Annotated in this window: 43 protein-coding genes (2 of these 43 only partly in view); 16 read left to right on the top strand and 27 right to left on the bottom strand. The window is 67.4% G+C overall.

Features of this window, described 5'->3' with window-relative positions:
- On the top strand, nucleotides 1–921 hold the 3' portion of the coding sequence (locus AC5P8J_RS15950) for a TonB-dependent receptor (RefSeq protein ID WP_021204704.1). Its footprint begins 1,836 nt before the window's first position; the window shows 921 of its 2,757 coding nt (coding positions 1,837–2,757); the start codon falls outside the window, past its left edge; the stop codon is at nucleotides 919–921.
- Between the two features lie 138 nt (nucleotides 922–1,059).
- On the opposite strand, the gene AC5P8J_RS15945 is transcribed toward AC5P8J_RS15950, so the two are convergent.
- Nucleotides 1,060–1,662 (bottom strand): TetR/AcrR family transcriptional regulator, encoded by a 603-nt coding sequence (locus tag AC5P8J_RS15945; RefSeq protein WP_005418411.1) that lies wholly within the window; start codon nucleotides 1,660–1,662, stop codon nucleotides 1,060–1,062.
- Between the two features lie 143 nt (nucleotides 1,663–1,805).
- Between AC5P8J_RS15945 and AC5P8J_RS15940 the strand changes: the two genes are divergently transcribed.
- The 3 genes from AC5P8J_RS15940 to AC5P8J_RS15930 all read left to right on the top strand — a co-directional run bounded on the left by AC5P8J_RS15940 (nucleotide 1,806) and on the right by AC5P8J_RS15930 (nucleotide 5,741).
- Nucleotides 1,806–2,723: an alpha/beta fold hydrolase gene (locus AC5P8J_RS15940; protein WP_021204705.1), complete on the top strand. Its 918-nt coding sequence runs from the start codon at nucleotides 1,806–1,808 to the stop codon at nucleotides 2,721–2,723.
- On the top strand, nucleotides 2,720–5,197 hold the full coding sequence (locus AC5P8J_RS15935; RefSeq protein WP_021204706.1) for an acyl-CoA dehydrogenase: 2,478 nt from the start codon (nucleotides 2,720–2,722) through the stop codon (nucleotides 5,195–5,197). Before AC5P8J_RS15940 ends, AC5P8J_RS15935 begins: the two co-directional genes overlap by 4 nt.
- 76 nt (nucleotides 5,198–5,273) lie before the next feature.
- On the top strand, nucleotides 5,274–5,741 hold the full coding sequence (locus tag AC5P8J_RS15930) for a hotdog fold domain-containing protein (protein WP_227854420.1): 468 nt from the start codon (nucleotides 5,274–5,276) through the stop codon (nucleotides 5,739–5,741).
- Between the two features lie 496 nt (nucleotides 5,742–6,237).
- On the opposite strand, the gene AC5P8J_RS15925 is transcribed toward AC5P8J_RS15930, so the two are convergent.
- Both AC5P8J_RS15925 and AC5P8J_RS15920 read right to left on the bottom strand, forming a co-directional pair.
- Nucleotides 6,238–6,588, bottom strand: a complete 351-nt coding sequence (locus tag AC5P8J_RS15925) for a DUF1304 domain-containing protein (RefSeq protein ID WP_111098948.1) — start codon at nucleotides 6,586–6,588, stop codon at nucleotides 6,238–6,240.
- A 30-nt stretch (nucleotides 6,589–6,618) separates the two neighbouring features.
- Nucleotides 6,619–7,947: an NTP/NDP exchange transporter gene (locus AC5P8J_RS15920; RefSeq protein ID WP_227854419.1), complete on the bottom strand. Its 1,329-nt coding sequence runs from the start codon at nucleotides 7,945–7,947 to the stop codon at nucleotides 6,619–6,621.
- Between the two features lie 284 nt (nucleotides 7,948–8,231).
- On the opposite strand from AC5P8J_RS15920, the gene AC5P8J_RS15915 reads away from it, so the two are divergent.
- Nucleotides 8,232–9,635 (top strand): serine hydrolase domain-containing protein, encoded by a 1,404-nt coding sequence (locus tag AC5P8J_RS15915; RefSeq protein WP_019660081.1) that lies wholly within the window; start codon nucleotides 8,232–8,234, stop codon nucleotides 9,633–9,635.
- A 239-nt stretch (nucleotides 9,636–9,874) separates the two neighbouring features.
- Here the strand turns inward: AC5P8J_RS15915 and AC5P8J_RS15910 are convergent, their stop codons facing one another.
- From AC5P8J_RS15910 to nudE, 10 genes are all read right to left on the bottom strand, one after another.
- Entirely contained in the window at nucleotides 9,875–10,369 is a 495-nt protein-coding gene (locus tag AC5P8J_RS15910) for a hypothetical protein (RefSeq protein WP_019660082.1), read from the bottom strand.
- Between the two features lie 774 nt (nucleotides 10,370–11,143).
- A complete protein-coding gene (gene gcvH / locus AC5P8J_RS15905) occupies nucleotides 11,144–11,539 on the bottom strand; it encodes a glycine cleavage system protein GcvH (protein WP_019660083.1) in 396 nt (131 codons plus the stop codon).
- A 94-nt stretch (nucleotides 11,540–11,633) separates the two neighbouring features.
- Nucleotides 11,634–12,746 carry a glycine cleavage system aminomethyltransferase GcvT gene (gcvT, locus tag AC5P8J_RS15900; protein WP_227852384.1) on the bottom strand — a complete coding sequence of 371 codons (1,113 nt, stop codon included), beginning with the start codon at nucleotides 12,744–12,746 and terminating at the stop codon, nucleotides 11,634–11,636.
- Between the two features lie 122 nt (nucleotides 12,747–12,868).
- On the bottom strand, nucleotides 12,869–13,312 hold the full coding sequence (locus tag AC5P8J_RS15895) for an NfeD family protein (protein WP_019660085.1): 444 nt from the start codon (nucleotides 13,310–13,312) through the stop codon (nucleotides 12,869–12,871).
- A gap of 1 nt (nucleotide 13,313) precedes the next feature.
- On the bottom strand, nucleotides 13,314–14,273 hold the full coding sequence (locus AC5P8J_RS15890; RefSeq protein WP_019660086.1) for an SPFH domain-containing protein: 960 nt from the start codon (nucleotides 14,271–14,273) through the stop codon (nucleotides 13,314–13,316).
- Nucleotides 14,274–14,339: 66 nt separating this feature from the next.
- Complete coding sequence (locus AC5P8J_RS15885) at nucleotides 14,340–14,642, bottom strand: Mpo1-like protein (protein ID WP_019660087.1); 303 nt, start codon at nucleotides 14,640–14,642, stop codon at nucleotides 14,340–14,342.
- Nucleotides 14,643–14,767: 125 nt separating this feature from the next.
- On the bottom strand, nucleotides 14,768–15,097 hold the full coding sequence (locus AC5P8J_RS15880; RefSeq protein WP_010482716.1) for a YnfA family protein: 330 nt from the start codon (nucleotides 15,095–15,097) through the stop codon (nucleotides 14,768–14,770).
- A complete protein-coding gene (gene mazG, locus AC5P8J_RS15875; protein WP_111102081.1) occupies nucleotides 15,094–15,933 on the bottom strand; it encodes a nucleoside triphosphate pyrophosphohydrolase in 840 nt (279 codons plus the stop codon). Before mazG ends, AC5P8J_RS15880 begins: the two co-directional genes overlap by 4 nt.
- A gap of 13 nt (nucleotides 15,934–15,946) precedes the next feature.
- Nucleotides 15,947–16,750: a 3'(2'),5'-bisphosphate nucleotidase CysQ gene (cysQ, locus tag AC5P8J_RS15870; RefSeq protein WP_021203306.1), complete on the bottom strand. Its 804-nt coding sequence runs from the start codon at nucleotides 16,748–16,750 to the stop codon at nucleotides 15,947–15,949.
- On the bottom strand, nucleotides 16,747–17,310 hold the full coding sequence (nudE, locus tag AC5P8J_RS15865) for an ADP compounds hydrolase NudE (protein WP_019660090.1): 564 nt from the start codon (nucleotides 17,308–17,310) through the stop codon (nucleotides 16,747–16,749). The genes cysQ and nudE overlap by 4 nt, the downstream gene beginning before the upstream one ends.
- A gap of 77 nt (nucleotides 17,311–17,387) precedes the next feature.
- On the opposite strand from nudE, the gene bioA reads away from it, so the two are divergent.
- Entirely contained in the window at nucleotides 17,388–18,779 is a 1,392-nt protein-coding gene (gene bioA, locus AC5P8J_RS15860) for an adenosylmethionine--8-amino-7-oxononanoate transaminase (protein ID WP_019660091.1), read from the top strand.
- On the top strand, nucleotides 18,770–19,507 hold the full coding sequence (locus AC5P8J_RS15855) for a 16S rRNA (uracil(1498)-N(3))-methyltransferase (RefSeq protein WP_134732452.1): 738 nt from the start codon (nucleotides 18,770–18,772) through the stop codon (nucleotides 19,505–19,507). The genes bioA and AC5P8J_RS15855 overlap by 10 nt, the downstream gene beginning before the upstream one ends.
- A 154-nt stretch (nucleotides 19,508–19,661) precedes the next feature.
- Here the strand turns inward: AC5P8J_RS15855 and AC5P8J_RS15850 are convergent, their stop codons facing one another.
- From AC5P8J_RS15850 to pilG, 7 genes are all read right to left on the bottom strand, one after another.
- On the bottom strand, nucleotides 19,662–20,126 hold the full coding sequence (locus AC5P8J_RS15850; protein ID WP_005410712.1) for a chemotaxis protein CheW: 465 nt from the start codon (nucleotides 20,124–20,126) through the stop codon (nucleotides 19,662–19,664).
- Nucleotides 20,123–21,463, bottom strand: a complete 1,341-nt coding sequence (locus AC5P8J_RS15845) for a chemotaxis protein CheB (protein ID WP_260808416.1) — start codon at nucleotides 21,461–21,463, stop codon at nucleotides 20,123–20,125. Before AC5P8J_RS15845 ends, AC5P8J_RS15850 begins: the two co-directional genes overlap by 4 nt.
- Nucleotides 21,450–28,154 carry an Hpt domain-containing protein gene (locus AC5P8J_RS15840; protein ID WP_227854463.1) on the bottom strand — a complete coding sequence of 2,235 codons (6,705 nt, stop codon included), beginning with the start codon at nucleotides 28,152–28,154 and terminating at the stop codon, nucleotides 21,450–21,452. Before AC5P8J_RS15840 ends, AC5P8J_RS15845 begins: the two co-directional genes overlap by 14 nt.
- Nucleotides 28,155–28,254: 100 nt before the next feature.
- The gene (locus AC5P8J_RS15835; protein ID WP_019660096.1) at nucleotides 28,255–30,291 is read right to left on the bottom strand and encodes a methyl-accepting chemotaxis protein; all 2,037 of its coding nucleotides are present in this window, start codon (nucleotides 30,289–30,291) and stop codon (nucleotides 28,255–28,257) included.
- Between the two features lie 41 nt (nucleotides 30,292–30,332).
- A complete protein-coding gene (locus AC5P8J_RS15830; protein WP_111102087.1) occupies nucleotides 30,333–30,863 on the bottom strand; it encodes a chemotaxis protein CheW in 531 nt (176 codons plus the stop codon).
- A complete protein-coding gene (locus AC5P8J_RS15825; RefSeq protein ID WP_005410717.1) occupies nucleotides 30,863–31,225 on the bottom strand; it encodes a response regulator in 363 nt (120 codons plus the stop codon). Before AC5P8J_RS15825 ends, AC5P8J_RS15830 begins: the two co-directional genes overlap by 1 nt.
- Nucleotides 31,226–31,243: 18 nt before the next feature.
- Nucleotides 31,244–31,645: a twitching motility response regulator PilG gene (gene pilG, locus AC5P8J_RS15820; protein WP_005418455.1), complete on the bottom strand. Its 402-nt coding sequence runs from the start codon at nucleotides 31,643–31,645 to the stop codon at nucleotides 31,244–31,246.
- A 240-nt stretch (nucleotides 31,646–31,885) separates the two neighbouring features.
- Here pilG and gshB point away from each other — a divergent pair, with 240 nt between their 5' ends.
- A complete protein-coding gene (gene gshB, locus AC5P8J_RS15815) occupies nucleotides 31,886–32,833 on the top strand; it encodes a glutathione synthase (RefSeq protein WP_019660098.1) in 948 nt (315 codons plus the stop codon).
- Nucleotides 32,833–33,717: an energy transducer TonB family protein gene (locus AC5P8J_RS15810; RefSeq protein ID WP_478418831.1), complete on the top strand. Its 885-nt coding sequence runs from the start codon at nucleotides 32,833–32,835 to the stop codon at nucleotides 33,715–33,717. Before gshB ends, AC5P8J_RS15810 begins: the two co-directional genes overlap by 1 nt.
- Before the next feature lie 493 nt (nucleotides 33,718–34,210).
- Here the strand turns inward: AC5P8J_RS15810 and tsaB are convergent, their stop codons facing one another.
- The 4 genes from tsaB to mrcB all read right to left on the bottom strand — a co-directional run bounded on the left by tsaB (nucleotide 34,211) and on the right by mrcB (nucleotide 40,550).
- Nucleotides 34,211–34,924 carry a tRNA (adenosine(37)-N6)-threonylcarbamoyltransferase complex dimerization subunit type 1 TsaB gene (gene tsaB / locus AC5P8J_RS15805; RefSeq protein ID WP_478435953.1) on the bottom strand — a complete coding sequence of 238 codons (714 nt, stop codon included), beginning with the start codon at nucleotides 34,922–34,924 and terminating at the stop codon, nucleotides 34,211–34,213.
- A gap of 9 nt (nucleotides 34,925–34,933) precedes the next feature.
- Entirely contained in the window at nucleotides 34,934–36,982 is a 2,049-nt protein-coding gene (yoaA, locus tag AC5P8J_RS15800) for a DNA repair helicase YoaA (protein WP_495216954.1), read from the bottom strand.
- A 593-nt stretch (nucleotides 36,983–37,575) separates the two neighbouring features.
- Nucleotides 37,576–38,112, bottom strand: coding sequence for a hypothetical protein (locus AC5P8J_RS15795; RefSeq protein WP_019660102.1), 537 nt, complete (start codon nucleotides 38,110–38,112; stop codon nucleotides 37,576–37,578).
- Nucleotides 38,109–40,550 carry a penicillin-binding protein 1B gene (gene mrcB, locus AC5P8J_RS15790; RefSeq protein WP_021203724.1) on the bottom strand — a complete coding sequence of 814 codons (2,442 nt, stop codon included), beginning with the start codon at nucleotides 40,548–40,550 and terminating at the stop codon, nucleotides 38,109–38,111. Before mrcB ends, AC5P8J_RS15795 begins: the two co-directional genes overlap by 4 nt.
- A 96-nt stretch (nucleotides 40,551–40,646) precedes the next feature.
- Between mrcB and AC5P8J_RS15785 the strand changes: the two genes are divergently transcribed.
- Nucleotides 40,647–42,746 (top strand): glycosyltransferase, encoded by a 2,100-nt coding sequence (locus tag AC5P8J_RS15785; RefSeq protein ID WP_021203723.1) that lies wholly within the window; start codon nucleotides 40,647–40,649, stop codon nucleotides 42,744–42,746.
- Here the strand turns inward: AC5P8J_RS15785 and AC5P8J_RS15780 are convergent.
- Together AC5P8J_RS15780 and AC5P8J_RS15775 are read right to left on the bottom strand one after the other, a co-directional pair.
- Nucleotides 42,743–44,308, bottom strand: coding sequence for a hypothetical protein (locus tag AC5P8J_RS15780; protein WP_134731868.1), 1,566 nt, complete (start codon nucleotides 44,306–44,308; stop codon nucleotides 42,743–42,745). The genes AC5P8J_RS15785 and AC5P8J_RS15780 overlap by 4 nt on opposite strands.
- 30 nt (nucleotides 44,309–44,338) lie before the next feature.
- Nucleotides 44,339–46,495, bottom strand: a complete 2,157-nt coding sequence (locus AC5P8J_RS15775) for a RelA/SpoT family protein (protein WP_058982213.1) — start codon at nucleotides 46,493–46,495, stop codon at nucleotides 44,339–44,341.
- A 130-nt stretch (nucleotides 46,496–46,625) separates the two neighbouring features.
- On the opposite strand from AC5P8J_RS15775, the gene AC5P8J_RS15770 reads away from it, so the two are divergent.
- Entirely contained in the window at nucleotides 46,626–47,162 is a 537-nt protein-coding gene (locus AC5P8J_RS15770; RefSeq protein ID WP_019660107.1) for a hypothetical protein, read from the top strand.
- A 117-nt stretch (nucleotides 47,163–47,279) separates the two neighbouring features.
- Here AC5P8J_RS15770 and hrpA read toward each other — a convergent pair whose 3' ends face one another.
- Nucleotides 47,280–51,362 (bottom strand): ATP-dependent RNA helicase HrpA, encoded by a 4,083-nt coding sequence (gene hrpA, locus AC5P8J_RS15765; RefSeq protein ID WP_495216953.1) that lies wholly within the window; start codon nucleotides 51,360–51,362, stop codon nucleotides 47,280–47,282.
- An 86-nt stretch (nucleotides 51,363–51,448) separates the two neighbouring features.
- Between hrpA and AC5P8J_RS15760 the strand changes: the two genes are divergently transcribed.
- From AC5P8J_RS15760 to AC5P8J_RS15740, 5 genes are all read left to right on the top strand, one after another.
- Nucleotides 51,449–51,997 carry a Dps family protein gene (locus AC5P8J_RS15760; protein ID WP_005418469.1) on the top strand — a complete coding sequence of 183 codons (549 nt, stop codon included), beginning with the start codon at nucleotides 51,449–51,451 and terminating at the stop codon, nucleotides 51,995–51,997.
- A gap of 508 nt (nucleotides 51,998–52,505) precedes the next feature.
- The gene (recQ, locus tag AC5P8J_RS15755) at nucleotides 52,506–54,311 is read left to right on the top strand and encodes a DNA helicase RecQ (RefSeq protein WP_332329184.1); all 1,806 of its coding nucleotides are present in this window, start codon (nucleotides 52,506–52,508) and stop codon (nucleotides 54,309–54,311) included.
- Nucleotides 54,312–54,506: 195 nt separating this feature from the next.
- Nucleotides 54,507–54,887: a CopL family metal-binding regulatory protein gene (locus AC5P8J_RS15750; RefSeq protein ID WP_134731874.1), complete on the top strand. Its 381-nt coding sequence runs from the start codon at nucleotides 54,507–54,509 to the stop codon at nucleotides 54,885–54,887.
- Between the two features lie 75 nt (nucleotides 54,888–54,962).
- Entirely contained in the window at nucleotides 54,963–56,774 is a 1,812-nt protein-coding gene (locus AC5P8J_RS15745; RefSeq protein WP_180877687.1) for a copper resistance system multicopper oxidase, read from the top strand.
- On the top strand, nucleotides 56,771–57,671 hold the 5' portion of the coding sequence (locus AC5P8J_RS15740; RefSeq protein WP_495216951.1) for a copper resistance protein B. 149 nt of this gene lie beyond the right edge of the window; only the first 901 of its 1,050 coding nucleotides appear in the window; the start codon lies at nucleotides 56,771–56,773; its stop codon lies beyond the right edge, outside the window. Before AC5P8J_RS15745 ends, AC5P8J_RS15740 begins: the two co-directional genes overlap by 4 nt.

Here is a 57,671-nt window from a genome sequence, read left to right as displayed (position 1 = left end):
GCGGTTGCCGCCCAATGCGCCGCCGAAGGCGTCCCGGCGAACTTCCAGCAGCCCGGTGCCGGCAGCGGTGCGAACAAGCAGACGCCGGAAGCATTCACCTGGAAGTCGAATCCGGATCTGAAGCCGGAAACCTCGACCAGCAAGACGCTGGGCCTGGTGTGGAGCCCGAGCTTCGTGCAGGGCCTGAACGTGACCCTGGACTGGTGGCAGATCAAGATCGAGGACGCCATCACCCGCCCGGCCATCCAGGACATCATGGATCGCTGCTACGGTGGTTCCCCGCAGGAACAGGCAGCCTACTGTGGCCTGATCACCCGTGATCCGAACTACGGCACTGCCACCCAGCGCTACACCATCACAAACGTCGACATGCCGCTGCAGAACCTGTCGTCGTACAAGGTGGAAGGCTGGGATCTGGGCATCCTGTACAAGCTGCCGGAAACCTCGATCGGTCAGTTCACCATCAGCCTGGACGGCACCTACCTGTCCAAGTGGGATACGAAGTCGACCGAAGATGCACCGCTGGATGGCCGCGCCGGCCGTTACCTCGACCAGGATCCGTACTGGCGTATCCGCTCCAACCTGTACGTCGACTGGTCGTACGGCGATTTCGGCGTCAACTACGGCTTGCGCTACAAGTCGGGCATGACCGAAGACTGCCCGTTCGATCCGGTGGGTGACGCCGACCTGGTGGGCTACTGCTCCGATGGCCAGAACGGCAAGAACCACATGGGCGCGACCACCTACCACGACATCCAGTTCCGTTACAACACGCCGTGGAAGGGCACCATCATGGTCGGCCTGAACAACGTGTGGGACAAGGATCCGCCGGTCTCGTACTCGACCTCGTACAACATGTTCGACCCGCAGTACGACCTGCCGGGCCGCTACATGTACATGCAGTACAAGCAGAAGTTCTGATCGATCCACTGATCGGCTGATGCAGCAACGGTCCCGCAAGGGGCCGTTGTTTTTTGTGCATTCCAGGCTGCGGCAGCACCCAACGAAAAAGGCCGCGGCAATTGCCGCGGCCTTCTGCACTCAACAAAGCAACAACGCTCAACCGTTCGGAATCAGCGTCTCGATCAGGTGCTCCACATAGGCTTCGAAATCCTCGCGCGCCTGCTTCGGCTGCTGCAGCTGCAACGACAACTGCAGGAAGCCGACATAGGCGGCGTAGGCCAGGCGTGCGCGATGGCGTGCATCGGTCGAGCTGAGCCCTGCCTGGCGGAACGAGGCAACCAGATAGTCGAGGCGACGCTGCGAAACCCGGTCGATCACCGGCCGCACCATCGGATGGTCCAGCGCCTTCAGCAGCTCGCTGTAGATGATGTGCGGCTGCACTTCATGCGCCACCATCTGGAACAGCTGGCGCAGGCGCACACGCGGATCCGGTACGTCTTCCAGGCTGCCGAACACCTGTTCCTGTTCGAACAGTTCCCAGCGCTCCAGCGCCGCCTGCAGCAATGCATCGCGCGAAGGGAAATGCCAGTAGAAACTGCCCTTGGTCACGCCGAGTCGCCGCGCCAGCGGTTCCACCGCAACGGCGCCTACGCCTTGTTCAGCAATCAGGTCGAGGGCCGCCTGGGCCCAGTCTTCGGCACTCAGGCGGCTGTTGCGGCCGGCGCGCGGTTCGCCGGCGGAAGCGTCAGGTTGATTCATGGACTGATTTAACCATACGCCGGGGTTCGTTGCAGTACGCCGTTGCAGGCGAAACCGTCAAAGCCCCCCCCCTGGACCCTAACCTGCAACGCACCATACGATGCAGTATTGACTTCCCCCGCAAGCGATCCATACTAGCAAGTATGGTTATGTCCCCTACTCCCGCTGCGTTCCATGACCTGCGCCTGGAGGCCGCCCATGGCGCCCGCCTCGCGGCCACGGCCAGCGAGCACGGTCGTCGTGGTCGCGTGCTGTTCGCGCACGGCTTCGGCCAGACCCGCCACGCCTGGAACGCCACCGCACGCGCCCTGTCTGCGGCCGGCCTGCAGACACTCGCTTACGACGCGCGCGGCCATGGCGATTCAGACTGGAATGCCACCGACCTGCCCTATCACGGCGAACAGTTCGCTGATGACCTGATCGTGCTGGCCGGTGAACAGCCGCGTGCGCCGGTGCTCGTTGCAGCGTCGATGGGCGGGCTGTTCGGCCTGCTGGCTGAGTCGCGCTGGCCCGGCCTGTTCTCGGCGATGGTACTGGTCGACATCACGCCGCGCTGGGATATCGCCGGCGTCGAACGCATCCTCGCCTTCATGACCGCCCATCCCGACGGCTTTGCCTCGCTGGCCCAGGCCGCCGATGTGATCTCAGCCTACATGCCTCACCGCCCGCGCAAATCCGAGCAGTCGCTGCGTGCCTTGCTACGCGAAGACGGACACGGCCGCTGGCGCTGGCATTGGGACCCGCGCCTGGTGGCCGAACTGGCCCGCGACAGCGAGCAGCACCAGGACGCACTGGCCGAGGCCGCGCGCCAGGTGAAGTGCCCGCTGCTGCTGGTCAGCGGCGGCCGCAGCGATCTGGTCACGCCGCAGACCGTGGCCGAATTCCTGGCGTTGGCGCCGCACGCGCGCCATGTACAGCTGCCGCAGGCCACGCATATGGTCGCAGGCGATGACAACGACGCCTTTACCGCTACTGTGTTGGACTATCTGGACGTGTTGCCCGCAGCGGATGCTGCGGCTTCGTCCGCCACAAACGAGCACGTCACCGGAGCACGCTCATGAGCATCGTTCTTCCCTTCCTCGCCCTGCTGCTGGCAGGCGCGTTCGTCGCCTACCACCGCATGCGGCTGGTTACCTGGACGCTGATCAGCGTGGCCCTGCTGGTCGCCTGCTGGTTCATCCCCTACGTCAACCAGACCGCCACGATCGTGGCGGCCGCCGTGTTGGCCGTCATCGCCGTGCCGCTGCTGCTGCCGTTCATCCGCAAGCCGCTGCTGACCGGCCCGATGATGAAGGTGTTCCGCAAGGTGCTGCCGCCGCTGTCGCAGACCGAGCGCATCGCGCTGGAAACCGGTTCGGTCGGATTCGAGGGCGAACTGTTCACCGGTGATCCGGACTGGAACATCCTGCTCAACTACCCCAAGCCGCAGCTGACTGCCGAAGAACAGGCCTTCCTTGATGGCCCCGTCGAAGAGTTGTGCGCGATGGTCAACGACTGGGAAATCACCCACGTCCATGCCGACCTGCCGCCGGAGCTGTGGGCCTTCATCAAGAAGAACAAGTTCTTCGGCATGATCATCCCGAAGGAATATGGCGGCCTGGGCTTCTCCGCGCTGGCCCACCACAAGGTGATCCAGAAGCTGGCCTCGGTGTCCTCGGTGGTCAGCTCCACCGTCGGCGTACCCAACTCGCTGGGCCCGGGTGAACTGCTGGTGCATTACGGCACCCAGGAACAGAAGGACCAGTACCTGCCGCGCTTGGCCGATGGCCGTGAAGTGCCCTGCTTCGGCCTGACCGGTCCGTTCGCCGGTTCCGACGCCACCTCGATTCCCGATTACGGCATCGTCTGCAAGGGCGAGTGGAACGGCGAGCAGGTGCTCGGCGTCAAGCTGACCTTCGACAAGCGCTACATCACCCTGGCACCGGTCGCCTCGCTGATCGGCCTGGCCTTCCGCATGTACGATCCCGATGGCCTGATCGGCGATACCCGCGATATCGGCATCACCCTGGGCCTGCTGCCGCGCGACACAGCCGGCGTGGAGATCGGTCGTCGCCACTTCCCGCTGAACTCGACCTTCCAGAACGGTCCGATCCGGGGCAAGGATGTGTTCATCCCGCTGACCCAGCTGATCGGTGGCGCGGCCATGGCCGGCAAGGGCTGGAACATGCTCAACGAGTGCCTGGCCGTAGGCCGCTCGATCACCCTGCCGTCCACCGCCAGCGGTGGTGCCAAGGCCGGTGCGGCCGTCACCGGCGCCTATGCACGCATCCGCAAGCAGTTCGGCCTGTCGGTCGGCCGCTTCGAGGGCGTCGAGGAGGCGCTGGCCCGCATCGGTGGCAAGGCCTACAAGATCAGCGCACTGTCGCAGGCCACCGCCGCGGCGGTCGACCGCGGTGACGTGCCGTCGGTGCCGTCGGCCATCGCCAAGTATCACTGCACCACTATGAGCCGCGAAGTGATCTCGGACATGATGGACGTGATCGGCGGCAAGGGCATCATCCTGGGGCCGCGCAACTTCGCCGGCCGCAGCTGGCAGGCCGCGCCGATCGCGATCACCGTGGAAGGCGCCAACATCATGACCCGCAGCCTGCTGATCTTCGGCCAGGGTGCGATCCTCTGCCACCCATGGGTGCTGAAGGAGATGAAGGCGGCGCAGGATCCGGACACCCGTGCCGGCCTGCAGGAGTTCGACCGCAGCCTGTTCGGCCACATCCGCTACGGCATCTCCAACGCCGTGCGTTCGTTCTGGTTCGGCCTGACCGGCGCGCGCTTCGGCGCCGCTCCGGGTGACGCCTACACCCGCCGCTACTTCCGCAAGCTGGACCGTTACTCGGCCAACCTGGCCCTGATGGCCGACATCTCGATGATGACCCTCGGCGGCAAGCTGAAGTTCAAGGAATCGCTGTCCGGCCGCCTGGGCGACGTGCTGAGCCACGTCTACATGACCAGCGCAATGCTCAAGCGCTACCACGACGAAGGCGCACCGCAGGCCGACCAGCCGCTGCTGGCCTGGGCCTTCCATGACAGCGTGCACAAGATCGAAGAGTCGCTGTCGGCCGCACTGCGCAACTTCCCGATCCGTCCGATCGGCTGGCTGATGTGGGCACTGATCTTCCCGCTGGGCCGTCGTGCCGAGGCGCCGGGCGATCGCCTGAGCCGCCGTGTCGCCGCCCTGCTGATGGCGCCGAACGAAGCCCGCGACCGCCTGGCCAGTGGCGTGTTCCTGACCCCGTGCGAGAACAACCCGGGTGGCCGCATCAACAGCTACCTGAGCAAGGCGATCATGGCCGAGCCGGTGGAGCGCAAGTTCCTCAAGGCGCTGAAGAGCAAGGGCATCGAGGCGCTGGATTTCAAGAGCCAGCTGGACGAGGCCGTGGCCGAGGGCGTGATCACCCAGGACGAGCGCAGCCTGCTGGAAGAGCTGCGCACGCTCACCCTGGACACGATCACCGTGGACGACTTCGACACCCACGAACTGCGCGCGGCCAGCTACTACGACCGCCAGCACAAGGACCCGCATTCGCAGGCGGCCTGATCGCCCGCGACACACGTTGCCTTCGACGGCGGGCCTCGGCCCGCCGTCGCGTTATCCGCCGACCGGAATACCCCTCATGTCCACACCCCTGCTCTCGCTTTACCAACGCCTGCAGCGCTGGCCTGCTGGCAACTGGCTGTTCTCGCGCGCGGTGTGTTTCAAGGCGCCCTACTTCGCCAGCATCGCGCCGTGCATCACCCGCCTGGAACACGGCCGCTGCGAAGGGACGCTGGCCGACCGCCGCAGGGTACGCAACCACATCGGCACGGTGCATGCGATCGCGATGTGCAACCTGGCCGAACTGACCGCCGGGTTGATGGTCGATGCATCGCTGCCGAAGGGCATGCGCTGGATCCCGAAGGGGATGCAGGTGCAGTACCTGGCCAAGGCACGAGGCACACTGCAGGCGGTGGCGCTGCCGGTACAGCCGATTGTCGTCGCGGCCGAAGGCTATGCGCTGCCGGTGACGGTCAGCGTGCGCGACCGGGCGGGGACGGAAGTGTTCAGCGCGGTCATCGACATGTGGATGTCGCCGGCGAAGTAGGTTCCCGCGAACGGCGCAGCCCCTCGTGGGTGGACGCGGGATGCGGTTTATCGGTTGGGCCGGAGGGGTGGGGCCAGGCGGGGACGCCGCAAGTACGTCCGTGTAGGCTTAGCCGCGCCATCCATGGCGCGGATACCCCGCCCGGCCCCCCCCTCCGGCCTCGGACGGATCTCTGCGGCGTCCCCCACGGAAGAGAGAAAGAAGAGCAAAAGCAAAAGCGACCCATCGGCCGCTTTTTTCCATGCACGCAGAATCCACGAGCGCAGCGACCCGCTGTTGCTCTTGATCTTCTTTTTTCTTCTCCGTGGGCTGGCCGCGCACGGAACCTGTCTGAGGCCGGGCGGGTTGGGTTCGCGGGGGTGTCCGCGGCATGAATGCCGCGGCCAAGCCTACAGGGACGTACTTGCGGCGTCCCCCGCGAACCCAACCCGCCCGGCCAACCCCATGAGAAGCTCTACGCGACCAACCCACGAGGGGCTGCGCCGTTGGCTGGAAACTACGCCACCGCGCGAAGAACCAACGCCAGGATCGCAGGCACCGCCTGGATCATGAAAATGCGGCGGCTCACGCTGTAGGCGCCATAGCACCCGGCCACCACCACGCAGGCCAGCGAGAACGTCACCAGCACTGGCTGATCGATCACCAGCCCCCCTACGATGCCCGCCGCCAGGAAGCCGTTGTACAGGCCCTGGTTGGCCGCCAGCACGCGCGTGATCTCTGCCTTCTCCGGCGTGTTGCGGAAGGTCTTCAGGCCCAGCGGGCGGGTCCACAGGAACATCTCCAGCACCAGGAAGTACAGGTGCAGCACCGCGACCAGCACGGTCAGCAGCAGCGCGATCAGCGACATCGTTTCTCTCCTCGGGAAGATTGGGCCGCGTCAGCGGTCGCGCGGCAGTTTCTTTTCTTCGCGCAGCACGCCGAACGCGGCCAGGGTCATGAAGCCGGCCACCGCCACGCCACCCATGAACACCACGTGCGAGCCGAACAGGGACAGCCCCTTGTGCAGCCACGCAAAGCTCAGGTCCGCGCCCCGGTAGACCACCGTGTCGATCGCTGCGCCGGCCTTATAGCGCCACTGGCGGTCCACGCGGGTGTAGATGGTTTCGCGCGCCGGCTTGGCCAGCGCGAATTCACTGGCGCGGGTCATCACCTGCGCCACCGCGACCATCAGCGGCATCGGCGAGGCCGCCAGCACCGAGAAGCCGATCAGGATCGCGAAACCAGGAATCAGCAGCGCCGGCGCAATGCCATGCCGGGACAGCAGCCAGCGGGTCAGGGCGAGCTGCATCAGCAGCGCCAGTGCGTTCACCGCCAGGTCGATACGCGAGAAGAAGGCCGTAGCAGCGCCTGCATCGTTGAATGCCTCACGCACGATGCTGGCCTGCTGGTTGTACAGCAGGGTGCCCACGCCCACACCGAACACCACCATGATCGCCAGCCAGCGCAGCAGAGGTTCACGCACGATCAGTTTCAAGCCATCCAGCACGCTGCCGCCCATTGGCTTCTCGCCGGACACCAGTTGCTGCTCGCGTTCGCGCAGCACCGCCCAGTGCCGCAGCCGCCAGATGCACAACAGGCAGACGACCAGGAATCCCGCAGAGACCAGCATCAGGTTGGCGATACCCACGCGCTGCACCAGCGCACTGGTGATGATCGGACCGAGGAAGGCACCGACGGTGCCAGCCGCGCCGATGTAACCGTAGAAAGCACGTGCCTGCGCGTTGGAAAACACATCGGCCATGAAGCTCCAGAACACCGCCACCGCGAACAGGTTGAAGACAGTGATCCAGAAAAAGAACGCCATGCCGCGGCCCGGCACACCGCTATCGAACAGTACGTAGAAGCCCAGCAGGGTGACGATGAAGAACCCATACACCGCCGGCAGGAACACCCGCCGCGGGAAGCGGCTGACCAGCCAGCCGTACACCGGCTGCAGCACCAGCATGATCACGAACACGCAGGAAAACAGGAACTGCAGGACAAAGTCCTTCAACGCAATGCCGTGGCCGGCGAACCAGGCGATCAGCACTGGCGGGAACACCGTTTCCAGGTCCGCCGAGGCAGCCATCGCCTCACGCACCGGGCGCAGCACGTAGTAGCCGCTGAGCAGGCAGAAGAAGTACAGGAACGACCACCACAGCGCCGGCGACTCACGCAGTGCCGCCGTCAGCCCACGCAGCGGCCCCTTGCCCTTCACCGCGCTCACGCGGCGTCCCTCGCCAGAAGACGGCGGTTGGACAGCGGCATGGCAGGCTCCGGGGCGGTGAAGCGCGTACGTTAGCCAATGCACTGCAACATCGCCAGCGTGACGCGCGCACCGATGGCCGCAACGTAGTGGCATGAGAGGCAGGAACGACACGTTCGGACACACTTCCAGAGCGTCGAAATGCCAACTTTTTCAACGAGATGCGCATTCATCTTCGCTTTGTTTGTGCACAGGGGAAAAGCGGCGCTAGAATCGCCATCAGCAGTCGCGCACGGGTCCAACCGATGAAAAAGAACAGCCTGCGTCGTCCGATCCGATCGGCGGCCACCGGTTTGCTGGGCATGTTGATGCCCGTTGCCTTGTCCACCACCGCGCAGACCCCGCCGGCGTTGCCGCCGATGCCGACCAACATCGAAACTGCTGCGGGTCCCACCGTCGCCCACACCCAGCCGGCGGCCTACCGCACCGGCCTGGTGCCCCGCGTGCAGGCCCCGGCGCCCGGCTTCAACGTCGCCAACATCGAATCGATGGCGCAGCAGCTCACCTATGGCGAACGCGTGCCGGGCATGGCGGTGGCGATCGTTCAGGGCGGCCGTATCCTCAGCGCGCGCGGCTATGGCGTCACCGACGTCAACAATCCGCTGCCAGTTGATGCGCACACCGTGTTCCGCCTGGCCTCGCTGTCCAAGGCCTTCGCCGGCACCATGGCCGGCCTGCTGGTCAACGACGGCACGCTGCGCTGGGACAGCAAGGTCACCGACTACGTGCCGGGTTTCCGCCTGAACTCGCCGGAAGCCACTGATCGCCTGACCGTGGCCGACGTGCTCAGCCATCGCGTCGGCCTGCCGTACAACGCCTACGACCGCGACATCGAAGGCAACGCCGAGTACTACGCGTTGACCCAGAAACTGGCCAACACCAGCCTGAAGTGCCTGCCGGGCGAGTGCTATGCCTACCAGAACGTGGCCTTCAGCCTGATCGGCGATGTCGTCTACGCGGCCTCCGGCAGCTTCTACGAACAGTCGGTCGAGCGCCGTATCTTCAAGCCGCTGGGCATGAACGATGCCAGCCTCGGCCTGGCCGGCATCCAGGCCAGCTCGCGCTGGGCGCGTCCGCACGTGCGCAGCCGCAACGGCTGGGTCTCGCTGACGCCGAAGCCGACCTACTACCGGGTCGCCCCGGCGGCCGGCGTCAATGCCAGTGCCAGCGACATGGCGCAGTGGCTGCTCGCCCACACCGGCCACCGCCCCGACGTGCTGCCCGCACCGCTGCTGGCCACGCTGCATTCGAGCCTGATCAGCACCCCCGGCGAGATGCGTTCAGGCTGGCGCCGTGAGCGCCTGCATTCGGCGGGCTATGCCCTGGGCTGGCGCACCTTCGACTACGCCGGCCACGACGTGGTGTTCCATGCCGGTGCCGTACAGGGTTACCGCGGCCTGGTCGCGCTGGTGCCGGAACGCGATCTGGGCATCGCCATCATGTGGAACGGCGAAAGCAGCCTGCCCAGCGGCCTGCTGCCGACCGTGCTCGACTCCGCGCTCGGCCTGCCGGCGCAGCGCTGGCTGGACGTGGACACCGACTTCGGAAGCGACAACCTGATGGCCGAGGGCAGCAGCCCTGCGCAGCAGCAGGACAAGCGCAAGGGCAAGGGCGCCTCGAGCAACCGCGCGGTGGCTTCCCCGCGCTGATCCGGCGGGCTCGACCGTGAGCATCAAGGGCGGCCTGGGGGCCGCCCTTTTTGTTGTTTTGTAGGACCTGGCCATGCCCGGCCAGCTCGGAAGACAGGCCCCTGCTCCACAGATGCAGCGCGTCAAACGTCAGAAAGGCAGTCGGCCATGGCTCGGTGCTGGCAATGGCCCCATAAAAAAACCCCCTCCCCGCTGGGCAGCCAGGGAAGGGGTTTCAGGATGCGGCTATCGGGAAGTACTTAGATCAGCGGTGCCGGGGTTGCCGGCAGAGCGACCGGAGCGGCCTTCTTCTTGCGGGCGGCCGGCTTGCGCTTGGCAACCTTCTTCGCTGCCTTCTTCGGGGCAGCCTTCTTGGTGGCCTTCTTCGCGGTCTTCTTCACTGCCTTCTTGGCGGTCTTCTTGACGGCCTTCTTGGCAGTTGCCTTCTTCGCGACCTTCTTGGCCGGCTTGCGGGCCGTTGCCTTCTTGGCAGTCTTCTTGGTGGCCTTCTTGGCTACCTTCTTGGTGGCCTTCTTGGCAGTGGACTTCTTGGCGACCTTCTTCGCCGCCTTCTTCACTGCCTTCTTCGCAGTGGCCTTCTTGGCGACCTTCTTCGCAGCCTTCTTCACCGCCTTCTTGGCAGTCGCCTTCTTCGCGACCTTCTTCACTGCCTTCTTGGCAGCGGCCTTCTTCGCGACCTTCTTCACCGCTTTCTTGGCGGCGGGCTTTTTCTTCGCAGCTTTCTTGGTTGCCATGGGATGGCTCCTCGTCAGTGATAGGGAGTTGAAACGCCCAGGTGGATCAAACCCGCGGATGCTGCGTGCGGGGACCGCCGGCGCGTCAGGCGCGCCGTTACGGATGCGGCAATGCCAGCCTCGATCGGCGGAGCGGGCATCGGAACGGGAGTTGCCTTGCATTTCTCCGGGGGAAGCGGGGCCATGTCCACCGTCATCAGGGTCGCGGTGGTCTTGAAGGGGCTGCTTCGCATCGGACGATTGATTCTGCGCACTCGGTTGGGCAGGCAAGGTCTGCTGAGGCGAAACCTAATCACGGTTTTTTTTACTGTCAACAACCCCCGCGAAAAATTTTCACATCCGCGCCATCCATGGTGGTGCCTGCACGGTCGCCACGCTCCGCGCTCGACGACCGCCGAAGCGCCACGCACGCATGCTGCCTGCAGCAACAACCATGCAAGCGTTGAACAAAAAGTACTTGAAATAAGCACTCTGCGCAGATGCATGCACGTCGGTGGCCACTGCGTGCACACATCGCCAGCACCGGCTGCCGCTGGCACCAACGCCAGCACAACGGCGCCGCAACGGGGGGCAAAAAGTTTTCACATCCGAGTACGTCGGCGCGGGGCGGAAACGCGGATTTGCGCAAAACTGCGCACGCCGATCGGCACCGATTGTCAGTCCGCTGATGCCACGCCGAGGGTGCCAAGCGAACCGGCCGTCATGAGTCCGACGCACTCGCCAAAACGAAAACGGCCACCCGAAGGTGGCCGTTTCAGAATCCGCAAGCGCGACTCAGTGGTCGTCGCTCTCCAGGACTTCGGCGTACGCGTCCGGATCCAGCAGATCGTTGACCTCTTCGGCGTTGGCCAGTTCGACCACGAACATCCAGCCTTCGCCGTAGGCATCTTCGTTGATGGTTTCCGGCTTGTCGGACAGGGCTGAGTTGACCTCGACGACCTTGCCGCTGATCGGGCTGTAGACGTCCGAGGCGGCCTTCACCGACTCGACAACGGCGATCTGTTCGCCGGCCTTGGCCTCGGCGCCGACTTCGGGCAGTTCGACGTAGACCAGGTCACCCAGCAGGCCCTGGGCGTGGTCGGAAATACCGACGGTGACGCGGCCATTGCCTTCGACACGGGCCCACTCATGGGACTTGAGGAACTTGAGGTCGCCGGGGATCTCGCTCATGGGACTGCTCCAGAGATATGCAGGGGGTGGAAAAAACGGGGCTAGTGTAACCAACCGGCCGTCACTGCTGTCAGTGACGACCGGCACGTTCGGATCAGGCGTCGGCGAGCACGCCGGGCTGGGCCTGGCCTTCGCGCACGAACGGGAACTTGACCACGCGTACCGGCACCTGCCGGCCGCGGATGTCGACGGTGACCTGGCCGAGTTCACCGGCCGGCACGCGGGCGAAGGCGATGCCCTTGGCCAGCGTCGGCGAGAAGGTGCCGGACAGGATCTCGCCCTCGCCGCCGGCCGTCGTCACTGCCTGGCCGTGGCGCAGCACGCCCTTTTCGTCCATCACCAGGCCGATCATCTGGCGCGCGGTGCCGGCAGCCTTCTGCGCTTCCAGCGCGCCGCGGCCGATGAAGTCGCGGCCTTCGTCCAGCGACACGGTCCAGGCCAATGCTGCCTCATATGGGCTGATCTCTTCGTCCATGTCCTGGCCGTACAGGTTCATGCCGGCTTCCAGGCGCAGCGTGTCGCGCGCGCCGAGGCCTGCCGGCTTCACGCCTGCCGCCAGCAGGCGGTTCCAGAACGCGACCACGGCATCCTGCGGCAGCAGGATTTCGAAGCCGTCTTCGCCGGTGTAGCCGGTGCGGGCGACAAACAGCTCGACGCCATCGTCGGACTGCACCTGCAGGGCGGCGAAGCGGCCCAGCTTGGTCAGCGCGGCGCGGTCGGCTTCGCGGGCCAGGCTGATGACGATGTCGCGCGCCTGCGGCCCCTGCACGGCCAGGATGGCCAGGTCCGGACGCTGCTCGACGGACACGCCGAACGGTGCGGCCTGCTCACGCAGCCAGGCCAGATCCTTTTCGCGGGTCGAGGCATTGACCACCATGCGGAAGAAGTCGTCGCCCAGGTAGTAGACGATCAGGTCGTCGATGACGCCGCCACGGGGATTCAGCATGCACGAGTACAGTGCCTTGCCGGTGACCTTCAGCTTGTCGATCGAGTTGGCCAGCAGGCGGCGCAGGAACGGCTTGACCTGCTCACCGCGCAGATCGACCACGGTCATGTGGCTGACGTCGAACACACCGGACTCACGGCGCACCAGGTGGTGCTCGTCGAGCTGCGAGCCGTAGTGGATGGGCATGTCCCAACCCCCGAAATCGACCATCTTGGCGCCAAGGGCGCGGTGGGTATCGTTGAGCAGCGTCTTCTGGGTCATGACCGGGTCCGGCAGCAGAGGAAACAAGAACCCCCATTATCCCAGATCGGTCACCCACAGGTCGCGCCGCAGCGCAGCGCCGGAGCCGAGCCCACGCGACGCCCGCACGAAGAGGCCCGGCTCTACAAGGAGCGGCCCGCAGCCTCAACCTGCAGCGTGCTGCCCTGTACCGCCAGCACCCGTACCCACGTACCCGCCGGCAGCTCCGGGCCGCTCACCGGCCAGGACGCGTCATCGATGCTGACCCGGCCCTGCCCGCTGACGATGCCCTGCTGCAAGGGCACCACCCGACCGACCAGCTGCTCGGCACGGCGGTTGAGCAACGGCGCATCGCTGGGCCGCGCCCTTTTCCTGCCCCAGCGCCGGTAGCACTGGATCGAGACCACGCTCAGCACGACGAAGGCAACGACCTGCCACAGCAACGGAATGCCGCTGAACACCGCAACCAGGACGAACACGGCCGCTGCGCCAATGCCGATCCACAGCATGAACGCCCCGGGTGCCAACGCCTCTGCCGCGAACAGCAGCAGCGCCAACGCGCCCCAACCGACGACTTCCCAGCGCATGTCAGCCTCCGATCGGCGGTGGCCGCTTGCCTGCGGCCTTGGTGGTCTGGTCGCCCAGTGCCTGCTTGGCCAGTTCGGCCACGCCAGCGATCGAACCGATCACGCCGCTGGCCTCCATCGGCATCAGCACCAGCTTCTGGTTCGGCGAGCTGGCCAGTTCCTTGAACGCCTCGACGTACTTCTGGGCGACGAAGTAGTTGATCGCCTGCACGTCACCTTCGGCAATCGCCGCCGACACCATCTGGGTCGCCTTGGCTTCGGCCTCGGCCAGGCGCTCGCGGGCCTCCGCATCGCGGAACGCGGCTTCGCGACGGCCCTCAGCCTCCAGCACGGTAGCCTGCTTTTCGCCATCGGCGCGCAGGATCTCCGACTGGCGCGAACCCTCTGCCTCGAGGATCTGCGCGCGCTTCTCGCGCTCAGCCTTCATCTGCCGCGCCATCGCATCCAGCAGGTCGCGCGGCGGCTGGATGTCGCGGATCTCGATGCGGTTGACCTTCACGCCCCAGGGATTGGTGGCATGGTCGACCACGCTCAGCAGCTGGGCATTGATCACCTCGCGCTGGCTGAGCGATTCATCCAGGTCCATCGAGCCGATCACGGTACGGATGTTGGTCTGCACCAGGGCGATCATTGCCACTTCCAGATTCGCGACCTCATAAGCGGCCTTGGCAGCGTCCAGGACCTGGAAGAACACCACGCCGTCCACGCGCACGGCGGCGTTGTCCTTGGTGATCACCTCCTGGCTGGGCACATCCAGCACCTGCTCCATCATGTTCACCTTGCGCCCCACCCCGTACACGATCGGGATCAGGAAATGCAGGCCCGGCGTCATGGTGTGCGTGTAGCGCCCGAAGCGCTCGACGGTCCATTCGAAGCCCTGGGGCACCATCCGTACCGCTTTGAACAGGATGACCACGGCCACGAAGGCCAGTACCACGGTAAAGAACATGGTCGGGAACATCTCGCTTTCCTTATCTGTGACGTCCAGGCCCCAGCATAGCGCGTGAAGGCCACATTCACAGCGGAACTACCAGGGCACGCGCCCGCGCAGGATGTCGGCGAACATCACCCAGTCGCCCATGAACGAGTACAGCGGATGCTGGAAGGTGGCCGGACGGTTCTTCTCGAAGAAGAAATGGCCGACCCAGGCGAATCCATAGCCGCAGGCCAGCGCAGCGAGCAACAGCATCGGCTGCCCGCGCAGGCCCGCTGCCATGACCAGCACCAGCACGCCGCAGCTGCCGATGAAGTGCAGCCGCCGCGAAACCGGGTGGCGGTGCTCGCTGAGATAGAACGGATAGAACTCGCGGAAGCTGGCGAAGCGGGACATGCGCGTGCTCCGGGAACCAGGGCCGCCACCATCATGCACCATCGCTGCCCTTGCAGCATCGAGCCATGCTCGGCTTGCGCGCGCCGGCGCAGTGGGAAGGAAGAGCGGCCGAGCATGGCTCGGCCCTACACCGATGAGGTGCGCGGACCGAACATGATCACTGCCATGCCGGCCAGGCACAGGGCGGCACCGAACAGGTCCCACCGGCTGGGACGGATGCCGTCGACCAGCCACAACCAGAACAGCGCCGTGCCGATGTAGACCCCACCGTAGGCGGCATAGACCCGCCCACTGGCGGTCGGGTGCAGGGTCAGCAGCCAGGCGAACAGCGCCAGGCTGGCGGCCGCCGGCAGCAGCAGCCAGATGCTGCCGCCCTTGCGCAGCCACAGCCACGGCAGATAGCAGCCGACGATCTCGGCCAGCGCGGTCAGCAGGAACAGGCCGAGTGTCTTCACGCTTTCTCCGCTGCCTTGGCTTGCTGCCACAGCGCTTCCTGCGCCTCCAGGTCCATCGCGGCCAGCGCTTCCCCCTGCGCGTCGGCCTGCGCTTCCATCGCACGGAAGCGACGTTCGAACTTGTGGTTGGCCCCGCGCAGCGCCGCACCCAGGTCGATGTCGGCATGGCGGGCCAGGTTGGCGCAGACGAACAGCAGGTCACCCAGCTCTTCCTGCAGGCGCGCCTTGTTGCCGGCGATATCGCCGCGCTCGAACTCCTCGCGCAGCTCCTGCAGTTCCTCGGCCGCCTTGTCCAGCACCGGCAGCGGACCTGGCCAGTCGAAACCGACCTTGGCCGCGCGCGACTGCAGCTTCACCGCACGTTGCCACTCCGGCAAGCCGCGCGAGATGCCGGCCAGTGCGGAGGTGTCCTGCTCGCCCTTGGCCGCACGCTCGGCACGCTTGATCGCCTCCCAGTTGCGCGTCACGCCGTGGGCATCGTCGACGCTCACCTCGGCGAACACGTGCGGGTGGCGGCGCTGCATCTTGTCGCTGATCGCGCGGGCCACGTCTGCGAAGGCGAAGCTGCCCTGCTCTTCGGCCATGCGCGCATGGAACACCACCTGTAGCAGCAGATCGCCCAGTTCATCGCAAAGATCATCGAGATCGCCGCGATCGATCGCATCGGCCACTTCGTAGGCTTCCTCGATGGTATATGGCGCGATGGTTGCGAAGTTCTGCTCCAGGTCCCAAGGGCAGCCGCCCTGCGGGTCGCGCAGGCGCGCCATGATCGCCAGCAGGCGCTCCAGCTCATGGGTGGCGGCGCTGCCGGTGGTGGGAGTGTCGTGCGCGCTCATGCGGCCTCCAGGGTCAGTCGGACAACCAGTCGCGCCATGGCAGGCTGGTGTCACCAAGGGCAATGAAATCGCCGTTCAACAGGGTTTCGCGGCGGTTGTAACGGAACGGCTTGCCGGTCGCGGCCGACAGCACCGCGCCGCCGGCGGCGTGCAGCACGCACTGGCCAGCGGCGGTATCCCATTCGGAGGTCGGGCCCAGCCGCGGATAGACATCCAGGCCACCTTCGGCGATCCGGCAGAACTTCAGCGACGAGCCCTGCGCGATGGTCTCGATGCGGCCCATCCTTGCCAGCAGGGCCTCGGTTTCCGGTGAGCGGTGCGAGCGGCTGGCAGCAACCCGCAGCGGTGCGGTGGCCGGCGTGCGGGTGCGCAGCACGGTGTCGTGCAGGCCCTGCCGGCGATAGGCCAGCTCGCCGCGCATGGCATGCCAGACGATGCCGGTCACCGGGGCCAGCACCACGCCGAAGGCCGGTGCGCCCTGGTAGATCAGCGCGATGTTGACACTGAACTCGCCGTTGCGCTTGACGAATTCACGGGTGCCGTCGAGCGGATCGACCAGCCAGTACGCGCCCCAGTGGCGGCGCTGCTCCCAGGCCACCTGTGCCGATTCTTCGGACAGGATTGGCAGGTCCGGGGTCAGCTGCTGCAGGCCCTGTTCAATGACCTGGTTGGCCGCCAGGTCGGCACTGGTGACAGGGCTGCTGTCGTCCTTGATCTGTACATCGAAGCCATCGGCATAGACCTGCATGATGGCCCGTCCGGCGTCCTGGGCGATGGCGATGGCGGTCTCGCGCAGGTCCGTGGTCAGCTTGATCATCGCAGTCCCTGCAGCCACTGGCGGGCGATGAACAGTGCCGCCAGCGAGCGCCCCTCGGAAAAGTCCTCGCGCAGCATCAGCTGGTCCAGCTCGGCCAGCTTCCACGGGATGACTTCCAGTTCTTCCGGCTCGTCGCCGGCCAGCTTTTCCGGGTACAGGTCGCGTGCCACCACCAGCCACGACTGGTGGCTCATGTAGGTCGGGGCCAGGGTCATCGCGCGCAGCACATCGACCCGGCGCGCGCCGAAACCGGCCTCTTCCTTCAGCTCGCGGTCGGCGGCCTGCTCGGGGGTCTCGCCGGCATCGATCCGCCCCTTGACCAACCCCAGTTCATAGCGGTGCATGCCGGCAGCGTATTCACGTACCAGCAGTACGGTCTCGTCGTCGAGCATCGGCACCACCACCACTGCGCCATGACCTCGGCTGACCAGACGTTCGAACCGGCGGCGTTCGCCGTTGGAGAACTCCAGGTCCAGATGCTGCCGCTGGAAGGGGCCGTTCTCCTCATCGGTGATCCGATGGATGATCGGCAAGCGACGCCCGGCACGGTCATCGTTCATGTGGAATCTCCGCGGCGGCCGGCGCCTGCGCCGGTGCCGATAGAATGTGCAGGCAGCAACATGTTCATGAGCCCGAAATGCTAGCAGACCCAACCCCCTCCCCGCTGGCCCAGCACTGGCGGCAACGCGATCTGCAGGTGCTCTGGCACCCGTGCACGCAGATGCGCGAGCACCCGCATACCCTGCCGCTGGTGCCGATCGCCCGTGGTGAAGGCGCATGGTTGATCGACCACGACGGCAATCGCTACCTGGACGCCGTCAGCAGTTGGTGGACCAACCTGTTCGGCCATGCCGAACCGCGCATCGGTGGTGCCATTGCCGCCCAGGCCAGGCAACTGGAACAGGTGATGCTTGCCGGCTTCGGCCATGAGCCAGCCATCAGCCTGGCCGAACGCCTGCTCGCACTGGCCCCACGCCAGCCTGGCCGCGAACCACTGGCCAAGGTGTTCTACGCCGACAACGGGTCCGCCGGCGTGGAAGTGGCGCTGAAGATGGCCTTCCAGTATTTCCAGAACCGAGGGGAACCGCAGCGCACGCGTTTCATCGCATTGGAGAACGGCTACCACGGCGAGACCCTCGGCGCGCTGGCGCTGGGAGACATTCCGCTGTATCGCCGCGTCTATGCGCCGCTGCTGGCCGAAGCGCTGTTCGCGCCCTCGCCCGATGCTTTCCTGGCTGAGCCCGGTCAGAGCCCGGCTGAGCGTGCACGGCAGGCCGCCGATGGCCTTGCCACGCTGTTCGACCAGCACCCGGGCGAGATCTGTGCGGTGATCCTGGAACCGCGCCTGCAGTGCGCCGGCGGCATGCGCATGCATGACCCGGTCTACCTGCAGCGCGTGCGCGAACTATGCGACGCCCATGGCGCGTTCATGATCGCCGACGAGATCGCCACCGGCTTCGGCCGCACCGGCACCCTGTTCGCCTGCGAGCAGGCCGGGGTGATGCCGGACCTGATGTGCCTGTCCAAGGGCCTGACCGGCGGCTTCCTGCCGCTGGCCACCGTGCTGGCCACGCAGGCGCTGTACGACGCGTTCCTCGACGACTCACGCGAGCGCGCCTTCCTGCATTCGCACAGCTATACCGGCAACCCGCTGGCCTGCGCGGCGGCATTGGCCACGCTGGACATCTTCCGCGACGACGATGTGATCGCCCGCAACCGTGGCATCGCCTCGGTGATGGGCACGCTGGCCGCACCGTTCAGCGACCATCCGCACGTGGCCGACGTGCGCCAGGCCGGCATGGTAGTTGCCTTCGAGCTGTCGCGCGACGGCAACAAGCGTACGCCCTTCGACCCGGCCATGCGGCTGGGCCTGCATGCCTACAAGGCCGCGCTGAAACGTGGCGTGGTGCTGCGTCCGCTGGGCGACGTGCTGTACTGGATGCCACCCTACTGCGTGGACGACGAACAACTGGAGCTGCTGGCACATACCACGCTGGCGGCGATTGACGAGGCGATTGCATGCGCGTGACCCGCTGCCCCATCCACCTGGCGCTGCACAGCGGCCAGACCGTGACCCTGCCGGAAGAGACGGCCAACCATCTGGTGCGGGTGATGCGCCTGCGCGAGGGTGATACCTGCGTGCTGTTCAACGGCGATGGCCACGACTACAGCGCCACGCTGACTGCCGCCGGCAAGCGCGAGGTGCAGGTGCGCATCGATGCGGTGCAGGCGGTGGACAACGAATCGCCGCTGGCGATCACCCTGCTGCAGGGCATTGCCCGAGGCGAAAAGATGGACCTGATCCTGCAGAAGGCCACCGAGCTGGGCGTGGCGGCGATCATTCCGGTGAATGCCGAGCGTACCGAGGTGAAGCTGGATGCGGCTCGGGCGGAGAAGCGCGTGTCGCACTGGAACAATGTGGTGACCTCGGCCTGCGGCCAGTCCGGGCGCGCGAGCATTCCGCAGGTGGGCCCGCCGCTGTCGCTGGCACAGGCCGCGGCGGCACTGCCGGCCGATACGCTGCGGCTGACCCTGGACCCGCTGGGTGCCCATCGCCTGTCGACGCTGGACGCGGCGCCGGCGGGCGGCATCGTGATCGCGATCGGTCCGGAAGGCGGCTGGTCGCCGCGCGACCGTGATCAGTTGGCAGCTGCAGGATTCCAGGGCCTGCAGCTGGGGCCACGCATCCTGCGTACCGAGACCGCCGGGCTGGCCGCGATTGCCGCATTGCAGGCGCGGCTGGGCGATCTGGGGTGAGGCTGATTCGTTGTAGTGCCGGCCAGCGCGTCCAGGGCGGCAGCCGAGCGTAGGCTCGGCTCTACAGGGCCCGCGCCAGATTGCAGTTTCCTTGTAGAGCCGAGCCATGCTCGGCTCGGTGCCGGTCGGCAGCCGGCACTACCAGCCTGGTGGATCAAGCCGCCAGCGAATCCAGGGCGGCTTCCAGTGCGTCCAGGTTCGGCAGCAGCGCGCTCTGCTCACCCAGCAGCACGCGCATGTGCACGATCTGCGGCAGGGTTTCCTCGGAAGCATCGGCCAGCAGGCCATCGCGCGGCACCGAGATCAGCTGCGGAAAATTCTGCGTCAGCAGCGCGTAGTACGGGCGCTGCGCGTTGCCGCTGAGGGCCTTCAGCACCACCACCTTGTTGTGGCCGCCCACGGCTTCCTCGCCCAGGCCGGAAAGGCGCGCGAACGACACCAGCGGCACCTGCCAGCCGTGCCAGCCGATTTCGCCGACCAGCCAGCGCGGGGCATCGGAAACCGGCTGCACCGGCACCCGCGACATCATTTCGGCCACGGTGGCATTGGGCAGCAGCACGCGTTCGTTGCCGGCCTGGATCAGGACGCCTCGGATTTCGTCATTGCTGGCATAGCTCATGGTGCGTCTCCGTTATCGTCTTCCACGCCCCAGCGCGAGGCGATGGCCTGCGCCAGTTCCTGTGGTTCACCGGCCACCATGCCAGCGGCGACCACCGCCGTGGCCGCGGCAGGGTCATAGCAGCCCTCGCCGACCTGCCCGGCCACCCACGCACCGGCGGCGGCCAGATCCAGTGCCGGCCCCACAAGCGCAAGGTCGGCGCCGCTGAGCAGGACCAGCGCGGTGTGCTCAGCCGGCAGCGCGGCAATCGAGATCCCTTGCGCGTCGCTGACGAAATGCAGGCCGTCGCTGGCTGCCTGCACGCCGATGTCATCGGCCAGCACGTGCACTTCACCGGGTGTTGCACGCTGGCCGACTTCGGCCAGCTGCACCGGCAGCGGCGACACGCGCGCCATCTGCTTGACCAGGTTTCCGTAGCGGCCACCGTCCAAGCGCATATGCACCAGCACCGGGACGCTCAGCGATGCAGGCAGCGCGCCCAGCAGGCGACGCAGTGCATCCGGGCCGCCGATGCCGGCCAGCACCAGCAACGATCCGGCGCGTGCGCCCACGGGCGCACCAGCATCCAGATCGACCAGGCTCAGATGGCCGGTATCGAAGGAAGGCAGCGGTGCCTCCGGCGCGGCGTGTTGCGAAGCGGCTGCCGGAACGTCGGCCACGTCATCGACCAGCGACCATGCGGTGTGGTCGAAGGAGGTCGGCGGAATGGGCGGTGCTGCGGGCGCGATCTCCGCCAGCGATGGCGGTTCGGGGGCCTCCAGCGGCTCAGGCACGACCGGCTGCAGCGCCGCCAGCGCCTGTTCCAGCGCAATCGGTTCGTGCAGCTGCGCAGGCGGCGAGTACAGGCTGTCAGCGGGGACCTCGTCGGCCCAGCTCGATGCCTGGTCCAGGTGCGCCTGCAGCGCTTCTTCCTGCGGTGCCGGTGGCGGTGCCGGATGGCCCGGCGCCAGTTGCAGGCTGGGTTCTTCTTCGGCCCCCGGCGGCAACACCTGCTGATGGCCATGCAGCTTCGCGGCCAGATGACGGCCCCAGCGCTGGGCCTCCCAGCCATCACGACGTGCGGCCAGTTCGGCCTCGTCGAAGACCAGGGTCAGGCCCGGTGCGGACAACACCGTTTCCAGGCGCTCCAATGCGTCCTCAATGGCGGTCTCCAGCGCAATCACCACGACCTGAGGTCGGGCGTCGTGCAGCAGTTGCGGCTCAAGGCTGTTCGGGTCGTCTTCCAGCACCAGCTGCACATCCGCATGCGACAGTGCCTCGCGCAGGCGCTCGCGCGCCGCGCCGGGACGGGCCAGCAGGGCAACGACCGGAGCCGCCTGGGTTTCACTCACGGACACGGGCGATCCCCAACAGGTCGTACACGTTACGCATCAGGTCCAGTTCCTGGTACGGCTTGCCCAGATAACGCTGGACACCGATCTCGAAGGCGCGCTGGCGGTGCTTGTCACCGCTGCGCGAAGTGATCATCACGATCGGCACGTCCCTGTAGCGCGGGTCGGCACGCATCGCGGTAGCCAGCTCGTAGCCATCCATGCGCGGCATCTCGATGTCCAGCAGCATCAGGTCCGGTACCCGCTCTTCCAGTCGCTCCAGTGCTTCCACGCCGTCGCGCGCAACGCTGACCTCGAAGTTGTGGCGTTCGAGGATGCGGCCGGTGACCTTGCGCATGGTCAGCGAGTCGTCGACCACCATCACCAGCGGCACCTGGCGCTCCTGGCGCGGCGCGTTGGCCAGTACCGGCAGCGTCGGGTTGGCCAGGAAACGGCGCACCAGCGGCGCCACGTCCAGGATCACCACCACGCGGCCGTCGCCGGTGATGGTGGCGCCGTAGATCCCCGGCACCGACGCGATCTGCAGGCCGACCGGCTTGACCACGATTTCGCGGTTGCCCAGCACCTGGTCGATCGCGACGGCGGCGCGCAGATCACCGGCACGGACCAGCAGCAGTGGCACCTGCTCCTGGCCGTCGGCACGCGCCGGGGCCTGGCCGACCAAGCTGCCAAGGTCGTACAGCGGATAGTCTTCGCCGCTGTAGCGGTAGCTGCTGTCGGCAGCCTCGAAGCGCTCGCGCGACAGGCGGCCGATACCACTGACCGAGGCCACCGGCACTGCGAAGGTGGTTTCGCCGATCTGCACGAACACCGCCTGGGTGACCGCCAGCGTCTGCGGCAGGCGCAGGGTGAAGCGCACGCCCTGCCCACGCACTGACTGGATATCGACCGAGCCACCCAGCTGGCGCACTTCGTTGCGCACCACGTCCATGCCCACGCCACGGCCGGCCAGCTGGCTGACCTGGTCGGCGGTGGTGAAGCCTGACGCGAAGATGAGGTTGTCCAGTTCCTGCTCGTTCGGCTGCGCATCGGCGGCCAGCAGGCCGCGGTCGATTGCGCGGCGGCGGATCGCTTCGCGGTCCAGGCCAGCGCCGTCATCGGCCACTTCCAGGACGATTTCCGAGCCTTCGCGGTGCAGGCGGATGGCGATCTCGCCCTCCTCCGGCTTGCCGGCGGCGCGGCGCTGTTCCGGCGCTTCCAGGCCATGGGCCACCGAGTTGCGCAGCATGTGTTCCAGCGGCGCGACCATGCGATCGAGGACGTTGCGGTCCAGTTCGCCGTGGGTGCCTTCCAGAGTCAGGTGGACCTGCTTGCCGGTATCCATGCCGGCCTGGCGGACCACGCGGCGCAGGCGCGGCACCAGGCCATCGAACGGCACCATGCGCGCGCGCATCAGGCCATCCTGCAGCTCGGAGCTGACGCGCGACTGCTGCTGCAGCAGCGAATCGTACTGGCGCGACAGATCGTCCAGCACGCCCTGCAGGCCGCCAAGGTCGGCGGCGGACTCGTTCAGCGCACGGCTGAGCTGCTGCAGGGTGGAGAAGCGATCCAGTTCCAGCGGATCGAACTTCTGGTCGGCCTGGTCCTGCTCGCGCTGGTAGCGGGCGACGATCTGCGCCTCGGTTTCCAGGTCGAGGCGGCGCAGCTGGTCGCGCAGTCGCGCATTGGTGCGCTCCAGCTCGCCCATCGCGCCGCGGAAGGCGCCGAGCTGCTGTTCCAGCCGCGAGCGGTAGATCGCCACTTCACCGGCATGATTGACCAGGCGGTCGAGCAGGTCGGCGCGCACGCGCACCTGTTCCTGCTGCGGACGTGCCAGGGGGTCTTCATCGACCGTACCCTCGGCCGGCAGCGGTGCCGACAGCGGCGCGTCGACAATCGGCGTCAGCGTGGCCGCAGCCTGCGCCGCCACGGTCTCGGCCTCGCTGGCTGCACGCGCGGCCGTGGCGGCTGCAGCAATATCGGTGGTGGTGCGAACCTCGAAGGCCTCCACCAGATCCAGCGCCGGCTCCACCACGCGGTGGGTGCCGGTACGGGTGAGCAGCTGGTGCAGGCGGTCAAAGCCGCGTTCCAGCAGCTGCACGTCGCGGCGCTCGATTTCGGTACGGCCAGCGGCCACCGCTTCCAGCAGCGATTCGATGCTGTGGCCGAGGTCGCCGATGGCATTGATACCGGCCATGCGAGCGCCCCCTTTGAGGGTGTGCAGGTCACGCTGCAGGCCGGCCAGCACCTCGCGATCCTGCGGTGCATCACGCAGCTCGCTGATCAGGCCATCACAGTGGTCGAGCAGGTCCCTGCCTTCCTCGACAAAGATGTCGACCAGCTCGCGGTCGTACACGCTGAAGTCAAGCGCATCGGCATCGGCACCGTCTTCGGCATCCGCCGCAACAGGCGCCTGCTCAACATCCGGCGCAGGGGGCTCGATGTCGGCCGCTGCGATCTCCGTGCCGTCACCGGTGTTGATCGTGCCCTGGCCCGGCGCCTCTTCCATTTCGAAGAACCGCACCGGAGCACCACTGCCAACGCGTGCCTCTGCGCTGAACGCCTCAATCACCGTCGCCGGGGACGGCTGATCGGCGCTCTCTCCTTCACCGACCGCCGCCTCCCCGCCGACGTCCGCATCCTCGGCAAAGGCATCTGCCTCGCCCGGCGCGAGTTCGCTGGCCTGGAGGCCGATCACGGGCCATTGCCCGTCGTCGTCCAGGGTCCGCTCTTGCTCGATCACGTGCAGGCCGGCCTCGAGCGCGGCTGCCAGCGTGACCGGTTCTGCGAAACCCGGCACAGCCATTTCATCCTGCAGGCTCGACAGCTCGCTGTCGAGTGGCAATGCAGCAGCGTCGTCAATGACGCTGTCATCGCCGCTGCCCGAATCAAAGGACAAGGACGTATTCAGGTCGATCGCGTCAACTTCCGCAGACACCGGCAGCTCTTCCGCGTCGCGGTCGTCGACCGGCAGCGCACTGGCGTCGAGGTACGGCGACAGATCGTCGGCCATGGTCAGATCAGCGTCGTCGACGGTCTCGATCGTGGGCGCGGCAGCTGCGTCGGCCCCTTCGACAACAGGCGCACTCTCCACCGGCTGGATCGATTCAATCGCGCCGGTGTACGCCACTGCGGGTTCATCTTCTCCCTGCACCGACGGCCAGCCGGCATCGAAGTAACGCGAAAGATCGTCGCTGGCGGTCAACTCGCCGACTTCCAGGCCACTGTCGGCGGCGACGTCCGGCGTCCTGAGGTCGGGCGCAGATGGAACCGGTTCCAGCGCATCTTCGGCAAGCGGCTGCGGTTCGGCAATGAGATCGGGAGCCGCATCGGAAGCAACGCGCATGCTGGTTTCGCCCAGCGCGTCCAGGCCGGCCAGCGGCGCTTCGGCTTCGGATGCCTGCTCGACATCTGGCGCCGGTTCGGTGCCCTCTTCATCCTCGTCTTCCGACGCGAACAGCGGCCAGCGCGCTTCCGGCAGCTCGCCAGCCAATGCCTGCAGTCGCTGCACCAGCGCATCCTGCGGCGCAATGCGCGGGTGTTCGGCCTGCAGCGCCTCCATGGTCGCGGTGATCGCCTGCGCAGCTGCATCCAGCGCGGCGACACCCTCGTCGCCAGGTACCACATCGGCGGCCAGAGCCCGCTTGATGTAGGACTCGGCGCCGCCGGTAACGGCGGTGATTTCCGGCACTTCGGTCATCGCGAAGGCGCCGTTCATGGTGTGAACCGCACGCAGCAGTGCGTCGCTGACCGGCTGCGGTGCCTGCTGTGCCGAGCGCAGCCACTCCTGCAGGGTCGCCTGGTGGACTTCGACCTCGGCCTCGAGGATCTCGCGCAGCACGCTGTCGATGTTGGCCGGGGTCCCGGCGTCTTCGGCCACCGCCGAGGCATCGGCCTGCGCCGACGCAGCGGCCTCGGCGTCCAGCAGGCGGCTGATTTCGTCTTCGCCTTCGGACTCGGCCAGTGTCGCTGCCGGTGCGGCCGCAGCCGGCAACGGCACGTAGAAGGTCTCCTCGCCGGCGCCGACCCGATCGGCGATGGCCTGCATTGCCTGCAGGTCCACGCTGATGCGCTGGCCATGGCGCAGCGCGGCATTCAACTGCGGCAGTGCGGCGTGCGCATTGTCGACCATTGCCAGCACGGCCGGCGTGGCCGGCCGGCTGCCATCGAGCACGCGGTTGAGCATGCCCTCGATCTTCCAGGCGAACTCCCCCAGGGTGCGCGCGCCGACCAGTCGGCCACTGCCCTTGAGGGTGTGGAAGATGCGGCGGATCGGCCGCAGCCGGTCCATGTTGTCCAGCTGCGTGCGCCATGCCGGCAGCAGCGTGCCAAGGTTGGCCAGTTCGTCGTCGAACTCTTCCAGGAACACCTCGCGGATGTCCTCGTCGATGTTCTCGGCATCGTCGTCGAAGCCGGCCTCGAAGCTGGCCTCGGTCCCAGCCACGACCGGGATGTCCGCAGCGGGCGGAGCCGCCATGGCCTGCGGATTGAAGTCGGCCGCCGCGGCGCTCAGCTCGGCAAAGAACTGTGCGTCGGCTTCGCTGAAATCGATCGGTGCGATGGTGTCGATATCAATCACCGACACCGCCGGTGCCGGTGCATCGGAGGCCGGCGTCAGCACCTCGGCCATCGGCGCGGCCGCGTGCTCCGGCACATCCGCCGCAACGGCGTCGACTTCGGCAACCACGGGGCTTTCGTCCAACGGCTGGGGCGTGGCGTCATCGACGGTCTCCAGCGACGGATGCAGTCCGGCGTCGTCGTCCAGCGACAGCGTCTCCATGGCGTGCAGCGACAGCACGTCGTCGGCGTTATCCAGCGCATCGGCGTCGAAACGGAACACCACGTCGTCACGGGCAGCAACCACATCGTGCTCGGCAGCCACCGGGTCGAACACCGGCGCTGCAAAGCCAGTGGTGTCAAAGGGTACCGACGCGTCGACGTCGTGCTCGACATCCGCCACTGCCACATCAGCCGATACCGGTGGTGTCGCCTCCGACAGCGTCCATTGCGGCACCGATTCCATTCCGGTTTCGGCGCGTTCGAAGCTGACCGGATCGAAACTGGCGAAGGTCGGGCTGCGTTCGTCTTCGGCACTCGCGGCCGGATCGGCGTCCGGATGGAACGGCGCGAGATCCCACTGCGGCACCTCGGGCGCAGGCGCGCTGGAGGCGGCGAAGACCAGCGCCGCCTCGCGGTCGTCATGCAGCGACAGCGGTGTGGATGCAAGGTTCCCCAGCGCACCGAACATCAGGCGGTTGTCCAGCACCTCCGGTGCAGGCGTGGCCGGTGGTGGATCAAAGGTGAAGTCCGGCAAGGGCACCGGCACAGTGCCGGCGGCGGGCGCGGCTGGCTGAAGCGGAATCTCGATGCGCTCCGGCTGCAAAGGCTCGGCCTGCAGCGCGACCGGCTCCCGGTCCACCAGCAGCGATGCGAACGGAACCGGCGCGGCGGCAACCGGTTCCACCGCGTTGCGGTCCGGCAACGGCCAATAGCGCAGCGCTTCAAGGCTGCTGCGGGTGATGTCGAGGATGTCCTCGCGGCCCGGACGGCGGTCGCGCAGGGCTTCCAGGTAGTACTCCAGGCTGGCCATGGCATCGGCCAGGGTGTCCAGCTGGCGGCCACTGGGCACGCGCTGGCGACCGATCAGCTCGGCCTCGATGTACTGCTGTACGCCACGCAGGTAGTCTGCGGCGGTGCCCAGATCGAGCATGCGCAGCGCACCGGATACATCACCCAGCAGGCGCGGCACATCCTGCAGCTCGGCATGGTTCCAGCTGGTTTCGATGAACGCGACGAAATGCTCGCGGGCGGCGGCGAAGTTGGCGATGGCTTCATGCGCCAGCACCTCCACCGTGCGGCGGTTCTCAACCGCGCTCGGATCGTCCTCGCCACTGCCGCCAGCGCCCAGATGGGCGACCTGGTCGTCCAGCGAGGCGTCCACGTAGAGCAGTGCCCCGGCGATATCCAGCAGCAGGTTCTCATCGATCTGCTGGCGCCCTTCCACCACCCCACGCAGTGCGTCACGCTGCTGCACGACCACGCTGCGGGCCACGCCCAGGCCCATCATGCCCAGCGTATCGGCCACCGCCCCGAGCTCGTTGGCCTGGGTCTGCAGCTGTTCCGGAGCACCGCCGGTGCGCAGGTGCAGGTCCAGCGCATCCTTGATGCGCAGCAGTTCTTCCTTCACCGCACTGCCGACCGTGTCCAGCAACTCGCGGTTGCGCCCGCTCAGGCTGCCGCGGGCATGGTCCAGCTCGGCCTCGGTGGCGGTGACGCTGTCCGGTGCGAATGCCAGCAGCACGCTGTCATGCACGCCTTCTTCGCCACGCGCGGCACGGATCTCGTTGAGCAGCGGCATCAGCACGATCGGGATGTCGCGGTGGCCGTTCTGCAGGCGCTCCAGGTAGTCGGGCAGCAGCACGCTGCCACGCATCAGGGTCGCGCAGGCTTCATCACGGTCGGCCACGCCGTCGGCCCCGATGGCATTGGCCAGTTGTTCCAGTTCCTCGGCCACCATCGCCGGTGCATACAGCTCGACCATGCGCAGGGTGCCCTGCACCTGGTGCAGGTAGCCGGCGCAGATGCGCATGCGGCTGGCATCGCTCGGGTCTTCGGCGTAGTACTCGACCTCGTTGCGCACCTGGCGCAGGGTCTCGTCCAGCTCGGGCTTGACCCAGCCCAGCGCTGCGTGGCTCATCGCATCGCGCAGACTGCTCATGGACGCGCTCCGTTCGCCGCCGCGCGGTGGCCGCGCGAGTTCTGGCGTGGGAAATGGAAATGCTTCATCGACTGGTTCCTTGCTCGCCGCCCTGCCCGCGTCACGCCGGCAGCTTGAAGTCGGCGACCGAACGGCGCAGGTCCGCCGCCAGCTGCGCGAGATGGCCGATCGATTCGGCGGTCTGCCCCGCACCCTGCGAGGTCTGGCCGGTGATCTGCCGGATCACGCCCATGGTGCGGGTGATGTCCGAGGCCGCGGCCGACTGCTGCTGGGCGGCGATGGAGATGTTCTTGATGAGGGTGTTCAGTGCATTGGACACGCGCTCGATCTCGGTCAGCGCGGTGCCGGCATCCTCGGCCAGGCGTGCACCGGACACCACTTCGGCGGTGGTCTGTTCCATCGAGGTGACCGCTTCGTTGGTGTCGGCCTGAATGGCCTGCACCAGGTTCTCGATGCGTCGGGTCGCGCCGGAGGTACGTTCTGCCAGGCGCTGCACTTCGTCGGCCACGACCGCGAAACCGCGACCCGCTTCACCGGCCGAGGCCGCCTGGACCGCTGCGTTCAACGCCAGGATGTTGGTCTGTTCGGAAATGTCGTTGATCAGTTCCACGATCGAGCCGATTTCCTGCGACGACTCACCCAGGCGCTTGATGCGCTTGGAGGTTTCCTGGATCTGGTCACGGATCTGGTCCATGCCCTGGATGGTCTCGCGCACCACGCCGGCACCTTCGGCGGCAATCACCACCGAGCGCTGTGCCACGTCGGCCGACTCGGCCGAGTTGCGCGACACCTGTTCGATGCTTGCCGCGATTTCGCCGATGCGGTCCGACGCCGAGGTGATCTGGTTGGCCTGGTGGCCGGCCGCCTCTGCCAGCTGCATGGCGGTGGCCTGGGTCTCCTGGGTGGACAGCGCGACCTTGGCCGAGGTGTCATTGATGGTGGTCACCAGGTGGCGCAGCTCGTCGACGGCGTAGTTGATCGCGTCGGCGATGGCACCGGTCATGTCCTCGGTCACCGAGGCCTTCACCGTCAGGTCGCCCTCACCCAGCGAGGAGATTTCGTCCAGCAGCCGCATGATCGCCTGCTGGTTGCGGCTGTTGAATTCCACCTGGGTCTGGTAGCGCAGTTCCTGCTCGCGCGAGCGGCTGCGCACGTTGGTGGAAACGAAGCCGATGATCGCGATCAGCGACAGCGCACCGGAGACCACACCGATCCAGAAGTTCGGGAACAGGCGGGTGTCAGACACCGAGCCGAACGAGGAGAACGCGTCGAACAGCTTGCGGCTGTCATCCAGCATGTGGGCCGAACCCTGGCCCAGCGCGGTGGCGGCGGACTGCGCCGCGAACAGCTGGCGCGAGCTGGCCAGGATCGCGTCAGCGTCCTGCTTCATCGCTTCCCACTTCTGCTGCGACTGTTCCAGCGCGGCCACGGCAGCGGCACCGCGCACGGCGGTGATGCCCAGTTCCTCGTTGCCATTGCGCAGGCCGTCGAGCACTTGCGAGAACACGGTGATGTCACGCGCCAGCGCATCGCCGGCCGTAGCAGCGCCGCTGCCACCGGCGCGCATTTCGGTTACGCGGCGGGCCATGGAGCCGGCCACCACGACCTGCTGCAGTGCGCTGTACACCTGCGACGAGGGCGCGCCGGCAGCGGACATCGCACGCACCAGCTCGTTCAGCTGGGCCTGCAGCCCCGGCACGGCGCCGGTGAAGTTGTTGGCGTTGCCGGCCAGGGCCAGCACCGCCGGTTCACTGGCCACCAGCTGCCCGGCCTGCTTGCCCAGCGGCGCCCAGGTCTCGCCCAGCGTGGCGATCGCACCGGACACGCCCGGCTCCTTGCCATAGCGGCCCTGCAGGGTCGACACATTCTGTTCGATCGCGTTGCGGGTGGCCTTGAAGGCAGTGAACGCCTGCGCGTTGCCGCCCACCGCGTCACGGCCCTGGTTGGCCAGCTGCTGCGACAGCACCTGCAGGTCGGCCGCCTTGGAACCGGCATCGGCCAGGCGACTGCCCTGCCAGGTAGCGACGCCGGTGTTGACGCCGAACAGGATCATCGATGCCAGCAGCAGGAACAGCCAGAGGTTGCTGCCGCCCAGCCGCAGCTTGCCGGTCTTGGTGGCGTCCGAAGCAGTACTCATCGTTCAACCTCGATCTTCAATGCAGGGGGCGATGCCCGGCCTCAGGCCGCGGCTTGCCGGAATTCAGGGGTGCGCGACAGCAGCGAAAGCGAGAATACGCCCCAGTCGTGGCCGTCGGCATGGAAGGCGCGATCGACGAAATGGCCGTAGCGCCCTTCGGCCAGCGTGCCGGCCTCGATCTGCTGGTCCAGTTCGAAGCTGCGCTGGCCGAACAGTTCATCGATGGTCAGTGCGACGTCGCCACCGGCCTGGCGCATGATCAGCACGCGCTGGCCTTCCTGCTGCACGGTACGCACGCCTTCCAGGAAGTACTTCAGGTCGACCACCGGGAACAGGTTGCCGCGCAGATTGCCCACGCCGAGCAGCCAGGGCTGCGCGCATGGCACCGGGGTCACCGGCGGCATCGGCACGATCTCCACCACTTCGCGGAAATCGGACACCAGCCGGCGCTGGCCGACGCGGTAGCCCACGCCACGCCAGAGGTCCTGGGCGAACTGCCGTTCGGGCAGCTGCACCGCGTGGGCCAGGCTGCGGCGTTCATAGGCTTCGAGGATGTCGAAAGGCGAGCGCATCAGGCCACCAGTTCGTTGATCCGCGCGATCAGTTCATCCTCGCGCGGCGGCTTGACGATGTAATCGGCCGCGCCCTGGCGCAGGCCCCAGGCCTTGTCGGTTTCCATCGCCTTGGTGCTGACGATGATCACCGGGATGTGCTTGATCGCCGCGTCACGGGCCATCGCGCGGGTGGCCTGGAAGCCGCTCATGCCGGGCAGGACCACGTCCATCAGCACCAGCTGCGGCACCTGGTCGCGGACCAGCTGCAGTCCATCCTCGGCGTTGTCCGCTTCCAGCACCTCGTGGCCGGCACGGCGCAGCCACTGGGTGAACACCGCGCGGTCGGTCGGTGAATCCTCGATCAGAACGATACGAGCCATTGTGCCTTTCCCCCCTGGTCAGGCGTTGACGTATGTGCGGATGGCACCCAGCAGTTCTTCACGCGTGAATGGCTTGGTCAGGTATTGCTCCGAGCCGACGATGCGTCCCCGCGCCTTGTCGAACAGGCCATCCTTGGACGAGAGCATGATGACCGGGGTCGCCTTGAACAGCTGGTTGCCCTTGATCAGCGCACAGGTCTGGTACCCGTCCAGGCGCGGCATCATGATGTCGACGAAGATGATCTGCGGTTGCTGGTCTGCGATCTTCGCAAGCGCTTCAAAGCCGTCGGTGGCGGTGACCACCTCGCAGCCTTCCCGCTTGAGCAGTGTTTCCGCAGTCCTGCGGATGGTCTTCGAATCATCGATGACCATCACCCGGAGTCCTGCGAGTTCCCCGCCCGCAGTCGTGTTTTCAGTCATTGCCTATCCCCAAGCGCACGGCCCGATCTCTGGCGGGGGCCGCTACGAAAGCGTATCTATATCGCACTTTCCGCGCCCGCTTCAAGGCCGCCCCATGGCGCGGGGCATGGCAGCCTCCTGAACGTGACGGGTTTCGCAATGAGTGCGCGAGCGCCGGGCGGACGCTGCGTTGCAGTATGGCAGGGAGGCGCGCGACCGGCGTTGCCGCTACCATCAACGCCTTGCCTGACAGGTGCGCCCATGCCGTTGAACGTCATCGTGGTGATGGACCCCATCGCCCACATCAAGATCGCCAAGGACACCACCTTCGCCATGCTGCTGGAAGCCCAGCGCCGCGGCCATGCCCTGCACTATGTGCGCCCGGGCGGCCTGGCCCTGGAGGGTGGCGTGGCAGTGGCCCAGACCGCGCCGCTGCAGGTGCGCGACGACCCGGCTGGCTGGTATGAGCTGGGCGCATTCAGCCGTACCGAATTCGGCCCCGGCCAGATCGTGCTGATGCGCAAGGATCCGCCGGTCGACGCCGAGTACATCTACGACACCCAGGTGCTGGACGTGGCTGCGGCCGCCGGTGCCTGCGTGGTCAACAATCCGCAGGGGCTGCGCGACTACAACGAGAAGCTGGCCGCGCTGCTGTTCCCGCAGTGCTGCCCGCCGACCCTGGTCAGCCGCGACGCCAAGGCCTTGAAGGCCTTCGCGCTGGAGCATGGCCAGGCCGTGCTGAAGCCGCTGGACGGCATGGGCGGCCGCTCGATCTTCCGCAGCGGCCAGGGCGATCCGAACCTGAACGTGATCCTGGAAACCCTGACCGACGGCGGCCGCAAACTGGCACTGGCCCAGAAGTTCATTCCCGACATCACTGCCGGCGACAAGCGCATCCTGCTGGTCGATGGCGAACCGGTCGACTACTGCCTGGCGCGCATCCCGCAGGGCGACGAGTTCCGGGGCAACCTGGCTGCCGGTGGCCGCGGCGAAGGCCGTCCGCTGAGCGAGCGCGACCGCTGGATCGCGGCCCAGGTCGGCCCGGAGATGAAGCGTCGCGGCATGCGCTTCGTCGGCCTGGACGTGATCGGCGATTACCTGACCGAGGTCAACGTGACCAGCCCGACCTGTGTACGCGAACTGGACGCACAGTTCGGCCTGAACATCGCCGGCACCCTGTTCGACGCGCTTGAGGCCGGCCTGCGCTGATGGCAACCGCACCTGCCGTCCTGCCCCCGCCACCACGCGAAGCGCAACGGCTGGGGGCGACCATCGCGCTGTCGGTGCTGGTTCACGCGCTGCTGATCCTGGGCGTGGGCTTCGCCGTCAAAGGCGATGCACCGCTGGTGCCCACGCTGGAAGTGATCTTCAGCCAGACCCGCACCGCGCTGACGCCGAAGCAGGCCGATTTTCTTGCCGCAGCCAACCAGGATGGCGGTGGCGAACACGACCGCGCACAGCGTCCGCGCGACAACCAGGCCGGCATCGTGCCGCAGGCGCAGCCCGGTTTGAGCCCGGTCCCACAGCAGCAGCAATCGGCCGCGCAAGTCCCGCCGCCACAGGCCCGGGTGGTCAGCAGCCGCAATGGCGAAGAGGCGGTCGCGCAGGCCCAGTCCCGCCCCACGCCGGATCAGCCCGAACCGGACGCCCCGCTGAGTGCGCGCGAACAGCGCGATGTGGAAATGGCCCGACTGGCCGCAGAAGTGCATCTGCGCTCGGCGCAGTACGCCAAGCGCCCGAACCGCAAGTTCGTGTCGGCCAGCACGCGCGAGTATGCCTATGCCAATTACCTGCGGGCCTGGGTTGACCGCGCCGAGCGCGTGGGCAACCTGAATTACCCGGACGAGGCCCGGCAGCGCCGGCTGGGCGGCCAGGTGGTGATCAGCGTGGGCGTGCGCCGCGATGGCAGCGTGGAGAGCAGCCGGATCCTGCGGTCGAGCGGAACGCCACTGCTGGATGAGGCGGCACTGCGGGTGGTGAAGCTGGCGCAGCCGTTCCCGCCGTTGCCGAAGACCGAGGATGAGATCGACATCCTGCAGGTCACCCGCACGTGGGTATTCCTGCCGGGTGGCGAACTGCGCGACGACCGGTAGGGTTTGTTGCCCGGGCCTGCGGCCCGGGACCCGCTGAAAGGCTAGAGCAACGGCAACAGCAACAGCGGCGGTTGGTGTACTGAAGCGTGGCGAGGCGGTGTCGGGCGGCGGGGACGCCGCAAGTACGTCCGTGTAGGCTTAGCCGCGGCATCCATGCCGCGGATACCCCGCCGCCCGACACCGCCCCGCCTCTGACAGATCGCGGCGCACCATTGCTTTGGTAGGTGTCGACCTTGGTCGATACACATCCACGCCACGCGTGGATGCAAGCGAAGCGACCCGCTTTTGATTTTGACTTTTCTTTTTTTGATCTTCCGTGGCGGACGTGCACGGAAACTGTCAGAGGCCGGGCGGGTGGGCTGCGCAGGGGCGTGAGCCGCATGGATGCGGCGACCGAGCTTACATGGACGTACTTGCAGCGCCCCCTGCGCAGCCCACCCGCCCGGCCAAACCACGGCTTTTGATCTACGCGACCAACTCCGCCACGAGGGGCTCAGCCGTTGGCCTTCGCCTTCGCCTCGCGCGCGGCCTGCTGCTCGACCAGGGTCAGTGCCACGTTGTCACGCAGGTATGCTGGTTCGACCTTCTCCGGTGCGACGGTTTCGCCGCGGGCGAACGCCGGCACCGCCAGTGCGAGCACGTCCGACGCACGCGGCAATGCCGTGGCGTCGAATCCGCGCAAACCTGTACCGAGCTGCGCGACCAGCGCACCCTCGGCTGCGGCGAACCCGGTACCGACACCGTAGGCCGACAGCCCTTCCGGCAGCGCCACCGCCGCCGGCGCGCAGACGCGCTCGGCATCGCGCGCGACCGGCAGGCCGTCCACGCGCTCGAAGCGGGCGGCGTAGAGTTCGCCCATCCGCGCATCGATCGCCGACAGGATCTGCGTTTCTTCCGCCGGTGCCCGCAGCGCCAGCACCTGCAGCGTCGAGACCGGCAGCAACGGACGATCCAGCGCCAGTGCGATGCCCTGCGCGATGGCGATCGCCAGGCGCACGCCGGTGAAAGCACCAGGACCGCGGCTGAGCGCGATACCGTCCAGCTGGCGGCGGCTGATGCCGGCTTCGGCCAGCAGCGCCTCGGCCCACGGTAGGCTCAGTTCGGCATGCCGGCGCGGGGCGATCTCGAAACGTTCCAGTACCTGTCCATCGACATGCAGGGCAACGGAACAGGCTTCGGTGGCGGTTTCAAAGGCGAGCAGTTTCATCGGATCAGGTCAGAACAGGGGGAACGTGACACCGGGCGCCGGCTCCGGGCCCGCCGCGGCGGCGGCGGTCGGAACGGCATCATCGGCCACGGGCGCCCATTGTGGCGTAAAGAAGGCCTGCACATCGGCCAGGCTACGGGTGCGCCGGAACGGCGGCAGCGACTCAAGAAAGACCCGGCCATAGCCACGGTTGAGCAGGCGCGGATCGCACAGGACCAGCACGCCCCGGTCGCTTTCGCTGCGGATCAGGCGGCCAACGCCCTGCTTCAGGGCGATCACCGCCTGCGGCAACTGTTCGTCGCGGAACGGATTGCCGCCCTGGCTGCGGATCGCCTCCAGGCGTGCCTCGTAGACCGGGTCGTCCGGGGCCGCGAACGGCAGCTTGTCGATCATCACCACGCTCAGCGCTTCGCCGACCACGTCCACGCCCTCGCGGAAGCTGGCCGAGCCCAGCAGCACCCCATTGCCCGATTCGCGGAAGCGCTGCAGCAGCGTCGCACGCGGCGCCTCACCCTGCACGAACAACGGCCATGGCCCATCGCGCAGTGCCTCGGCGGCCTCACGCAGGGCGCGATGCGAAGCGAACAGCAGGAACGCCCTGCCCTGCGAGGCCTGCAGCACCGGCCGCAGGGTCTGGATCAGCGCGGTTCCGAAACCCCGTGCGGCCGGATCGGGCAGGCCTTCAGGCAGGTAACACAGCGCCTGCTCGGGCCAATTGAACGGACTCGGCTGGACCAGCGTCTGCGGGTCGTCCAGCCCGAGGCGGGTGGCGATGTGATCGAAACCACCGCCCACGGTCAGCGTCGCCGAGGTGAAGATCCATGCGGCTCGGCTGCGTTCGCGATGCTCGCGCAATGGACCGGACACGTCCATCGGCGTGCGCTGGCAGCGGAAACCACGCGGGGTGAGCTCATACCAGAGCACATCGGTGGCATTGCCGGTGTCCGCAGGATCAGTATCGAAGTCGAGGGCGGGTTCGTCATCGCCCAGCCAGCGACCGAGCCGCGAAACCGCCTCACGCGCCCGCGCATAGCAGGCATCTAGGCCCGCCGCGGCTTCGCGCAGCGGCTGCAAGGCCTGCTCCAGCGTCACCAGCCCTGCCATCACCGTGTCGAAGCCATCGCGCACCTGCGGCATCGTCAGCGCACGCCACTGCGTGCCGCGCGGCGGCAGCCCCTCCATCGCCGAACGCAACGCCAGCAGCGCCTGCTGCAAGTGGTCGACCGGTTCCTGCAGCGCCGATTGCGCCCCCCCGACGCCGCGCGCTTCGGCCAGGCAGTCGCGGCCCAGCTCCTGCCACGGGCGCATGCCGAAGCCTTCGCCGAAGAACTGCGCGGCCAGTTCAGGCAACTGATGCGCCTCGTCGATGACGAAGGCCTGCGCCCCCGGCAGCAGCTCACCAAAGCCATCCTGCTTCAATGCTAGGTCGGCCAGCAGCAGGTGATGGTTGACCACCACTACGTCTGCCGCCTGCGCACGTTGCCGCGCACGCACCACGAAGCAGTCTTCCCAGAACGGGCAGTCGGTGCCCAGACAGTTGTCGACGGTGGAGGTGACCATCGGCAGCAGCGCCGAATCATCGGCCAAACCGTCCAGTTCGGCGATGTCGCCGAACTCCGAGCGTCCGGACCAGGCCAGGATGCGCTGGAACTGCGCCGCCTGTTCTGGGCTTGAGAAGCGCGGCTCGCCCCGCGCCTGCTGCAGGCGGTAGCGGCACAGGTAATTCGAACGTCCCTTCAGCAGCGCACTGCGCAGGCCGACACCGAGTGCCTGGCGCACACGCGGCAGGTCGCGGTGGTAGAGCTGGTCCTGCAGCGCGCGGGTGCCGGTGGAGATGATGGTGCGCAACCCGGACAGCAGCACCGGCACCAGGTAGGCGAACGTCTTGCCGGTGCCGGTACCGGCCTCGGCCAGCAGCAGGTCACGCTGCTGCAGCGCATCGGCGATGGCTTCGGTCAGGCGCAGCTGGGCCGGGCGCGGGACGAAGGCGTCCAGATGCGAGGCGAGCGCGCCGCCGTCGCTGAGGGCTTCGCGGCTGGCATGGACAAGGTCGGACATCAGAGGGAAAGGATACCCGGCCGGGCGCTGCCCGGCACCCGTTTCAAGCCAGGGCAACAGCAACAGCGGTGTCCATGGCTCTGGGTTTTTACGTGCTGGGCAGGCCGGGAGGGGCAGGCAGGACACGCCGTAAACCCATCCATGGGGGCTCGATGGCGCCATCCATGGCGCCAACGGTCCTGCCTGCCCCGCCCGCCCCACCCTCGACAGTTTCCCAGTGACGGATGCACGCGCGGCGTCGCGTCGAGCTTGCTCGACTGCCCTTTCAGAAGCGGTGGGTGGAACGGAAACAAGAAGGGGTCGGATCCGTTTTCCTGCGGAAAACGGATCCGACCCCACAACGAGTGCGCGCAGCGCGCGACCCGCTTTTGATTTTCTTTTTCTTTTCCGTGGCTGGACGCACACGGAAACTGTCAGAGGTCGGGCGGGGTGGGTTCGCGGGGGTGTCCGCGGCATGGATGCCGCGGCCAAGCCCCCAGGGACGGGTTCACGGCGTCCCCCGCGAACCCACCCCGCCCGGCCAAGCGCGGCTTTTGCTTCTGGCTTCAGCGACCAACCCACAGCCACGAGGGGCTGTGCCGTTGGCTGAAAACTCAGTACCGCTTGATCCCCGGCACCGTGCAACCTTCAATCTGCGCATGCGCCGACACCGCATTCTCCTTCTCGCCACGCGCCAGGCGTGACTGTTCGATCGTCGCCCAGTGCCGGCGGCACAGCGGCCCCGTCTTCGAGCCCAGATCCACCGCCTTGCGCGCGAACGTCTCCGCCTGTTCCCACTGCCCCTGCAGCAGCGCCAGTTCGGCACGCTCCTGCAGCACCGCCGGGTCGCTGGCCACGATTTCCAGCGCATGGTCCAAGCTGCTGGCGGCACCGGCCAGGTCGTTCGCCTGCCGCTGCGCCTGCGCGGTCACCCGCAGGTCTTCCACCTGCGAATCACGCAGCGGCTGCACCGACAGCTCCTTGTCGTCAGGACCTGCGGCCGCATCGACTGCCGCCAGGCGCTGTGCCGGCGTAGTGGTATCGACTGGCTTGACCACCGGCGGCGCGCTGGTCACACAGGCGGCCAGGGCCAGGCTGAGGCCGGTCAGGGCCAGGGGCTGCAGCAGGGATCGCATGTTCATCGGCTTCATCGGCTCGGGGGAGGAGTAGCGGCGGCGGGCGCTGCGGCAGGTTCGGCGGGCGCTTCCGGCTTGCGGTCCAGGCCGAACCAGCTACGCCAGCCACCGCCCTCCCCTTCAGCTTCGCCCGGCTCGCCCGGCGGCACTGCCGGCGCGCACGGCGCATACGCCGGTGCATAGCCCACCACGAACGGGAAGCGGCGTGCGCCCGGGCAGCCTTCATCGGTTGTGTTCAGACCCGTGGCCGCGACCGACTGCCAGTCCAGGCCTTTGTTGCTGACCCGCAATGGCGCACTCGGCAGGCGCTGGAAGATGCCCGACCAGACCCGCATCGCGCCGGTAGCGCCATACAGGCCGGCCTGCTGGTTCTGGTCGTTGCCGATCCAGATCACCGCCAGATGATCGCCGGTGTAGCCGGCATACCAGCTGTCACGGCCATCGTTGGTGGTGCCGGTCTTGCCGGCCGGCTGCAGGCGGCCGAGGCCATCGGCATTGAGCCGCTGCGCGGTACCACTGGAGACCACCTGCTGCAGGCCGACGCTGATCAGGTTGGCGGCAATTGAATCGCCTTCCTGTGCCGGCGCCGGGGTCTTGTCGTAGCGCTTGAGCAGCTTGCCCTGCGGATCGAGCACGCCACGCACCGCGTGCAGCGGCTGGATCTCACCGCCCGAGGCGAGGAACTGGTACAGCTGTGCCATCGCGTACGGGCTCTGGTCGGTCGAGCCAAGGATCACCGCCGGATTGGCCTCGGCCTTGATGCCCGCCAGCACATGGATCAGCTGGGTCACGCGCTCGGGACCGACCTGCATGCCCACGCGCACCGTGGCCTGGTTGTAGGAGTGTGCCAGCGCGTCGATCAGGCGCACCGTGCCGTGGCTGCGGTTGTCCGCATTGCCCGGGCTCCAGTTGCGGCCGCGGCCGAGCTGCACCGTCACCGGTGAATCGTCGACCCAGCTGGCCAGCGAGTAACGGTCCGGCTGCGCCAGCGCGAGCAGGTACACGAATGGCTTGAGCAGCGAACCGACCGGACGCTGCGCCTCGATCGCGCGGTTGAAGCCGACCTCGGACACTTCACGGCTGCCGATCACCGCCAGCACGTCACCGTTGTGCACGTCGGTCAGCACCATGCCGGCCTGCAGTTCGGGCCGGCGCTTGCTTTCCAGCGACTTGATGGTGCGGGTCACCGCGCCTTCGGCATAGGCCTGCGCGGACGGCGACATGCCGGTCATGACGCTCAGGCCAGCGCCCTGCAGGGCAGATTCCGGGTAGTCATGGCCGAGCTGGCGACGGACCAGGTCAACATAGGCGGGGAAGCGGTTGGCCGCCACCAGTCCCGGCGTCTTCGGCACGCCCAGCGGGGCCTTCAGTGCGCGCTGGTACTCGGCGTCGTCGATCAGCGTGGCTTCGTGCAGTTTGCCCAGCACGAAGTTGCGACGGTCCAACGCACGTTCCGGATTGCGCCGCGGGTCGTAGAAGGACGGGCCCTTGACCAGGCCGATCAGCAGCGCGATCTGCTCGGTCTCCAGCGACTGCAGGTCACGGCCGAACCAGAACTCGGCACCGGACGACATGCCATGGATCGCCTGGCTGCCGCGCTGGCCCAGGTACACCTGGTTGAGATAGGCCTCGAAGATGGTGCGCTTGTCATAGCGCGCTTCCATGATCAGGGCGTAGAGCACTTCGTTGAATTTGCGGGTGAGCGTCTGTTCCTTGCCGATGCCGAGCAGGCCGCTGCGGGCCAGCTGCTGGGTCAGCGTGGAAGCGCCCTGACGGCTCTGGCCACCGGAGCGGATGGTCACCCACACCGCGCGCGCGATACCGGACAGGTCGATGCCGTGGTGGCGGTTGAAGTCCTTGTCCTCCACTGCCTGCAGGCCGGTCACCAGCAGGTCCGGCGCCTCGTCCATGCGGATCAGGCGGCGTTCTTCCTGCTTCTGGCCGTACAGGGTGGCGATACGCGCCGGATCCAGCCGCGCCGCCTTCAGGGCCTTGCGGCTGTCGGCATCGCGCAGCGAGGCGACCGCACCATCGGCCAGCGACAACTCGAGCCGACGCGGGGCAACCCGGCCATCGACGTCGTTGTAGCCGCGGCTGGAGATGACAAAGCGCCCGCCATTCACCGCATAGGTGGCCGGCTCCTTGCCCTGGCCATCATCGCGGTAGGCGGAGGCGGCCAGCTCGGTCTTCAGCGTGGACGCATCCATCGCCTTGCCGGGAGTGAGCACCAGCGGCCGCGCATACACCCGCGTCGGGATCTGCCAGCGCAGTTCGCCGAAACGTTGGGTCACCTGCTGGTTCAGGTACAGCGTATAGGGAATGAGGAAACCCAATCCCAACGCGACCGCAGCCATGCTCCAGGTGATCAGCCGGCGCCGCCACAGCGGGCCGTTGTCCTGCTGGTCGTCGTCGTCGAAATCGTCGATGTCGTCGGAATCGTAGCGTCGGGGCACGGGAATGCGAGAATGTAGAGTCTGGCGAGTCTACCCCAGCCGCTGCGGCTGGCGAATTCTCCCGGGTTCCCCTGCTTAAGCTGGAGTTGCAACCGGATGGCGATGTCCCTGGCCGAGATCCGATACCTGATCAACCGCCTGTCGGGCCTGGCCCGCCGGAGCCTGGCCAGCCTGCGTACCCGTGGCTGGCGGGCGACCTGGCAGCGCATCCGCGTGCATGCCCAGCGCGCCGTGCCCGCGCCACGCACGCCGCTGTTCCTGCCGCCGGCACAGGAGTTCGCTCCCTTCACGGTGCCGTTCAGCGAAACACCGGAAGCGAGCATTGTCATCCCCGTCTACAACCACGTCGATCACACCCTGGCCTGCCTGCGCGCCTTGGCGGCGCATCCACCGCAGGCCACGTGCGAGATCCTGGTAGTGGATGACGGCAGCACCGACGCCACCGTGCAGTGGATGCCGCAGGTTGCCGGACTGCGCTATGAAGTGCGCGAGTACAACGGCGGCTTCATCGAGGCCTGCAACGATGGCGTATCGCGCGCACGCGGTCGCTACGTGGTGCTGCTCAACAACGATACGGTGCCGCAGCCGGGCTGGCTCGACGCGCTGCTGGACACGTTCTCCAGCACGCCCGGCGCCGGCCTGGTCGGTAGCCAGCTGCTCTACCCGGACGGCCGGCTGCAGGAATCGGGCGGGGTGATTTTCGCTGATGGCAGTGGCTGGAGTTACGGCCGTTTCGAGGCAGCGGACGACCCGCGTTTTGCCAGCCTGCGCGACGTCGACTACTGCTCCGGCGCAGCGCTGATGCTGCCGCGCGACCTCTGGCGACAGCTGGGCGGCTTCGATACCCGCTACAAGCCGGCCTACTACGAGGACACCGACCTGGCCTTCCGCGTGCGTGCGCAGGGCCTGCGCGTCCTGGTTCAGCCGGCCAGCCGGGTGGTCCATGACGAAGGCACCAGTAACGGCACCGACACCGGCAGCGGCGTGAAGGCCTACCAGGTGCGCAACCAGGCCATCTTCGCCGACCGCTGGGCCACCGAGCTGGCCCGCCGCCCGGCGGTGGGCGAAGTGCCGTCACCGGCGCTGCTGCTGCGTGGCCGGCGCCAGGTGCTGATCCTGGACGAGGCAGTGCCGCAGCCGGATCGCGATTCCGCGTCGCTGCGCCAGGTGAACCTGATCCGCCTCCTGCTGCAGGGCGGGGCCCATGTGGTGTTCGTTCCCACCCGCCGCGAACACGGCGGCGCCGCCACCGACGCGCTGCAGCGGATGGGTGTGGAAGTCTGGTATGCACCGTTCCTCGATGGCGTCGCCAGCTGGCTGCGCACGCATGGTGGACGCTTCCACGTAGCGCTGCTGGTCCGCCACCATGTTGCCCACGAGTGCCTGCCACTGCTGAAGCGCTATGCGCCGCAGGCGCGCACCGTGTTCGACACGGTGGACCTGCACTACCTGCGCGAACGTCGTGGTGCCGAAGTGGCCGGCGATGCTGGACTGCTGCGCGCTGCCGAGCGTACCCGCGCCAGCGAACTGGCGGTGATGGAGCAGTGCGACGTCACCGTGCTGGTCAGTTCCGCCGAGCGCGAGCAGCTGCAGGCCGACGCGCCAACGGTGCGGGTGGAGCTGATCTCCAACCTCCATGACATCGCCGGTGCCGGCAAACCGTTCGAGCAGCGTCATGACCTGGTGTTCGTCGGCGGCTTCCGCCACCCGCCGAACCTGGACGCGATGGAATGGTTCATCGGCGAAGTCTTCGCCGGCATCCGCGCCCGCCTGCCCGATGTGCGCCTGCACTGCATCGGCGCTGCCGCGCCGGAATCCCTGCTGGCCCTGGCCGCGCGCCAGCCCGGCGTGCAGATGCACGGCTTCGTCGAGGACATCACTCCCTACATGGATGGCGCACGCATTTCCATCGCGCCACTACGTTTCGGTGCCGGCGTGAAAGGCAAGATCAACCTGAGCATGGCCCATGGCCAGCCGGTGGTAGGTACCCCCTGCGCGGTGGAAGGGATGCACCTGCGCCCGGGCGAGGACGTGCTGGTGGCCGATGATGCGGCCGGCTTCGCCGATGCGGTGGTCCGCCTGTACCAGGATCCGCAGCTGTGGCGGCAACTGTCCGAAGCCGGCCTGGCCAACATCGCAGAGCACTTCTCCCTCGACGCTGCGCGCGCAACCGTGCAGCGGGTGTTTTTCACCTAATCAGGGAGACCGCCGGCACGGCGCAGGCGCTCTTCGAACGCCGGCAGCTCGGCCAGGTCCGGTTGCAGCAAGCGGGCTTGTTCGGCGGCATGCGCTGCGAAAGCCAGGTCGCCGCTGCCGAGTCGCTCGCTGCCGATGGCCAGCCAGCGCTGGGCCAGGCGCAGGCGTGCCGAGGGGAGCCCGGCCGCAGTCGGCGACAGGGTCTGCCACGCCTGCAGGCAGGCCCCTGCCGCCTGTACGCGGTTCTGCCGGAGGTTGTCGTCGAAGCAGCCGCGACTGGCGGGCAGCAGCCGCGCCGCAGCAGCCTTCACCCGAGCATCGCGCGGCGCCAGTGACTGCGCTTCGCGCAATGCGTCGAATGCACTGTGGCCGGGGGGACTGATCCATTGCCCGGAACGTTCGGCGCGCTCGATGCTGCGCAGGTGGTCGCGCAGTTGGCGCTCGCGCTGCGTGTTGCTGGCCGCCGGCTGCTGCAGCGCCTTCTGCGCCTGTTGTGCGCGCTGCAGGCGTTGCGCGAGCTGCTGTTGCGCGGCCGGCGAAGCGCCTAGCTCCTCCGCCAGCGCGGCATCGGCCCGCGCCGCCTCGAACCGGAAGTCGTCGGCCTGCGTCTGGCTGCGTGCCAGCACCGCCTGCAACGTCTGTTCACGGCCGCGCTGGGCGCTGGCATCATCGGCCGCCACTGCCAGAACGGCGAGAAATCCCTTTGCTGCGGACTCCAGCTGCCCGCGCTGCAGGGCGCGCTGGGCCTGGCGCAGGCGCCGCTCGACGGCCTGCGCCAATGCTTCCTGGCTGGCGGGCAGATCAGCATGGCCGGCATCGAACTGGCGCGCACGCTGCAGTAGTGCGGCGGCCTCGGCCAGCTCGCCGCGTCCCGCCAGCGCGCGCGCCTGCTGCAGCAGATCGCTCAGTGCATCTTCGCGACCTTCCAGCGCGGGCAGATTGTCCGGCTGCAGCGACAGGATGCGCTGGAACAGGGGCAGCGCGCTGCTGTCACCTTCATCCAGCCGGCCCGCAGCGAAGGCGTTGCGTGCCTGCGCCAGCAGTGCGCCGATGCCGGCACCTGCGCTGCGCCGGGCCCGCAGCTGGCGCGCCACGGCGTCCGCCTCGCCCTGTGGTACCTGCAGTTCCCGGGCCAGTGCCAGCGCCTGCGCGCTGCCGTCGAGATCGTTGGCCTGCATCTTTTCGCGGGCCTGCTGCAGGGCCGCCGCGCCGGTACGGGCCAGGCCTTCGCGGGCCTGCGGACGATCTCCATCCAGCGCCAGCACGGCCTGGTAGCGCTCGCGCGCACCACTGCCATCGGCGGCACTCAGCCGCCCGGCCGCCAGTGCGCCATCACCTTCGGCCAGCAGCTGCTCGATCCGAGGCTCATCCCAGAACCAGTCGGCCAGCGGCTTGCGCAGCAGCACCAGCAGCACAAACACCGCCAGCGCCGCGACCAGCGCCCAGCGCCACACCCGGCGCGCGTGGCGTGCCTGCAGCCACCACCAACGGCCTTCGCGGCGGACGCGGTCCAGCGCAGGAAGTTCAGCGCCATGCGGGCGATGCGGGGGCTCGCGTTCCATGCGTGCAGGGTAGCCGGGGCAGCGTGAAGCTCAGCCGAGACGACGCGCCTCGCTCACGCCGGGCAGCGCGTCCAGCTTGCCCAGCAGGGTCGACAGCTGGCCGTAGTCACTCACCTTCAGCCGCAGGCGCAGGTGGGCACGGCCACTGTTGCGCACGTTGTCACTGTGGATGTCCAGCACGTAGGCGTCTTCCTGGGCGATCAGGTTGGTGATGTCCTTCAGCAGCCAGCGGCGATCGACCGCATCGACCACGACGTCCACCTCGTAGCCGCCCCCGGCCTGGCCCCACTCCACCGGCAGGATGCGCTGCGGGCTGGTGGCCGCCAGACGGGCCAGCGCAGCGCAGTCTGCACGATGCACGGTGACACCGCGGCTACGGGTCAGGTAGCCGACGATGGGTTCGCCGGCCACCGGCTGGCAGCAGCGCGCCAGTTGTACCAGCAGGTTGCCCACGCCCTGTACGGTGAACTTGGACTTGCCCAGGTTCTCGCGGCGCGCGGTCGGCCGCGGCAGGCTCGGCGCGGGCGCCGGTTGGCTTGCTGCACGTTCGGCTTCCAGCAGGGCACGGCTGACCTGGTTCGGCCCGGTATCGCCCAGCGCCACCTGGATGTAGAGGTCGTCAACGCTGTCGGCATGGAACTTCTTCGCCGCGATGGCCAGGTCCGAGTGCTGCAGCCCCAGGCGCTTCAGCTCGCGCTCGAGCAGTTCGCGCCCGGCCTGCACGTTGCGCGCGCGGTCCAGCTTGTGGAACCAGCTGCGCACCTTCTCGCGCGAACGGTTGCTGGCCAGGAAGCCGTTGGCCGGCATCAGCCAGTCGCGGCGCGGGTCGGCCTCCTTGCCGGTCAGTATCTCGACCCGGTCGCCACTGCGCAGACGGTAAGTCAGCGGTACGATGCGGCCATTGACCTTCGCGCCACGGCAGCGGTGGCCAACCATGGTGTGCACCTGATAGGCGAAATCGAGCGGCGTGGCGCCCTGCGGCAGGTCCAGCACCTCGTCCTTCGGGCTCAGCGCATAGACCCGGTCCTCGGTCAGTTCGGCATCGAGCGCCCCGGCCAGTTCGTTGCCCTGCCCGTCCTGGGCCTGCTCCAGCAGCTGGCGCATCCAGGTGATCTTGCGGTCGAAGGACTTCTCCGCGCCCTTGCCGCCTTCCTTGTACTTCCAGTGCGCGGCCACGCCCAGCTCGGCCTGCGAATGCATCTCGTGGGTACGGATCTGCACTTCAATGGTGCGCCCTTCCGGACCAACCACGGCGGTATGCAGCGAGCGATAGTCGTTGGCCTTGGGCCGGGCGATGTAATCGTCGAACTCGCTCGGCACCGGTGCCCACAGTGCATGCACCACGCCCAGCGCGGCATAGCAGGCGGCGACATCGTCGACCATTACCCGCACCGCACGGATGTCGTACAGCTGGTCGAACGCCAGCCGCTTCTTCTGCATCTTCCGCCAGATGCTGTAGATGTGCTTCGGGCGGCCACTGACCTCGGCCTTGATGCCCTGCGCAACCAGCTCGCGCGACAGCACCTTCTTGACATTCTCGACGTAGCGCTCGCGGGCGATGCGGGTTTCGTCGACTTCCCGCGCAATGCGCCGGTAGGTCTCCGGCTCCAGGTGGCGGAACGCCAGGTCCTCCAGCTCCCACTTCAGCTGCCAGATGCCCAGGCGGTTGGCCAATGGCGCGTGGATGTCGCGTGTCAGCTGGGCCAGCGCGCGGCGCTGCTCGTCGTCCAGCTTGTCGGCCGCGCGCATCCGCGCCAGTTGCCGGGCCAGCAGGATGGGTACCACACGCAGGTCGCGGATGATGGCCAGCAGCAGCCGGCGCAGGCCCTCGCTGTTGCGCCCCGCTTCGCGACCGGCATGCAGCGCCCACACCGGGTCGGCCGCATCCTGGCCGTCAAGCAGGCCGATCACCGCGGTCTTGTGGTTACCCAGCGGCAGCTGCTCCAGGCTGGCACGCAGGCCCGGCAGGTCGAACAACAATGCGGCCACCACTGCACCTTCGTCGGCCGAGAGCATCGCCAGCGCGTCGAGGGTGTCGCCCAGCACCGACCAGGTGGCACGCATCTGGTGGTCGCATTCCGGCGCTTCCCAGTGCTCGCGCAGGGCCTGGCGCAGCGGGGCAGGCAGCACCGCTGCCGAGGGACGGTTCAACAAGGCATCCAGGCCGGGGACGGAAGCGCGGTTCACAGCATCAAGCAGGCAAGACAGAGGCCTCTACACTAGCGCCGGCGCCGTTCAGGGACAATGACCGTGGCCACCATCCCCCGGCATGAAGACATGCCGCTACACTCGCGGGCAAACCCAGGAGAATCCCGTCATGTCCCCGATCGTCCCGCGTTTCCGCCTACGGCTGCTGGCTTGTGCCGCACTGTTGCTGTCCCTGTCGGCGCCTGCGCTGGCCCAGCGTGTGGTAGAGGGTGACCTGCAGCAGCAGATGTCACCGGCCGAATTCAAGGCTGCTGGCCTGGACAAGCTCAGTGCGCAGGAACTGGCCACGCTCAACCGCTGGCTGCAGGGCAAGGTCGAGGCGGCCACGACCCAGGCAGTTGCAGCGGTACGGGAATCGGCGCGCGAGGAAGGCCGCCAGGAAGTGATCGTGAAGAATCGCGGCTTCTTCGATTTCGGCAGCAGTGAGCCGATCGTCGGCGTGCTGCAGGGTGAGTTCCGCGGGTTCGGCAAGGGCCGCGTCTACGTGCTGGACAACGGCCAGGAATGGGAGCAGATCGATGCAACCACCCTGGCAGGCGTGCGCAGGCAGTCGCCCGCCGTCAGCATCAAGCCCGGTGTGATGGGCGTCTGGTACCTGAAGGTCGACGGTGTGAACACCCAGCCGAAGGTGCGTCGTACCAAGTAACGACGCCCATCGTATAGAGCCGAGCCCACGCTCGGCTGCGATCTGCACGGGAAGATGACGAGGCATCAAAAAAGCAGCCGAGCATGGGCTCGGCTCTACGTCATCACATCATCGGAGTCACGCCTGGCGCAGTGCGGCTACCCGCTGCGCCAGCTTCTTCGCCGAGATGCCGGTCCGCGCGCCCAGCTCCTGCGCGAACAGCGACACCCGCAGCTCTTCCAGATCCCAGCGCAGCGCCTGCCATTGCGGGTGCTCGCGCAGGCCCTGCTGCTCAGCCACTTCCAGCGCTTCCAGGAACGGATGCAGTTCCAGCATGCGCGCCTGATCGCGCGGCGGATCACGCTTGGCGCGCTCGGTACGCAGGATCATCGCTTTCAGATAGCGCGGATACTGCGCCAATGCGTCGGCCGGTGTATCGCGCAGGAAGCCTGGATGGATCAGCCCGGCCAGCTGCGCCTCCATGTCGTCCAGGTTGCCGCGCGCCCAGCCCATCAGCGGCGCTTCCAGCATCGGCTTCAATTCGGCCACCAGCGCCAGGATGGTCTCGGCCAGCTTCAGCCGCGACATGGCCTCACCGAACAGCGCCTTGGCCGCATGCTCGCGGCGCTGCTCGAAGGCCGCCGCATCGCGTATGTCTTCCAGGCCTTCAGCCAGTACGGCGTTCATCGCCGCATCGACCAGGTCGCCACGAAGGCGTTCCTGCGATTCGATCGCCGCATACAGCAGGCCCGTCTTGGCACCCACCGGCAACTGCTTGCGTGCCTGCTTCATCTTCTCGGCCAGCGCGATCTCCAGCAGGCGGCGCACACCCAGCGGATGAGCCGCCTGCGCCTGCTGCCGATCAGCGAAGATGCGCAGCGCCACGCTGTCGCCCTCGTCCAGCAGCGCCGGATAGGCCGGCACGCCGGCTTCGCCGGGCACCTGCAGCGGAATCGGCGTGGCCGGGAAGGTACGCAGGCCATCAGCCGCCATTTCACGTCCGGCGCGTGCAGCAAAGGCGTCGCCCGCGCGCCCACCGAACTTCGCGCGCAATGCGTCCAGGTCGCGCGAGGTGGCCAGCACCCTGCCCTGCTCGTCGCGCAGGCGCAGGTTCATGTGCAGGTGCGGTTCGATCGAGCCGGGCTCGAAATCGAGCGCGGTCACCGTGGCGCCTGTCGCGCGTGAGAGGAAACGCGCCAGTTCGCCGGTGATGGCATCGGCACTGGGTTGCGGGAACGCCTCGTAGAACGCGCGACCAAAGTCCGGCGCCGGCACGTAGTTGCGGCGCATCGCCTTGGGCAGGCTGCGAATCAGCGCCGCAGCCTTGTCGGCAACGAAGCCGGGCGCCAGCCAGCCCAGCTGCACCGGATCCAATGCGTTGAGCAGGTGCAGCGGTACGTCAAGGGTTACGCCGTCATCCTCGGCACCCGGCTCGAAGCGGTAATGCAGCGGCAATCGTGCCTGGCCCAGCGCGAGGTACTTCGGGTAGCGCTCCTGCTCACTGCCTTCGCCCGGCAACAGGTCGGCCAGCGTCCAGTGCAGGGTCTTGCGCTGTTCCGGCGCAAGACCCTTCCACCAGGCATCCAGGCCGGAGGCCGAATGGATCTGCGGCGGCACCCGGTCCAGGTACCAGCGTGCCTGCCAGTCTTCGTCAGCAACGATGCCGGCGCGGCGCAGCTTGGCTTCTTCCTCGCGCGCGACCTCCAGCACCTTCTGGTTGTCGGCGACGAAACTGGCGCGGGTATTGATCTCGCCGGTCACCAGTGCCTGGCGCACGAAGATGTCATGCGCCTCGCCCGGCGCGATGCGGCCGTAATGGACCGGTTTCTTCGGTGCCAGCACCAGGCCGAACAGGCTGATCTGCTCGGACGCCAGCACCTGGCCCTGCGCGCGCGACCAGTGCGGGTCGAAGTGCTTGCGCAGCAGCAGGTGCGGCAGTTCGGCGATCACCCAGTCCGGCTCGATCGCGGCCAGGGTCATGCCCCATACCTTCTGCGTATCCAGCAGGTTGGCCACCAGCAGCCACGGCGGTGGCCGCTTGGCCAGCGCCGAACCGGGGAACGGCAGGAAGCGGCGCTGGCGCGGCGCCTGGAAATCGCCCTTCTCGGTGCGGTGGCCGATCTGCGTCGGCAGGCCCGCCACCAGCGCCCGGTGCAGGGTCTGGTAGGCAGCAGCGCGTACACGTTCGCTGAAGCCGCCGCCGGCGGGCGCCTGTTCCTTCTGCGCGCGCACGGCCACCGGTGCCGGTGCGGCCTCGGCCTTGCCTTCGCGGGCCAGGCGCGCGGCACGATGCAACTGGCCGCGGGTGGCCTTTACTGCGGCCGCGTCATCACGCGCCGGGGCCGGCGCACTGCTGCCGGCCAGCAACGGTGCCATCGACGCCTCGCTGGCCTCTTCCTTCCAGCCCAGCTCCTCGCACAGCAGCCGCAGCTGGCGATGCAGCTCTCGCCATTCGCGCATGCGCAGGAAACCGAGGAAATGACGGCCGCACCAGTCGCGCAGCTTGGACTGGGTCAGGTCTTCATGGGCCTGCCGGTAGGCATCCCACAGGCGCAGCACGCCGACGAACTCGGAGCGGCCATCGGCGAACTGCGCATGCGCGCTGTCGGCCGCACCGCGCGCCTCGGGCGGGCGTTCGCGCGGGTCCTGGATGCCCAGGAACGAGGCGATCACCAGCATCGGCCGCAGGCAGCCGGCGGCCTGCGCGGCCACCAGCATGCGCGCCAGCTTCACGTCCACCGGCAGGCGCGCCATCTGCTTGCCGATGGTGGTCAGGCGCCGTTCGGCATCGATCGCCCCCAGTTCGGTCAGCTGCTGCCAGCCATCGGCAACCGCGCGCTCGTCCGGCGCCTCCAGGAACGGGAACTCCTCGATGCGGCCCAGGCCCAGCTGCAGCATGCGCAGGATCACCCCGGCCAGGCTGGAGCGGCGGATTTCCGGATCGGTGAACTCCGGCCGCGCCTGGAAATCGGCCTCAGCATACAGGCGGTAACAGATGCCCTCGGCGATACGGCCGCAGCGCCCCTTGCGCTGGTTGGCGCTGGCCTGCGAGATCGGCTCGATGTGCAGGCGGTCCAGCTTGTTGCGCGGGCTGTAGCGCTTGACGCGGGCAAGGCCCGGATCGACCACGTAACGGATGCGCGGCACCGTCAGCGAGGTTTCCGCCACATTGGTGGCCAGCACGATGCGCCGGTTCGGCCCGGGATTGAACACCCGGTCCTGGTCCTGGTTGGACAGCCGCGCATACAGTGGCAGTACCTCGGTGTTGCGGTACTTTCGCCGTTCCAGCGACTGGTGCGCATCGCGGATCTCGCGCTCGCCCGGCAGGAAGATCAGCACGTCGCCGCGTGCATCCAAGCGGGTAATCTCGTCGACAGCCGACACGATGGCATCGTTGACGGTACGTTCGCCCTGGTCTTCACCCTCGCCTTCCAGCGCGCGGTAGCGCACCTCCACCGGGTAGGTGCGGCCCTCAACGCTGATCACCGGCGCATTGTCGAAATGCTGGGCGAAGCGTCCGGTGTCGATGGTGGCCGAAGTGACGATCAGCTTCAGGTCGGGGCGCTTGCGCAGCAGCTGCTTCAGGTAGCCCAGCAGGAAGTCGATGTTGAGGCTGCGCTCGTGCGCCTCGTCGACGATGATCGTGTCGTAGTTCGACAACCAGCGGTCGCTGGCAATCTCCGCCAGCAGGATGCCGTCGGTCATGAACTTGATGCGGCTGTCTTCGCTGACCTTGTCGTTGAAGCGCACCTGGTAGCCCACCAGCTGGCCCAGTTCACTCTGCAGTTCCTGTGCGACACGGCTGGCTACCGCACGTGCGGCAATCCGTCGCGGCTGGGTGCAGCCGATCATGCCGGCCTGGCCACGGCCGGCGGCCAGGCACAGTTTCGGCAGCTGGGTGGTCTTGCCCGAACCGGTTTCACCAGCGATCACCACGACCTGGTGGTCGCGGATCAGCCCGATGATGGCGTCGGCTTCACGCGCAATCGGCAGCTGCGGGTCCAGAGTAATGGACGGCTGCTGCTGCGCCCGCACCTGCCGGCGCTGCACCGACGCCTGCAAGGCCTGCTCGAAGGTGGCGGCCAGTGCCGCATCCTGTGGCTTGGCCTGGCAACGCGAGAGCATCCCCAGCAAACGGCCCCGGTCGCGGCTCATGGCGCCGTCGATGGCGGCGCGCTGTTGGCGCAGGCGGGGCGATGGATTTTTATCGATAGAGTTCATCAATCGGTTCGTTCAAAACTTTGAAAGCGACCAGTCATCACGACCGGTTTATTGTGAAGGCCAACGATTCCACAAGGAGGAACCCCATGGCGAAGACCAAGAGCACGACCAAGGCCAAGACCGGCAAGCAGAAGCTTGCGGCGGCGGCACCGTCGGCGCCGAACATCGATATCGGGATCACCCAGGGCGACCGCAAGAAGATCGCCGACGGTCTGTCGCGCTTCCAGGCCGATGCGTTCACGCTCTACCTGAAGACGCACAACTTCCACTGGAACGTGACCGGGTCGATGTTCAACTCGCTGCACACCATGTTCGAGACGCAGTACACCGAGCAGTGGGCGGCACTGGACGATGTGGCCGAGCGCATCCGCGCGCTGGGCTTCAATGCCCCGGGCTCCTACCGGGAATTCGCTGCGCTGACCTCGATCGTCGAGGAACCGGGCCTGACCGACAGTGCGGACTGGCGTGAAATGGTACGCCAGTTGGTGGTCGCCAACGAAGCGGTATGCCGTACGGCGCGTGAAGTGCTGGATGTGGCGGCCAAGGGTGACGATGCCCCGACCGAGGATCTGATGACCCAGCGGCTGCAGACCCACGAGAAGTACGCCTGGATGCTGCGCTCGCTGTTGCAGTAAGGGTTGGGGGTGTTCGGCAGGGCTTGCAGCCCTGCACCCGCCGAAGCCTTCAAGCCAGAGCCAGAGCAAAAGCCAGTTTCCTGAAGGTTGGCGGGGTGGGTCCGGTTGAGGGGGACGCCGTAAACCCGTCCATGGGGGCTTGGTCGCGGCATCCATGCCGCTCACACCCCCTCAACCGGACCCACCCCGCCTTCGACAGATTCCCGCGATCTGCCAAGGCATTGCTTGGGGTCAGATCCGTTTTCCGCAGGAAAACGGGTCTGACCCCATTTTGATTGTCGATATCTGACAGATTTCATCCACGCATGGCGTGGATCTACCCGCCACCGGGCCAGGTCTGGGGGAGAGCCCCCTGAGTCAGGGGGCGGACGCGAAGCGGCGGGGGTCTGGGAGCTGGTAAGTGGGGCCCGCGTTTCGCGCAGCGAAGCGTGGGAGCGGCAGCGCGCATGCGATGGCGCGTTCCCAGGGCGCAGCCCTGCCGACTCCCCCGCCGGGGTAAACTAGCGCGATGCCTTCCCGTCCCGCGCACGACCTGCTCCAACGCGTCTTTGGTTACGACGATTTCCGTGGTCCGCAGCAGGACATCGTGGAGCATGTCGCTGCCGGTCACGATGCCCTGGTGCTGATGCCCACCGGCGGTGGCAAGTCGCTGTGCTACCAGGTGCCGGCCCTGCTGCGTGACGGATGTGGCATCGTCATCTCGCCACTGATCGCGCTGATGCAGGACCAGGTCGAAGCCCTGCGCCAGCTCGGCGTTCATGCCGAGTACCTGAATTCCACCCTGGATGCCGAGACCGCCGGCCGCGTCGAACGCGAGCTGCTGGCCGGCGAGCTGGACATGCTCTATGTCGCTCCCGAGCGGCTGCTGACCGGCCGCTTCCTGTCGCTGCTGTCACGCAGCCAGATCGCCCTGTTCGCCATCGACGAAGCCCACTGCGTGTCGCAGTGGGGCCACGACTTCCGCCCGGAATACCGCCAGCTGACCGTGCTGCACGAGCGCTGGCCGCAGATTCCGCGGATCGCGCTCACCGCCACCGCCGACCCGCCGACCCAGCGCGAGATCGCCGAGCGTCTGGATCTGCAGGAAGCGCGCCACTTCGTCAGCTCCTTCGACCGCCCCAACATCCGCTACACCGTGGTGCAGAAGGACAACGCCCGCAAGCAGCTGACCGATTTCCTGCGCGGCCACCGTGGCGAGGCCGGCATCGTCTACTGCATGTCGCGGCGCAAGGTCGAGGAGACCGCTGAATTCCTGTGCGGCCAGGGCTTCAACGCCCTGCCCTACCACGCCGGCCTGCCGCCGGAGGTGCGCGCTAACAACCAGCGCCGCTTCCTGCGCGAGGACGGCATCGTCATGTGCGCCACCATCGCCTTCGGCATGGGCATCGACAAGCCGGACGTGCGCTTCGTGGCGCATACCGACCTGCCCAAGTCGATGGAAGGCTACTACCAGGAAACCGGCCGCGCTGGTCGTGATGGCGAAGCTGCCGAAGCCTGGCTGTGCTACGGCCTGGGCGACGTGGTACTGCTCAAGCAGATGATCGAACAATCCGAGGCGGGCGAAGAACGCAAGCAGCTGGAACGGGGCAAGCTCGACCACCTGCTGGGCTACTGCGAATCCATGCAATGCCGCCGCCAGGTGCTGCTGGCCGGTTTCGGCGAGACCTATCCCCAGCCCTGCGGCAACTGCGACAACTGCCTGACGCCGCCGGCCTCGTGGGATGCGACCATTCCGGCGCAGAAGGCGCTGAGCTGTGTCTACCGCAGTGGCCAGCGCTTCGGCGTCGGCCACCTGATCGACATTCTGCGCGGCAGCGAGAACGAGAAGGTGAAGCAGCAGGGCCACGACAAGCTCAGTACCTATGCGATCGGCCGCGACCTGGATGCGCGCACCTGGCGCAGCGTGTTCCGCCAGCTGGTGGCCGCCAGCCTGCTGGAAGTGGACAGCGAGGGCCACGGTGGCCTGCGCCTGACCGATGCCAGCCGCGACGTGCTGACCGGTCGCCGCCAGATCAGCATGCGCCGCGACCCGGCCAGCAGCGCCAGCGGGCGCGAGCGCAGCGCGCAGCGCACCGGCCTGTCTGTGCTGCCGCAGGATCTGGCGCTGTTCAACGCGCTGCGCGGTCTGCGCGCCGAACTGGCCCGCGAACAGAACGTGCCGGCCTTCGTGATCTTCCACGACAGCACCCTGCGCAACATCGCCGAGCAGCGCCCGACCAGCCTGGATGAACTGGCACGGGTCGGCGGCATCGGCGGCACCAAGCTGAGCCGCTACGGCCCGCGCCTGGTCGAGATCGTGCGCGAAGAGGGGTAGCGCCGGGCGCCTGGCCAGGCGCCTCCCCATCGCCAACCGTGCGCTCGTCCCCCTGTAGAGCCGAGCCCACGCTCGGCTGCTTCTGCGTGAACGGCAGCCGAGCGTACGCTCGGCTCTACACTGGTGCAGGTCCAACCTTGAACCGCCCATTCAGCCGGAGGTGCATCCACGGCCGCTTGCGGCTAGATTAGCGCCATGTCCCTCGCCTCGACCCTGCTCCGTGTCGTGCTCATGCTCAGCCTGCTGCTCAACGGGCTGAACGCGGCCATGGCCAGTGGTCACGAGGAAATGGGCCGGATGGCCCACGCGGTAGCCGCCCTTGATGGCGGCGATGCCGACTGCCACCACCACGCCGCCATGCAGGCCGACGAGGCCCCGCAGGCCAAGGCCCCCGCCCACGACGCCCACTGCCAGATCAAGGACTGCGTGCGCAGTTGCGCCCAGCACCCGCTGCTGGTGGTGCAGCCGTTGCCGTACCTGGCGGGCCCGGCGTTGTCGCTGGCACCACAGCCGATGCCGGCGACAGGCCGCCCGGCGCCGCCGCTGCCGCCCATCTCACGCCCTCCCATCGGCTGATTCCACACGCATCGTGCGCCCTGCGCACCGTAGCCGGCCACCTGCCGGCGTCTTTACGTGTCTGGAGTCACCACCATGAATACCCGCATTCCCCCCGGCCCGGGCGCTGTGCCCATGCCGTCGCGCCGCCTGTTCGTGCAGGGCCTGGCCGCCGGTGGCGTGGTTGCCGGCATCGCCGCTGTCGGCGTGCCGCAGCGCGCGCTCGCCGCCGCCACGGCCGCCCCGCGCCTGGCCGGCGCCCCGGCCGTGCTCAGCGATACCCGCATCGAACTGGCCATCGGCGAATCGCTGGCCAACTTCACCGGCCGCACCCGCCCGGCGATCACCGTCAACGGCTCGCTGCCGGCGCCGATCCTGCGCTGGCGCGAAGGCCAGACCGTGGACCTGTTCGTGCGCAACACGCTGGAGCGCCACCCGACCTCGATCCACTGGCACGGCATCCTGCTGCCGGCCAACATGGACGGCGTGCCCGGCCTGAGCTTCAACGGCATCGGCCCCGGCGAGACCTACCACTACCACTTCCAGCTGAAGCAGTCGGGCACCTACTGGTACCACAGCCATTCGATGTTCCAGGAGCAGGCCGGCCTGTACGGTGCACTGATCATCGATCCGGCCGAGCCAGCGCCGTACCACCACGACCGCGAGCACGTGATCCTGCTGTCCGACTGGACCGACATGGACCCGGGTGCGTTGTTCCGCCGCATGAAGAAGCTTGCCGAGCACGACAACTACTACAAGCGCACCCTGCCCGACTTCCTGCGCGACGTGAAGCGCGAGGGCTGGTCGGCCGCGCTGTCGGACCGTGGCATGTGGGGCCGGATGCGGATGACGCCGACCGACATCTCCGACATCAACGCGCATACCTACACCTACCTGATGAACGGTACGGCGCCAGCCGGCAACTGGACCGGGCTGTTCCGCAGCGGGGAAAAGGTACTGCTGCGCTTCATCAATGGCGCCTCGATGACCTACTTCGATGTGCGCATTCCCGGCCTGAAGATGACCGTGGTCGCCGCCGATGGCCAGTACATCCATCCGGTCAGCATCGATGAGTTCCGCATCGCTCCCGCCGAAACCTACGATGTGCTGGTCGAGCCCACCGGCCAGGACGCGTTTACCATCTTCTGCCAGGACATGGGCCGCACCGGCTTCGCTGCCGGCACGCTGGCGGTACGCCATGGCCTGCAGGCACCGATCCCTGCACGCGACCCGCGCCCGTTGCTGACCATGAGCGACATGGGGCATGACATGGGCGGTGGCGGTCATGGCGGGCACGACATGACCGCGATGAAGGGCATGGAAGGCGGCTGTGGCGCCAGCATGGGCCACGGTGCGCATGGCGGCGGTGATGCCGCCAGCAAGGCGCCAAAGCACCCGCCCAGCGAGCGCAACAACCCGCTGGTGGACATGCAGAGTTCGGCTACCGAACCGAAGCTGGACGACCCCGGCATCGGCCTGCGCGACAACGGCCGCAAGGTCCTGACCTACGGCGCGATGCGCAGCCTGTTCGAAGACCCCGATGGCCGCGAGCCCAGTCGTGAAGTCGAGCTGCACCTGACCGGCCACATGGAGAAATTCTCCTGGTCGTTCGACGGCATCCCGTTCGCCAGCGCCGAGCCGCTGCGGCTGAACTACGGCGAGCGCATGCGCATCGTGCTGGTCAACGACACCATGATGCAGCACCCGATCCATCTGCATGGCGTGTGGAGCGATCTGGAAAACGCACAAGGCGAATTCCAGGTGCGCAAGCACACCATCGACGTGCCACCCGGTACACGCCGCAGCTACCGCGTGCGCGCCGACGCGCTCGGCCGCTGGGCCTACCACTGCCATCTGCTGTACCACATGGAAGCGGGCATGATGCGCGAAGTGAGGATCGAAGAATGAGCCGCTCACTGCTTTCCCCCAGCCTGCTGGCCTTGGGCCTGGCCGCCGCATTGCCGGTGTTCGCGCAGTCGCACGCGGGCCATGACATGGGCGCGATGAACGCGCCTGCGAAGGCCACGAAGTCCGCGAAGACGCCTGCCGAACCGGTCGATCATTCGAAGATGGACCACTCGACCATGGATCACTCGAAGATGAACCACGCCGCGATGCAGCCGGCGACGATGGACCATTCCGCGATGGATCATTCCACGATGGATCATTCCACGATGGATCATTCCACGATGGATCACTCCAGCATGGATCACGCGGCGATGGGTCACGGCACGCCCGCACCCACCGAACCTCTCGAACCGATCCCGGTCCCGACCGATGCCGACCGCGCCGCCGCCTTCCCGCCGATCGCACATGGCGCGATGGAACACGCGCCGGAGATCAACAGCCTGCTGCTGATTGACCGCCTCGAACACTGGGACGGCAAGAGCAGCAACGGCCAGGCCTGGGAAGCCACCGGCTGGATCGGCGGCAACATCAACCGCCTGTGGCTGCGCACCGATGGCGAACGCAGCCGTGGCCGCACCGAGTCGTCATCGCTGGAGGCCCTGTACGGCCGTAGCGTGTCGCCGTGGTGGGACGTGCTGGTCGGCGTGCGCCAGGACTTCCGCCCCGCCGACTCGCGCACCTGGGCGGCGATCGGCATCCAGGGCCTTGCGCCCTACAAGTTCGAGAGCTCGGCCACGCTGTACATGGGCTCCGGCGGCCAGATGCTGGCCAAGGCCGAAGTCGAGTACGACGTGCTGCTGACCAACCGCTTGATCCTGCAGCCGCTGCTGGAAGCCACGGTGGCAGCCAAGGATGAACCGGAGTACGGCATCGGCCGTGGCCTGAACAAGGTCGAAG

This window comes from Stenotrophomonas sp. YJH_SMC_37 (assembly GCF_059370035.1).
Note: the sequence above shows the minus strand (reverse complement) of the source record. Positions and strands in the feature narration are given on the sequence as shown.

What these genes read in the sequence shown, in the direction of transcription:
- AC5P8J_RS15945 (WP_005418411.1), bottom strand. Translation starts at nt 1,662, where the DNA reads ATGAATCAACCTGACGCTTCCGCCGGCGAACCGCGCGCCGGCCGCAAC.
- AC5P8J_RS15940 (WP_021204705.1), top strand. Translation starts at nt 1,806, where the DNA reads ATGGTTATGTCCCCTACTCCCGCTGCGTTCCATGACCTGCGCCTGGAG.
- AC5P8J_RS15935 (WP_021204706.1), top strand. Translation starts at nt 2,720, where the DNA reads ATGAGCATCGTTCTTCCCTTCCTCGCCCTGCTGCTGGCAGGCGCGTTC.
- AC5P8J_RS15930 (WP_227854420.1), top strand. Translation starts at nt 5,274, where the DNA reads ATGTCCACACCCCTGCTCTCGCTTTACCAACGCCTGCAGCGCTGGCCT.
- AC5P8J_RS15925 (WP_111098948.1), bottom strand. Translation starts at nt 6,588, where the DNA reads ATGTCGCTGATCGCGCTGCTGCTGACCGTGCTGGTCGCGGTGCTGCAC.
- AC5P8J_RS15915 (WP_019660081.1), top strand. Translation starts at nt 8,232, where the DNA reads ATGAAAAAGAACAGCCTGCGTCGTCCGATCCGATCGGCGGCCACCGGT.
- AC5P8J_RS15910 (WP_019660082.1), bottom strand. Translation starts at nt 10,369, where the DNA reads ATGGCAACCAAGAAAGCTGCGAAGAAAAAGCCCGCCGCCAAGAAAGCG.
- gcvH (WP_019660083.1), bottom strand. Translation starts at nt 11,539, where the DNA reads ATGAGCGAGATCCCCGGCGACCTCAAGTTCCTCAAGTCCCATGAGTGG.
- gcvT (WP_227852384.1), bottom strand. Translation starts at nt 12,746, where the DNA reads ATGACCCAGAAGACGCTGCTCAACGATACCCACCGCGCCCTTGGCGCC.
- AC5P8J_RS15895 (WP_019660085.1), bottom strand. Translation starts at nt 13,312, where the DNA reads ATGCGCTGGGAAGTCGTCGGTTGGGGCGCGTTGGCGCTGCTGCTGTTC.
- AC5P8J_RS15890 (WP_019660086.1), bottom strand. Translation starts at nt 14,273, where the DNA reads ATGTTCCCGACCATGTTCTTTACCGTGGTACTGGCCTTCGTGGCCGTG.
- AC5P8J_RS15885 (WP_019660087.1), bottom strand. Translation starts at nt 14,642, where the DNA reads ATGTCCCGCTTCGCCAGCTTCCGCGAGTTCTATCCGTTCTATCTCAGC.
- mazG (WP_111102081.1), bottom strand. Translation starts at nt 15,933, where the DNA reads ATGAGCGCGCACGACACTCCCACCACCGGCAGCGCCGCCACCCATGAG.
- cysQ (WP_021203306.1), bottom strand. Translation starts at nt 16,750, where the DNA reads ATGATCAAGCTGACCACGGACCTGCGCGAGACCGCCATCGCCATCGCC.
- nudE (WP_019660090.1), bottom strand. Translation starts at nt 17,310, where the DNA reads ATGAACGATGACCGTGCCGGGCGTCGCTTGCCGATCATCCATCGGATC.
- bioA (WP_019660091.1), top strand. Translation starts at nt 17,388, where the DNA reads ATGCTAGCAGACCCAACCCCCTCCCCGCTGGCCCAGCACTGGCGGCAA.
- AC5P8J_RS15855 (WP_134732452.1), top strand. Translation starts at nt 18,770, where the DNA reads ATGCGCGTGACCCGCTGCCCCATCCACCTGGCGCTGCACAGCGGCCAG.
- AC5P8J_RS15850 (WP_005410712.1), bottom strand. Translation starts at nt 20,126, where the DNA reads ATGAGCTATGCCAGCAATGACGAAATCCGAGGCGTCCTGATCCAGGCC.
- AC5P8J_RS15840 (WP_227854463.1), bottom strand. Translation starts at nt 28,154, where the DNA reads ATGAGCAGTCTGCGCGATGCGATGAGCCACGCAGCGCTGGGCTGGGTC.
- AC5P8J_RS15835 (WP_019660096.1), bottom strand. Translation starts at nt 30,291, where the DNA reads ATGAGTACTGCTTCGGACGCCACCAAGACCGGCAAGCTGCGGCTGGGC.
- AC5P8J_RS15830 (WP_111102087.1), bottom strand. Translation starts at nt 30,863, where the DNA reads ATGCGCTCGCCTTTCGACATCCTCGAAGCCTATGAACGCCGCAGCCTG.
- AC5P8J_RS15825 (WP_005410717.1), bottom strand. Translation starts at nt 31,225, where the DNA reads ATGGCTCGTATCGTTCTGATCGAGGATTCACCGACCGACCGCGCGGTG.
- pilG (WP_005418455.1), bottom strand. Translation starts at nt 31,645, where the DNA reads ATGACTGAAAACACGACTGCGGGCGGGGAACTCGCAGGACTCCGGGTG.
- gshB (WP_019660098.1), top strand. Translation starts at nt 31,886, where the DNA reads ATGCCGTTGAACGTCATCGTGGTGATGGACCCCATCGCCCACATCAAG.
- AC5P8J_RS15810 (WP_478418831.1), top strand. Translation starts at nt 32,833, where the DNA reads ATGGCAACCGCACCTGCCGTCCTGCCCCCGCCACCACGCGAAGCGCAA.
- tsaB (WP_478435953.1), bottom strand. Translation starts at nt 34,924, where the DNA reads ATGAAACTGCTCGCCTTTGAAACCGCCACCGAAGCCTGTTCCGTTGCC.
- yoaA (WP_495216954.1), bottom strand. Translation starts at nt 36,982, where the DNA reads ATGTCCGACCTTGTCCATGCCAGCCGCGAAGCCCTCAGCGACGGCGGC.
- AC5P8J_RS15795 (WP_019660102.1), bottom strand. Translation starts at nt 38,112, where the DNA reads ATGAAGCCGATGAACATGCGATCCCTGCTGCAGCCCCTGGCCCTGACC.
- AC5P8J_RS15785 (WP_021203723.1), top strand. Translation starts at nt 40,647, where the DNA reads ATGGCGATGTCCCTGGCCGAGATCCGATACCTGATCAACCGCCTGTCG.
- AC5P8J_RS15780 (WP_134731868.1), bottom strand. Translation starts at nt 44,308, where the DNA reads ATGGAACGCGAGCCCCCGCATCGCCCGCATGGCGCTGAACTTCCTGCG.
- AC5P8J_RS15770 (WP_019660107.1), top strand. Translation starts at nt 46,626, where the DNA reads ATGTCCCCGATCGTCCCGCGTTTCCGCCTACGGCTGCTGGCTTGTGCC.
- hrpA (WP_495216953.1), bottom strand. Translation starts at nt 51,362, where the DNA reads ATGAACTCTATCGATAAAAATCCATCGCCCCGCCTGCGCCAACAGCGC.
- AC5P8J_RS15760 (WP_005418469.1), top strand. Translation starts at nt 51,449, where the DNA reads ATGGCGAAGACCAAGAGCACGACCAAGGCCAAGACCGGCAAGCAGAAG.
- recQ (WP_332329184.1), top strand. Translation starts at nt 52,506, where the DNA reads ATGCCTTCCCGTCCCGCGCACGACCTGCTCCAACGCGTCTTTGGTTAC.
- AC5P8J_RS15750 (WP_134731874.1), top strand. Translation starts at nt 54,507, where the DNA reads ATGTCCCTCGCCTCGACCCTGCTCCGTGTCGTGCTCATGCTCAGCCTG.
- AC5P8J_RS15745 (WP_180877687.1), top strand. Translation starts at nt 54,963, where the DNA reads ATGAATACCCGCATTCCCCCCGGCCCGGGCGCTGTGCCCATGCCGTCG.